Source organism: Streptococcus sp. HF-2466, assembly GCF_015594645.1.
Classification (GTDB): Bacteria; Bacillota; Bacilli; order Lactobacillales; family Streptococcaceae; genus Streptococcus; species Streptococcus anginosus.
This window is the reverse complement of record NZ_JADNQU010000012.1, coordinates 1-47,903: the sequence shown is the minus strand read 5'-3', so window position 1 is coordinate 47,903 and position 47,903 is coordinate 1. Positions and strand designations below refer to the sequence as shown.

Below are 47,903 nucleotides of genomic sequence, written 5' to 3'. Positions count from 1 at the left end.
TGTTGATTTTGTGTACTCTTTTTCCAATCAAAAGAGCCAAAAAGGGCTAGGATAAACTATTAAAATCAAATCAATCATCAATTCTTTGACTGAAAAACATTGAATTGCTTGACAAATGGTAGAAAAAAGACCACCTCTTTGGTGATCCTTATAGGGAGATTATTATGAAAAAGTTTTAGGATTTCATCAAATAAAGTTAGGAGGTCTTCATTTGATAATATTATTATAAAACGATTTTCTTAAATGAAGCTTAAGCCGTATTTTAAATTTACAATTTCTGCAAAAGATACTGAAAAAGTTCTAGATTCCCTTTTTCTTCATTGACTAAAAACTCTGGGTGCCATTGAAGCCCAATGATCCGACTATCATCTAGCGACTCAATCGCTTCAATGGTTTTATCCCTAGGATCAAAAGCTGTTGCGCGAAAATTCGGTGCCAAATCTTTAATACTTTGTCGGTGGACAGAGTTAATCTGACTAGCACGACCGAACAATTCTTCAACAATGCTGCCTTTCTCAGTTTGAATAGAATGAGACGTTCCAAAAGGTAAGCCCTGCCAATGGTTGTCAATATGCTGATTGAGCGTTCCATCAAAAGCAACATTGACCAACTGCAAGCCTCGGCAAATTGCCATAATTGGTTTTTCTTGTCGAATAGTTTCTGCTAACAGAGCCAGCTCAAACTCGTCTCGCACCATATTGTAATCATCACTCTCAATCGTCTGCTTTTCTCCGTAAAAAGTGGGGTGCATATGTTGTCCGCCGGACAAAATCAATTTATCAATACTTTCAACATAATCCCTCACCAAACTTTTGTCACCAACAGGGATAATCATAGGTAATCCGCCAGCAATTCTGATACTCTCAGCAAATTTACTAGAAACGGACGAGTGAATATTTTTACCTTCCTTATCGACAGGACAAAGATTAGCGGTCACTCCAACAATCGGTCTGCTCATACGATTCCCTCCTCATTGATATACACACAATCTTACCACTTCCTCTACCTGCCGTCCAATTGATTTTTTTAAAGGTCGTGATAAATAGTTTTTATACTAGCCACAACTCCTGCCTCATTACACTCTTTTTATGCACTTTAATCAGCCTTTATTCTTATAAAATAATAACTTATAAAAACAAGCTACTACTAAACAAGAAATTTATCGCTTTCTATGGTAAAATGAAATTAGAAAACTCTATAAGGAGAAGAACATGGAAAAACAAACAGTTGCTGTTTTAGGCCCTGGTTCATGGGGTACTGCCTTGGCACAAGTATTAAATGACAACGGACATGAAGTTCGTATTTGGGGCAATATTGCCGAACAAATTACTGAAATCAACGAGCACCACACTAACAAACGGTATTTTAAAGATATTGTTCTTGATGAAAAGATCACAGCGTATTACGACTTAAAAGAAACCCTTGATGGCGTGGATGCTATCCTTTTCGTCGTTCCAACCAAGGTCACACGTCTTGTAGCCAAACAAGTAGCCGAGGTGCTGGATCATCCAGTTAAAGTGATGCATGCTTCAAAAGGTCTGGAGCCCGACACTCACAAACGACTTTCCATGATTTTAGAGGAAGAATTGCCTGAACAATTCCGTAGCGAAATCGTCGTTGTCTCTGGTCCCAGCCACGCTGAGGAGACTATCGTTCGCGACATTACTCTCATCACAGCAGCTTCAAAAGACTTAGAAACAGCTAAATACGTCCAAAACCTTTTCAGCAATCACTACTTCCGTCTCTACACCAATACAGATGTCATCGGTGTGGAAACAGCGGGTGCACTCAAAAACATCATTGCGGTCGGAGCAGGGGCTCTTCACGGTCTTGGCTATGGTGACAATGCAAAAGCCGCTATTATCACGCGTGGCTTAGCAGAAATCACCCGTCTCGGTGTCAAACTCGGTGCCAGTCCTTTAACATATAGCGGTTTATCCGGAGTGGGAGATTTAATTGTCACAGGAACCTCCGTTCACTCACGCAATTGGCGCGCTGGTGACGCTCTTGGTCGCGGTGAAAAGTTAGAAGATATCGAAGCCAACATGGGCATGGTTATTGAAGGCATTTCCACCACCAAAGCTGCTTACGAACTCGCACAAGAACTGGGTGTCTATATGCCAATTACTCAAGCGATCTATCATGTGATTTATGAAAGCCTTAACATAAAAGACGCCATTTATGATATAATGAATAATGAATTCAAAGCTGAAAACGAATGGTCGTAATTAGCTACTACAAAAAAGGAGGGTCATATGACTCAAGTAAGAAAAGCTGTTATCCCTGCTGCTGGACTCGGAACTCGTTTCTTGCCAGCAACCAAAGCGCTCGCCAAAGAAATGCTGCCTATTGTTGACAAACCAACTATTCAATTTATTGTTGAAGAAGCGTTAAAATCCGGTATCAAAGACATTCTGGTTGTAACAGGTAAATCCAAACGCTCCATTGAAGACCACTTTGATTCAAATTTTGAATTGGAGTACAACCTCAAAGAAAAAGGTAAATCTGATCTTTTAAAACTCGTAGATGAAACGACTGGTATCGGTCTTCATTTCATTCGTCAAAGCCATCCACGTGGGCTTGGAGACGCTGTTTTACAAGCCAAAGCTTTCGTTGGGAATGAACCTTTCGTTGTCATGCTAGGTGATGACCTAATGGACATTACAAATGACAAAGCAGTACCACTTACCAAGCAATTGATGAACGATTACGAGGAAACACATGCTTCAACTATTGCTGTCATGAAAGTGCCACACGACGAAGTTTCTTCTTACGGCGTTATTGATCCACAAGGTGAAGGAGTAAATGGACTCTACAGCGTTGAAACTTTTGTTGAAAAGCCAAAACCAGAAGACGCACCAAGTGATCTCGCCATTATCGGACGCTACCTACTAACACCTGAAATCTTCTCCATCTTGGAAACACAAAAGCCAGGTGCCGGAAATGAAATCCAGCTGACAGATGCTATTGATACTCTCAACAAAACACAAAGAGTATTCGCTCGTGAGTTCACAGGTGACCGTTATGATGTCGGCGACAAATTTGGCTTTATGAAAACATCTATTGACTATGCCCTCAAACATCCTCAAATCAAAGACGATATGAAACAATACATTATTGAGTTAGGCAAGAAATTAGACAAAAAAGAAAACTAACAGATAGCTGTGATGGGTGGCACCTATTCCTAATCAATTGTTCCAAGGAACTCTAATTGATTAAAATCAAAAGTGCTTTTCCAATCACTACATTTGTTGGGAAAACAATAGCTTGTAAAAAGTTTGGGATAAAAAGATTTCAATTTTTAAAAATCTTAATTATTAAGCCCTTCAAATCTATAATTAAATGCGAAAAGCGAACAAAGCAGAATTCTGATTACCAGAAAACTAGTTTTGTTCGCTTTTTATACTTGAGGTCGGACTTTTGTCCCTGCCTTATTTTTTGATATCCAAAATTCTTAACGAAGTAGATAATTGCTCAAAGAACTGACTTGAGGTTATAGATAGAGTTTGCGAAGTAAGTCTCAATACTGCTTTTGGCAAACTCAGAAAAAGCCCCTTTGGAAATGAAAATAGTAACCGCAAATCTACTTTATAACAAGCTCTCATCCTGCTCAATCTAAATAAAAAGCTCATTAAAATCCTGAATAGTCTGTTTTAGATCTTAAACGGTTATTTTAACTAAAACTCCGCCCTAGTGATTTCCTAAGACAGAGTTATTTCTTTAAAGTTAAAAGATAAATCGCAGAATAGCTACCAATATCACACTAAAAACTACAGCCATCACTAAGTTGCGATAGCGAAAAGCAATGTATATTGTCGGAAAAACGGCTACTAAATCTAGCCACTTGAAGGTTGGCAAGTGTCCTACTTCTCCCTTGGTAATACTGGATAAAATCAATGCAAAAATAATAGAGACTGGTAAATACTGTAAAAATCGTTCTACAACTTTAGGTAAGCCGCGATATTTTACCAAGATAAAAGGAGTCACCCGCGCTAGCCACGTCACCAAGGCTGAGAGAAGAATGGCGACAAATATATAATTATTTATCATCTAGTATTACCCCCACAGCACAGCCTAATAAGGTTGAAAATAACACAGCTAATGAAGAAGAGATTACCATTATCAGAGCAAAGAATGACAAAGTGACCACAACTAAAATCACCAAAAGTTTTTGAAGTTTTGTTTTATGGAGCATCACTAAAAATTGGGAAGAAAAAATCCCAATAAACATGCCCACCAGCGCAAAATCCAAGCCAAACATTTCTGGATTTGGCAAAAGACTTCCTAATGTCGTTCCGACCACAGATCCGACAATCCAAGCAAGGTAGCTCGTAATGTTATTGCCGTACATCCACTGAAGCGAAATATCCTTTGTATGGACACGCTCACTTAATAAAACGCCATAGGTCTCATCTGTCAAGAGTATTCCGATACCGATATTTTGCAAGAGACTGGCATGCCGAAAAAAGGTTGATGTATGAAGGCTCAGCAAAAACAACCGCAAATTGATTAAAAAAACTGTCAGAGCAATAGCTGTTACCGGTGCGTGAATCGCAAGAAGTGCTAGCATAGCAAACTGAGCACTTCCTGCATAGACTAAACTGCTCATGAGTGCCATTTCAAGAGGACTGACATAAGAGGCACCAATAATTCCACAAGCTAGTCCAATACTAATATACCCAAGAGCCGTTGTCATCGCTGCCTTAGCCCCATCCTTAAAACTTTTTCCAATCATATTTATTCTTCCATTGTGTCAAATGCCAGACTTGGCTTAGCATTCAAGCTCAATGTTGCAAGATTCCCCTTATTCCACTCACTGACGCTCGCATAAGCAATCATTCCTGCATTGTCCCCACAGAGACGCAAAGGCGGTATGACTACCTTGATATCTGTCATTTCAGCTGCTAAACGTTCACGTAAACCTTGATTAGCAGCAACACCGCCCGCAACGACTAAGGTCTTAACAGGATATTTCTCCAAAGCTTTTTTTGTTTTTGCCATGAGAATATCTAAAACAGCAGCTTGAAAACTAGCAGCCAAATTTTCTTTCGACAAACTTTCACCCCTTTGCTCCGCATTGTGACATAGGTTGATAAAGGCAGACTTCAACCCAGAGAAAGAAAATTCTAAATTATCCTCTTTAATCATCGCTCTCGGAAAATCATAAATATCTTGTCCTTTATGGGCCAATTCATCTATCTCATGCCCAGCTGGATAAGTCAATCCCATCACACGACCAACTTTATCATAAGCTTCTCCAACTGCATCATCGCGTGTTTCTCCGACAATCTGATAATCACCAGCTTCGCTAACATAAACCAATTCCGTATGCCCTCCACTGACTAATAATGCTAAAAGAGGGTATTCTAATTTCTCAACACTCTGAGCCGCCATCAGATGACCTGCCATATGATTGACAGGAATAAGCGGTAAATGATGTGCCCACGCAAAAGACTTGGCAGCTGCCAACCCGACTAAGAGGGCGCCTACCAGCCCTGGTCCATAAGTTACTGCTACTGCAGTCACTTCTTTTTCTGTAATACCAGCCTCCGCAAGAGCCTCCTCAATGCAAGCTGTGATAACTTCCACATGGTGACGGCTAGCCACTTCCGGTACCACGCCACCAAAACGTTTATGGCTCTCAATCTGGCTGGCAATAACATTGGATAAGAGTTCAGTGTCATTCTTTAAAACTGCCACGCTAGTCTCATCGCAGGAGGTCTCAAAAGCTAAAATATATCTGTCATTCATTGTTTTCTCTTTTCATTACAATCGCATCTTCCACTGGCTCATGATAGTAATTCTTACGCCGAGCGATTTTTATAAATTTCTCTTTTTGGTAAAATAGCAGAGCTGCTTTGTTGGATTCTCTCACTTCAAGAAAAATCTCTTTGTCAATTGGCAGATGTTCAAACAAAGCGGTCGCAATTTTTTGTCCTTGATAGGCTTTCTTAACCGCAATTTGTAAAACTTCCGCTTCAAAATCCGACCCTTGAAAAGCCAGAAAGCCAATTAAATTTTGAGCTTCCAAAGCCAAAACATAAACCGACAAAGGATTTTGTAAATCTTTCTCAATCTGCTCTATATTCCAAGGACTGACAGCATACACATCTTTTAATACTTGGTAAATCTGCTCTGCCAAATCAGCAACCTGCTTTTTTTCATCTTTTTTAATCTCAATCATAAGCGCTTGATGTAAGAATCGTTCGTTTCTTGATGGTTTTTGAGCCAATTCTCTTCTGCTTCCACTCGCTTGAGGTAATTCGGCACAAAATCATGAACAGAACGATCCGATAGTTGCAGACCGATTTTAGCAAGGAGCACAGCGCTTGGCAGGGTTGCTTTGATAAGAGCTGCTGGCAAAGCGGATTGAATCTGCTCCGCAAAATTTTCCACTTCTCCTACAAAAGTTACCTGAGAAGCAGACTTGGCTTTTTCTAACACTTCTTCAAAAGATAAATGAGCTTCTGGCTGAACTGCTCTGCCATTTTCATAAAAACCAGCATAGACATGATTGCGTCTAGCATCCATGAGAGGAATGACCAAGCCGTCAATGTCCTCTGGCACCAGAATTCGCAAGCTAGAAACTCCTACCAAATCTATTTTAAGCGTATGTGCTAACGTTTTGGCTGTTGCCACAGCAATTCGCAAACCTGTATAACTACCCGGACCTTCTGCAACCACAATGCGTTCTAAGTCAGTTGGTTTTAAATCCAAACTTTCCATTAAAAAATCAATAGCCGGCATCAATGTAACGCTATGATTTTTCTTAATATTTATCGTCATCTCAGCAAGCAAACTCTCATCTTCTAAAATCGCAATTGCTAGGGCTTTGCTGGATGTGTCAAAAGCTAAAACTTTCATTCTTATCTTTCCTTTGTGATAATCTACTTTCTATTATACTACAAAAAATACGGATTTCCTCAATATGATTTCCAAAAAAACAAGACCTTTTGAAAATCGTTTTCCTAGTTTTTCTCACTTCTTTCTTTTACTAAATAACCTTTTTATGATATAATGATTATAATTGTAACGTATCAAAATCAATTTATTACCCAGAAAATCAAATAGATGGAGACCGCCCTTGAAAATAAGGTGGCTATTTTCTGGTAGATTGATTATGAATGAGAAAGGAATTGAAATGATTTACAAAGTTTTTTATCAAGAAACAAAAGAACGCAATCCACGTCGGGAAAACACGCATTCTCTCTACTTGGATATTGACGCCAAAGACGAACTAGAAGGACGCATCAAAGCCCGGAAACTCGTCGAAGAAAAAACACCTTATAATGTTGAATTGATTACACTTTTGTCTGACAAACATTTAGAATACGAAAAAAAATCAGGCAACTTTACAATTACGGAGCTCTAAACCATGTCATATACTTTAAAACCCGAAGAAGTCGGTGTATTTGCCATTGGTGGTTTAGGAGAAATCGGAAAAAATACCTATGGGATTGAATACCAAGATGAGATTATCATCGTTGATGCAGGGATTAAATTTCCTGAAGACGACCTCTTAGGGATTGATTATGTCATTCCTGATTATTCTTATATCGTAGAAAATATTGACCGTATCAAAGGAGTGTTGATTACTCACGGTCACGAAGACCACATCGGAGGGATTCCCTTCCTTCTCAAGCAAGCAAATGTTCCCATTTATGCTGGACCACTTGCCCTTGCACTGATTCGTGGTAAATTGGAAGAGCACGGACTTTTACGTGACGCTAAACTCTACGAAATCAATCAAAATACCGAACTTCAATTTAAAAATTTAAAAGCAACCTTCTTCCGCACAACTCACTCTATCCCAGAGCCTTTGGGAATTGTCATCCACACACCTCAAGGGAAAATTGTTTGTACGGGTGACTTCAAGTTTGACTTTACCCCCGTTGGCGAGCCAGCAGATTTACATCGAATGGCAGCTCTTGGGGAAGATGGCGTTCTAGCACTTCTTTCTGATTCCACCAATGCAGAAATTCCAACTTTCACAAATTCCGAAAAAGTCGTTGGTCAATCTATCATGAAAATCATTGAAGGCATTCACGGGCGGATTATTTTTGCCTCCTTTGCCTCAAATATCTTCCGTCTTCAACAAGCTGCGGATGCTGCGGTTAAAACTGGCCGAAAAATTGCTGTTTTTGGACGCTCAATGGAAAAAGCCATTACCAATGGAATTGAGCTAGGTTACATCAAAACACCTAAAGGAACCTTCATCGAACCAAACGAAATCAAAGACTATCCCGCAAATGAAATTCTAATCATGTGTACAGGAAGTCAAGGAGAGCCAATGGCAGCTCTTTCACGCATTGCGAATGGAACACATCGTCAAGTGCAGCTTCAACCAGGTGATACAGTGATTTTCTCTTCTAGTCCTATCCCTGGAAATACCACCAGTGTCAATAAGCTCATCAATACCATTTCAGAAGCCGGCGTTGATGTTATCCACGGAAAAATCAATAACATCCATACATCTGGACACGGTGGACAACAAGAGCAAAAATTGATGCTCCGTTTGATAAAACCTAAGTATTTTATGCCAGTTCATGGTGAATACCGCATGCAAAAAGTTCATGCTGGACTTGCAATGGATACAGGCATCCCTAAAAAGAATATCTTTATCATGAGCAATGGAGACGTCCTTGCTTTAACTGCCAATTCAGCTCGTATTGCAGGAAGTTTCAATGCCCAAGATATTTATGTTGATGGTAATCGTATCGGAGAAATCGGTGCCGCAGTCCTTCGCGACAGACGTGACCTTTCCGAAGATGGCGTTGTCCTTGCAGTAGCTACCGTTGACTTTAAATCAAAAATGATTTTGGCTGGTCCCGATATCCTTAGTCGCGGTTTTATCTATATGCGTGAATCAGGTGAACTGATCCGTCATAGCCAACGTATTCTTTTCAATGCGATTCGTATTGCATTAAAAAATAAAGATGCTAGCATCCAGTCAGTCAATGGTGCTATCGTAAATGCTCTTAGACCATTTTTATATGAAAACACAGAGCGTGAGCCCATTATCATCCCAATGATTTTAACACCAGATGAAGAAATCTAGCAATACAATCCTTACATAGTAAAAAAACAACTTGATTTGGGTAAAGTCAAGTTGTTTTTATTGTAGCTTGGTCATAACGACCAAACGAGTGGAAACTCTGGAGTTTTATCAACATTCTAATTTAATTTTTATACATATTCAACTCCCAACTTCCACAAGTCTGAGCCGAGGAGCGAATGACAACAAAAAAAGAGAGGCGAACCTCTCTTCTCTATACTGATGAATTATTTAGCAATTTTTGCAAAGTATTCAAGAGTACGTACAAGTTGTGCAGTGTATGACATTTCGTTATCGTACCAAGATACAACTTTCACCAATTGTTTTCCGTCAACATCAAGAACTTTAGTTTGAGTTGCATCAAACAATGAACCAAATGACATACCTACGATATCTGAAGATACGATTGGATCTTCTGTGTAACCGTATGATTCGTTAGCTGCTGCTTTCATAGCTGCATTTACTTCATCAACAGTTACATTCTTTTCAAGAACAGCAACCAATTCAGTAACTGATCCAGTTGGAGTTGGAACACGTTGGGCTGAACCATCAAGTTTACCGTTCAATTCTGGGATAACAAGACCGATAGCTTTAGCAGCACCAGTTGAGTTAGGAACGATATTTGCAGCACCAGCACGAGCACGGCGAAGATCACCTTTACGATGTGGACCGTCAAGAATCATTTGGTCACCAGTGTAAGCGTGGATTGTTGTCATCAAACCTTCAACGATACCGAAGTTGTCTTGAAGTGCTTTAGCCATTGGAGCCAAGCAGTTTGTAGTACATGAAGCACCTGAAATAACTGTTTCAGTACCATCAAGAACATCGTGGTTAGTGTTAAATACGATTGTTTTAACATCGTTTCCGCCAGGAGCAGTGATAACAACTTTCTTAGCTCCACCTTTAAGGTGTTTTTCAGCTGCATCTTTCTTAGCAAAGAAGCCAGTTGCTTCCAAAACGATTTCTACACCGTCAGTAGCCCAGTCGATTTGTTCTGGGTCACGTTCAGCAGAAACTTTAACGAATTTACCGTTAACTTCGAATCCACCTTCTTTAACTTCCACAGTACCGTCGAAACGACCTTGAGTTGTGTCATATTTCAACAAATGTGCAAGCATAACTGGATCTGTAAGGTCGTTGATACGAGTAACTTCAACACCTTCTACGTTTTGGATACGACGGAATGCAAGACGACCGATACGACCGAAACCGTTAATACCAACTTTAACTACCATTCGTGATTTCCTCCTTATGAAAATCAAAAAATTTTTATGTGAAAAGAGTAACTTGAGTTGCTACAAATCACCTTTCAACATATCTATTATATACTTTATCCCTTAAAATTGCAACTGATTTCAGCATTATTAACAAGGAATATCATTCCTTTCAAAGATTTTCATTTCTCTTTCATTTTCGGAAGCTACGTGGGAGATATGCAAAAAGAGAGTGGGACAGAAATCAGTAGTTTCGTAAAAACTTGATTTCATCGTCCCACCTCTGTACGGTTGAGTAGAGCTGTAAAAGTTGATTTATCAACGTATTAGAGTCCACTCAGCAGTGATTAATTGGCACTAAAGTGCCTAATTAATTGTGCATGGGAAACTCTACATTGACTAAAGTGAATAGAGCTTCTCCAAACCACTGCATCTTATAATTCTGACTATATAAACAAAGGAAGCTGAGTACATTGTCCCAGCTTCCTTTTTTATAAAAAACGCCCGCAACTGCGGACGCATGGGCTTGACTTGATTAAGCCTCACCTTTATTTTTCTTAATGATTTCTTCTTGTACTGACTTCGGTACATCTTCGTAGTGGTCAAATACCATCATGAAAGTACCGCGTCCTTGTGATGCTGAACGAAGAACTGTTGCATAACCGAACATTTCAGCAAGTGGAACATAGGCACGAACGATTTGGCTGTTACCATGAGCTTCCATACCATCAACACGTCCACGACGAGCTGTTACGTGTCCCATAACGTCACCGAGGTTTTCTTCTGGTACAGTAATTGTAACAAGCATCATTGGTTCAAGAATGGTTGGTTGCGCAGTCTTAGCAGCTTCTTTAAGAGCAAGAGAGGCAGCAACTTTAAAGGCTGTTTCAGATGAGTCGACATCGTGGTATGAACCATCATACAGTTTTGCCTTCACGTCAACGATTGGGTAACCAGCAAGAACACCATTTGCCATTGACTCAATCAAACCTTTTTCTACAGCTGGGATGAATTCACGTGGAACCACACCACCAACGATAGCATTTTCAAACTCGAATCCTTTTCCTTCTTCATTTGGAGTAAATTCAATCCAAACATCACCGAATTGACCTTTACCACCTGATTGGCGTTTGAAGAATCCACGTGCTGATGTTTGTGCACGGAAAGTTTCACGATAAGATACTTGAGGAGCACCTACGTTTGCTTCAACTTTGAATTCACGACGCATACGGTCTACAAGGACATCCAAGTGAAGTTCACCCATACCAGAGATAACTGTTTCACCAGTTTCAACGTTAGTTTCAACGCGGAAAGTTGGATCTTCTTCAGCCAATTTTTGAAGGGCAATACCCATCTTATCTTGGTCAGCTTTTGACTTAGGTTCAACCATCAATTGGATAACTGGTTCTGGAACTTCGATAGATTCAAGGATAATTTTTGCCTTTTCATCTGTCAATGAGTCACCAGTTGTAGTATCTTTCAAACCAACAGCCGCAGCGATGTCACCAGAGTAAACTGTTTCGATTTCATTTCGGTGGTTAGCGTGCATTTGCAGGATACGTCCGATACGTTCACGTTTTCCTTTAGAAGTATTCAAAACGTATGAACCTGAGTTCAAGACACCTGAGTACACACGGAAGAAAGTCAAACGACCAACAAATGGGTCTGTCATAATCTTGAAAGCAAGTGCTGCAAATGGTTCATCATCAGATGCAGGACGAGTTTCTTCTTCTTCAGTATCTGGATTTACACCCTTGATAGCTGGAATGTCAAGTGGGCTTGGAAGGTAGTCAATAACTGCATCAAGCATCATTTGAACACCTTTGTTCTTGAAGGCAGAACCAGCAAGAACTGGGAAGAATTCAACATTGATAGTTGCTTTACGGATGGCAGCTTTTAGTTCTGCTTCAGTAATTTCTTCACCTTCAAGGTATTTCATCATCAAGTCTTCATCAGTTTCAGCAACTGCTTCTACCAATTTCTCACGCCATTCTTGGGCTTGTTCAAGATAATCAGCTGGAATATCTTCTTCAAGAATATCTGTTCCAAGGTCATTTGTATAGATTTCGGCTTTCATGCGAACCAAGTCAATGATACCACGAAAATCATCTTCTGCACCGATTGGCAATTGAATTGGATGAGCATTTGCTTGAAGGCGATCGTGAAGAGTGCTTACTGAGTAAAGGAAGTCTGCACCAATTTTATCCATTTTGTTAGCAAATACGATACGTGGAACACCATATTCAGTTGCTTGACGCCAAACTGTTTCCGTTTGAGGTTCAACACCTGATTGTGAGTCAAGGACAGTTACGGCACCATCCAATACACGAAGGGAACGTTGTACTTCAATTGTGAAGTCCACGTGTCCTGGTGTGTCGATAATGTTGACACGGTAATCTTTCCATTGTGCTGTTGTTGCAGCAGATGTAATGGTAATACCACGTTCTTGTTCTTGTTCCATCCAGTCCATTTGTGAAGCACCTTCGTGTGTTTCACCAATTTTATGGATTTTACCGGTATAGTAAAGAATACGTTCAGTCGTTGTTGTTTTACCAGCATCGACGTGAGCCATGATACCGATGTTACGAGTTTTTTCAAGTGAAAATTCGCGAGCCATTTGGTTGTTTCTCCTATTATTTTATTTACAGTTTATTATAACATATTTTAAGAAAAGCGAGTAGGCAAATCCTACCCGCTCCTCCTGAAGTTTTTGTAGTTGATTGGGTTAAGTGCAATGCCTAACGCTTTTACGATCCTAACAATTTTGATTAAGCTAAAAATCTAAAGAAAAAGATAAATCTTATTGGTTGCAATCGCAACCTGCTTTGATTTCCTATTTTCTCTTGGACTCTTTTAACGCTTTCGCATCTTAAATTTGAGTTCGGACTAAAATCTCAAAAACTCAATTGAACTCGGGCTAAAAGCTCGGAAAATAGAGACGTAGCCCTTTCAGCTTTGCTGTATTAGGGATATGGCTACCTTTAGGTATAAACTTTCCTAGAATCTCTGATTCTTCGTCAAGTTTCCTAATTTTCTGTCGCTTTTTTAACGCCCTTAGTATCTTAATCTTACCAGCGGAAGTGAGCAAAAGCACGGTTAGCTTCAGCCATACGGTGAGTATCTTCACGTTTTTTAACAGCTGCACCAGTATTGTTAGCTGCATCCATGATTTCTTTTGCAAGGCGATCTTGCATAGTGTGTTCTCCACGTGAACGTGAAATAGTTACCAACCAACGAAGTCCAAGAGTTGTACGACGTTCTGGACGAACTTCAACTGGGACTTGGTAGTTAGAACCACCAACACGGCGAGCACGTACTTCAAGTACAGGCATGATATTTTCCATAGCTGTTTCAAATACTTCAAGTGCATCATTTCCAGTAGCTTCTTTGATTTGTTCAAAAGCACCATATACGATCGAAGCTGCTGTACCACGTTTCCCATCAAGCATAACGCGGTTGATAAGACGTGTCACTAATTTTGAATTGTAGAGCGGATCTGGCAATACTTCGCGCTTAGGCGCACGGTTTTTACGACTCATTGATCTTTATCCCCTTTCCTTATGCTTTTGGTTTTTTCGTACCGTATTTAGAACGGCCTTGTTTACGATCAGTTACACCTGCAGTATCAAGTGCACCACGAACGATATGGTAACGTACCCCTGGAAGGTCTTTTACACGTCCACCACGAAGAAGCACAACGCTGTGTTCTTGCAAGTTATGTCCGATACCTGGGATATATGCAGTTACTTCGATCAGATTGCTCAAACGTACACGAGCAAATTTACGAAGAGCTGAGTTAGGTTTTTTAGGTGTCATAGTACCAACACGAGTTGCAACACCACGTTTTTGTGGTGAGTTTTCACGAGTAGGTACACGTTTAAGACTATTATAACCAACGTTTAAAGCTGGTGATTTAGATTTTTCTACTTTTGATTTACGCGGTTTGCGAACCAATTGGTTAATTGTAGGCATCTACATTTCTCCTGTATTTTTTTAATTTTGGTGATGATACACTTGGTGACAGCTATCATCTGCGTGTACTTTTGCAACATTTGTCAGCACGTCTCTGTACACTTTTGAGAGACCAAAAGTAAAAAGTACCGTCTATTAGTATAACACGACGGCTCTTTCTTTGTCAATATATTTTTTATAGTTTTCCTATTGAAATCCCAGTTACTGCCCCGTAGTATTTGCGGCTGGAGTTTGAACTGAATTGGTCTCAGCCTGTCCTGTGGTAGCTGAAGTTGCTGGCGCTTGATAGGTTTGAGGATAAGTTTGTTGATAAGTTTGTTGGTACGTTTGCCCTGCATCTGTTTGAGGCGTCACAGCATTTTGACTTTCTGTAGCAGCTGCTTCGCTAGCTACACGCGCCGCAATCGCATCACTGACTGCCTTAATCCGCTGTTGAAATTGAGTCTTTTGTGTTTCGTCTTTTACCTTATCTACTTTTTCCTGAGCAGCTGTTACATTAGCTGTTGTCTGCTCCGCTTCCAGTTTTTTAACAGCCTCTTCTGCTTCTTGCACAATTTTCGCTTGTTCTTTTTTGTCCTTTTCTGCTTTCGACTCTGAGGTTTTTGACGTTGAAACTGTTCGTCTTACAGTCGGAGCGGCTGCACGCGCCGCGTCATCTTGCTTTTTAACGAAAAATAATCCCGCAGCAAGAATGAGTGCCAAAACTGTAACAATCGAAACTCTCAGCCACAAGGAGCTTTGATCCAATTTATCCAATATATTTTTCAAATTTTCACCTCATCTATTTGTCAAAAATATTCCCAACTTCTACGCTGATTTTGTTGGACTTCACATCAATAGCTGTCACTTTCAACAATGATTTGTAATCCAAATGTTCACGTTCTGTCTGTGCATTTTCCGCGAAGACCGCTACACCAGCCAATTCCGAATCAAATTCTCGTAAAAGACTAATCATGCCATTGACTGTTCCGCCACCTTTTAAGAAATCATCTACGATTAACACACGGCTTCCAGCTTTCAGGCTGCGTTTCGACAAAAACATTTTTTCAATACGGTCACCACTTGAACCAGACACATAATTGACACTAACCGTTGAACCCTCTGTGATTTTCAAGTCGCGGCGCACAATGACAAATGGAACATTTAACACATTTGCCACTGCATTTGCCAACGGCACTCCTTTTGTGGCAACAGTCATTACGGCATCAATTTTTTGATTTCGAAACGTCTTGGCAATAATGCGTCCAATGTTGTTTAAAATAGAAGGCGTACTCAGCAAATCCGATAAGTAAATGTAGCCACCGGGTAAAATCCGATTGCTTTCAGACAATTTCATGCGGAGGTCTTCCACCATTGCTTTAGCTTCTTTATCCGAGATAGAGGGAGTAAAAATAACGCCTCCTCCTGCTCCTGTAATGGTTTCGATATGCCCGATTTCCATTCCTTCAAAAGCACGTTTGATAATGACAATATCTTCGGAAATGGAAGATTTTGCGGACTCATACTTTTCAGCAAATGTATTGAGACTTGTTAATTCGTACGGATGATTGATTAGGTAGTTAGAAATGACTACCATGCGTTCACTTCTTCTTAATTTCATTTTTTCACCAATTTATTTTATTTTCTTCATTATATCATAATCAGCCCAAAAAACGAACATTATTTTTGCAATAACATTCGTTTTTCGCTTTTTACTTATCAAAATTAGGCTTATAGAAAGAGCGGTTGTCCATAGCAAAGATTCGATTGGTCATCTCACCCTCGCCAACCAAGGCTAGAGCCGAAGTCATCATCATCATTTCCGCATCTAAATTGTCAATCATGTGGATAATTTCAGCTTCCATGATTTTCGGACGGACAGGACTGCCGTACTCCAACAAGCCATGATGGCTTAGCAGAACATGACGGAGAACAATGACATCTTCTTTAGTGTCGTCAATTTTTAATTCTGCCAACACCTTTGTTATTTCTTCATCAATCAAAGCGATGTGTCCGATGAGATTGCCTCGAACGGTGTATTCTGTTTGCTCTGGACCTGTCAATTCCAGCACCTTTGCTAAATCATGGAGCATAATTCCTGCATAGAGCAAGCTCTTATTTAATTGCGAGTAAATCTCACCAATGGCATTTGCCAGCCGCACCATTGTAGCTGTATGAAAAGCAAGTCCTGCCTCAAAAGCGTGGTGATTGGTTTTCGCTGCTGGATAGGAGTAAAATTCTTTATCGTATTTAGCATACAAAGCCCGCACCACACGCTGCCAAACTGGATTTTCAATTTTAAAAATCATTTGTGACAGATAGTCACGTAGTTCTTGGACATCAACTGGTGGTTTTTCCTTAAAATCAGCTGGATTGTTTGGCTCGCCAACTTTAGGCAATCGTAAGGTAATTTGATTGACTTGAGGGGTGTTGTTATACACTTCTCTGCGCCCTTGCATGTGCACGACTTTTCCAGCAGTAAATTCTTCTACATTGTGAGGTTGGGCATCCCATAATTTTCCTTCAATCGTTCCCGTATCATCTTGAAAGGTGAATGCCAAATAATTTTTTCCAGCTCTTGTCTGACGTAGTTCAGCGGATTTGATGAGATAAAATCCCTCAAACAGCTCGTCTTTTTTCATTTGGTTAATCTTCATATTCTTCCTCTTCATCTTGGAAATCTAGCAGACCATTTAAGTCCGATTTGTCCGAAATTTCAATATGGCGCAAAGTTCGCTCGATAGCATTGGTTCTGCGCGTCAGCAATTCATCAATATTTCCAGAAGCGTGTTGCAAATGTTTTTGCGCCTTGAGCAAAATGCCACCAAATTTATTAAATTCTAATTTGACATTGCCCAAAACCTTGCTGATGTCATCTGCACTTCGTTGAATGTTGAGCGTTTTAAAACCGACCGAAAGCGAATTGAGTAGGGCAGACAACGTAGACGGTCCTGCTACCACAATCTGCTCGTCTCGACGCAAACTGTCAAAGAATTCCGGATTGCGAACGACTTCTGAATAAAGCCCTTCCGTTGGTAAAAACATCACGCCAAAGTTTGTTGTTGCAGGAGGCGCTAAGTATTTCTTATTGATGTCCTTGGCAAAACGTTTGACACTCGCTAGCAAAGACTTGCGGTACAAATCAATCTCTTCTTTGTTCCCTGATTCGTAAGCATCCTCCAAGCGATAGTAGTCAGCGAGCGGAAACTTGGAATCAATCGGCAAGTAGATGTATTCTTTTTCCACTTGTCCCGGTAATTTAATCGCATACTCTACGCGCTCACTAGATCCTGCAACCGTCGCAAATTCGCGTTCATACTGACTTGGTGTCATAATATCTTCAATGATTTGTCCAAGCTGCAATTCGCCTAAAATTCCACGTGTTTTGGTATTGGAGAGCACTTTGTTTAGAGTACCCACATCACGCGCTACATGTTGCATCTCTCCTAGGCCACGATTGACTGATTCTAATTGTTTTGAAACTGTTTCAAAGGAGGTTTGCAACCGCGTCTGCAGCGTTTTCTCTAATTTTTCTTCCACTGTTTGGCGCATTTGTTCTAAACGACGGTCATTTGACTCTTGAATCTGACGCATTCGTTCGTCTGTCTTATCACGATTTTTGGTTAGATTCTCGCTTATCTCTAACCGCATTTCTGTTAAATTTCGATGTAAATCCGTGCGCACCTCTCCCAAACGATCTCCCAGAGTTAATTCCAGCTGTTGCTGTGCTAAAAGGCTCTGCTGCCGCTCCTGTTCAAAACGATAATCCAACTGATCAGATAACTGATCGGCTTGATCTTCAAAAATCTTTTTCTGTTGGTCTGTCTGTTGCTGATTCTTTTGCCACAAAAGAAAGGTCACAATAAGATTTCCCAACAATAAGAGGATGATTACAAACTCCATACTAACTCCTGTCTTTGCTATAAATGACAATAACATAACCTGATTGGCACTCTAAAAAAACGGGCTCATCTATAAATTCGTTAGAAGCATACACTTTTTTGAAAAAATAATTGGATTCGTTTAAAGGATATTTAGCTCCTTCAATGCTCAACCGGCTATTGTCCGCAGGTATAAAAGCTAAATAGTTCATACCAGCTACTGGCTTTACCTCGTGCCGCCCTTGAGGACAATAGCAGAGCTGATTTTGTGCATTGCACAGTCGAATTTGCTGCATATAAGGAGTAATTTCTGGATTACTCGGCAAGAAAATATTTGCCAAAGTATGATCCAAGCGCCCGCCAAAAGCACCAAAAATCGTCACTTGCGCCTGTGGAGAACGTGCAAAAACAGCTTTGACAGCCAACTCTAAATCCGTATCATCTTTTTCAGGTTGTGCTTGAAGTACCTCTTTCGATTGAGAACAAATCAAAGCCAACTCTTCCTCCGAAACAGAATCAAAATCACCGACCGCTAAATCTGGGCAAATGCCTTGTTCAATGAGAAACAAGCTTCCCCTATCTACCCCGATAAAGAGGTCAAAATCCATTTGAAAATTATCTATCGTCCCACCAGCAAAGAGAGCAATTTTAATCATGCAATGCTTCTTTCAAGGTTTGAACCTGATGAGCGACATCACCTTTGAAAACGTAACTACCTGCCACAAAGACATTGGCACCAGCTTCTTTGGCAATGCCAATGGTTTCATCATCAATACCACCGTCTACTTCAATATCAAAGTCTAGTTGGTTCACTTCTCTCAAAACGACTAATTCGCGTACTTTATCCATTGTTTCTGGTAGAAAAGCTTGTCCACCGAAGCCCGGATTGACAGTCATTACTAAGACTTGGTCAACTAGATTAAGTACGTTTTTCACCGCTTCAACAGGCGTTCCCGGATTGATAACAACACTTGCCTTGACACCAGCTGCCCGAATCTTTTGCAAAGCTCCGTGAATATGTGGTGTTGCTTCAGCGTGGATGCTGATAATATCTGCACCCGCACGAGCAAAATCTTCAATATGGTGTTCTGGATTGGAGACCATGAGATGACAATCAAACACCAACTTACTATGTGGTCGCATGCTCGCTACCACACCCGCACCGAAGCTGATATTGGGTACAAAATGTCCGTCCATAATATCAATATGAGCGTAATCTGCCCCTGTGGCTTCTAATTTTTTCAATTCTGATTCAAAATTAGCATAGTCTGCACTTAAAATAGACGGTGCAATTTTATAAGATTTCATTTGGCTTCCTCCTCACTTAGGTTGCTTCTTAGCTACTTTTTTATAGGTTTCACGACGATGTTCAATTTCACTCAAAAATTGCAAGTAATCTTCAAATCGAAAGACAGCAATCGTTCTATTTTCAACTGCAGGTTTCACCGCACAATTCGGTTCATGCGTATGAGTACAGGTTCGGAATTTACAGTCGCGACTGACTTCAGCAATTTCAGGAAATGCTCGGTTTAAATCCTCCGCATTGTCCACTTCGTAATCCAAGGAAGAAAATCCCGGAGTATCCGCAATTTTTCCTCCATTAAGATTGTAAAAACTGACAGCTCGTGTCGTATGACGGCCGCGGCCTAAACTATCTGAAATCTCACCCGTCTCTAACTGTAAATCCGGTGCAATTTTATTGAGCAAAGTGGATTTGCCAACTCCCGTCTGCCCCATGAAAACCGTCTTTTTACTTGTCAAAAATGGCAACAGTTCTGCGACTGTTTTGGCAGTATCATAACCAATCGCTTGGTAAACCTCAAGAAAAACATCTAACTCCTTGTCATCCTCCAACAAATCCAATTTGCTGATATAAATAATCGGATGAATGGCTTTCTGCTCCAAAAGAACTAAGAACCGATCCAAAAGATTGGGATTAAAATCTGGCTCTTTGGCACTCATTATCACGACAGCCTGCTCGATATTAACGATGGGCGGCCTCACTAGACTATTTTTTCGCTCTGCTATTTTTAAAATGTATCCTTCAGAATCTTTCTCAGCAGAAAATTCGACCTCATCTCCCACATAGGGAGTTTGACCTTTCTTACGAAAATTCCCTCTGGCTCTGGTCTGATACACCTTGCCTTCTGACTCTACATAATAGAAGCCAGCCAAGGCTTTCACAATTGTTCCTTTCAAATGAACTCCTTTAACCTTAATAAGTTCATTATATCAAAAAAACAAGTATTTTGCTTTTTAGTGCAAAAAAACGATGAAAAACGTTTCTAATATGGTATAATAGATACCGAGCGGAAATGGCGGAACGGCAGACGCGCATGCTTCAGGCGCATGTGTCCATTCGGACGTGAGGGTTCAAATCCCTTTTTCCGCATTTTTATTTTGTTAGGTGTTTTGGTATTGCAGCTTATGCTACGCTTTGTCTTCTCGCCTAAAACGAAATAGCCTATTTTGAATGCTCCTATCGAGCCCATTCAAAAATTGCTTATTCTAAATTTTGGAAAGGTGGCCCAGCTTGGTACGGCACCGGACTCGAAATCCGGCAAATGGATTTTATTCATGCGCGGGTTCAAATCCCGTCCTTTCCTTATAAAGAACCTCACTAAGACGAACTTAGTGAGGCTTTTTGTTTACAATATTATTCAACTCATCTGAATCCCTCGTCATATAAGCTGTCTGCTAAACGTGCAAATTCTTGCAAATCAAGCGCTTCTCCTCGTACACTTGGAGATAACTCAGCATTGTCCAAAGCGGACTCTAGCTTTGTTTTGACTTCATTCGACTTCCCAAAATAACTGGTCAGATTATTCCAGAGGGTTTTCCGGCGGTGGGTAAAACTAGCTTTTGAGACTTTGAAGAAGAAAGCTTCATCCTTGACCCCAACTGCTGGCTGGTCTCTGCGGACCATCTTGAGGATAGCCGAATCCACATTTGGAGCAGGAACAAAGACTGTTCGTGGTACGATAAAAGCGACCTTGGCGGTCATATAATACTGCACCGCTATTGACAAACTGCCATAAGATTTACTATTGGGTTGCGCCGAGATACGATCAGCCACTTCTCGCTGCATCATCACGACAAATTCACTAAAAGGAATGCCACTCTCAATCAAGTGCATGAGGATAGGAGTGGTAATATAGTAGGGCAGGTTGGCCACCACTTTGATAGGAAGATTTGGATTAGCAAATTCCTTGATTCGGGCTTGCAAGTCTGACTTAAGAATATCTTCATTGACCACGCGCACATTGTCAAAATCCCGCAAAGTATCTGCCAAAATCGGCACCAAGCGCTCATCAATTTCAAAAGTCATAACTTCGGCTGCATTTTCTGCCAAAAACTCAGTTAGAGCTCCGATGCCTGGTCCGATTTCGATAACATTAACATTCTCATCAATCTCAGCTGTGTCCACAATTTTTTGTAAAATATTGGTATCGGTCAAGAAATTCTGACCGAATGATTTTTTAAAAGTAAAACCATGACGCTCAAGCACAGCTCGCGTCACACTATAATCCGCAATTCTCATAAATCTCTTTTCTATCTATTAGCTGAATAAAATATATAAAATTCGCATAATTCCCAGCACAAGCAAAATCCAAAATGCCAGATGAATACGGCGTTTAGTTTCTGTTGAAGTAGATTCAGTCACATCAGCCATTTGCTTGTTTTTTTGATTTTTACGTTTCTTAAACTCATCTTGGTAAGCAACCGAATTTAGAATATTATCTACTGGCAGCATGTCTGAAGCATAATCATCTGGGAAACCCATAGCTATCCCAAGCAAATCCTCGTCCGCTAAAGAAAAATCTAAATCTTCTGGTCGATTTTGCTGAATAGCTCGGACATTTTTTAAAAGTTTGTCAGAAGCAATAGGCAACTCGTCCATAGAAATAATTTCTAAAACGTCAAATCCTAGCGTATCGCCCTCTTTGATATTTGCAGTAATGTAACACACAAAGTCATCGTACAGTTGCAAAGTCTGTGGAGCATGCTGCTCTAAAAAGGAGCGATTGCGACGAGCATTCTGATGAAAGTTTTCATCAGAAAGAGCAATCCCCGTATCCTGTGTCCGATAAAATTCTTCTGTCTTCTCTTTATCTTCTTTTTCAAGCTCTTCTGCTTTTTGCCACAAATCAATAGCCGCTTGCAGCTCTTCTTCACCCCAAAATAGTTGCCAGAAATAAGGAATCGTATAAATTCCCTCCGCTAAAACACGTACCTCATCTCCGTTTTTAAAATAAATATAACTTCTATTTGCCATCTCGCTTCCTTTCGTACTCTTTCATTACATTTTCAACATCTGTCAATCCAATCCCAAATAATTCCAAGCGTTTAAGCAATTGTTTCCCATTTGAATAGCCCCTGCGGAATTCTTCAACTCAGAATCCACAACATTTTTGGACATCAACTTCCTGCGAAACCAGTAGCGCATACTGTTTCATTAGTGACATCAGTCATCATCACTATCAAGCACTTCAAACATAATCTTTTGTAAATATCAAAGTTGACTTATTATCGCCAGGTAAATCCCCCTTAACACTCATCATGCTTTAAAAAAACGTACTAAACGCTATAATATTCGATTATTATTCTCCGGTTTTCTCTGTTAGTTGCGTCAAAATTCGGTAGAGTTTCTCTTGCGCCTCTTGATCATAAACCGAGCGATTGGCTTTGACTTCTTGGCATTTTTCATTGTATAAAAAGCCGTTATAGCTGTTCCCGTAGCGAGAGCGACATAGGTTTGTGCCATTTCTTCAGGCGAAATTGAGAATCGAGATTTCAGTTTGTATAGGTTTTTCATAAAGGAAGAAAGGTGACTATAACGCTTCATATCTACCTTAACACTAGGTACTCTGATAGCCTGAATTGTAACGTCTTTGTACCTTGCTCTCATCGCTAAGGTCAGCATCAGAAGCGCTAATTTGTTCTGGTAATAAGTTTTTGAAGGGCTGTAAGATTGTTCGCCCTTTAGATTATCAAAATTCAATTTAATAAAAGGATAGGCTTGTAAACCTTGCGATGAAATATTGAGAATGCGACCACTCTCGGACTCTTTCAATAAGGGAATAAAAGACTGGGATAGCAAAAAAGGAGCTACAACATTGGTCGCAAACTGCTTTTCCAATCCATCTTTGGTTAAAACTGGTTGCTTAATTGATAAATCAAAGTCAGCAGCATTATTTATCAAGACATCAAGCGCTCCTTGAGTCTGGATATAATTTTCAATAGCTGTTTTGATACTCGTCAAGTCAGAAAGATCTGCTAATAGGTAGCTGACATGAGAATTACCAGTTTCACTAATGATTGTCTCACAGGCGCTCTCAGCTCTCTCTTTACTACGACAAAAAATCGTTACCTGCCAGCCTTTATCAGCTAGCTGTTTAGCTGCTTGATAACCTATCCCGCTATTTCCACCTGTTATGATACATTTTTTCATACTATTCCTTTACTTTTCACTTTCTTGATAATGCGCCATCACGCTCTCAACTTTTGCTAAATTTATCCCAAATAATTCTAAGCGTTTAAGCAACTGTTTCCCATTTGAATAGCCAATACGGAGTTCTTCTCCTAAAAATTCACGACGTTTGCGGCTGTCATTGCCTGCCAGAAATCCTAAGCGGATCAAATCTGAACGTGTGATATCAAAATCAGTCTTTTTTTCAAAATTTTTAGTTACCTGAGAAAGAGCAGCTTTTAAATCTTCATAAGAAGCATGCTCGATACCCAATGACTTCCCTTTATTTTTAGACTTAGGAGCGGCTTCATCACGCCTTAAAAAAGCATGCTGAACACTAGGAATAGCGGTCATGATCATCCTACGAATCCGCTCACCATTGACATCTGGGTCAGTAAAAACGATCACTCCATGCAGGTCATGAAGACGTTTAATACGCTTCATATCTTCTTGGCAAATTGCAGACCCTCTTGTTTCGTAAGTTTCGACGTCAAAATACCGTTTGAGATTGGCCGTATCATCTCGACCTTCTACAACTAGAACCTGAGAAATCTTTTCTTTCATCAATCTTCTTTCAAATTAAATATTCGCAGCGCATTTTCATACGTTGCTTGCGCAACTTCTTCGACAGTCAAACCACGAAGTTCTGCAATCTTGTCTACAACATAGCGAGTATAAGCCGTTCGGTTTTCACGCCCACGCTTGGGAACAGGAGCTAAGTAAGGTGCGTCCGTTTCAACTAGGATTTTATCCAAAGGGAGATTTTGCGCAGCTTCCTGCACATCTACAGCCTTCTTAAACGTGACCACACCCGAAAATGAAATCATCATACCAAGCTGGGTAAAACGCTCTGCCATTTCCAAAGAACCTGAATAAGAGTGCATAATGCCCCCACGAGGACCCACACCCTCGCTTTTAATAATCTCATATGTGTCGTCCAAAGCATCACGAGTGTGCACTACAAAAGGCAAGTCCAAATCTTTTGACAACTGAATCTGCCGCCGAAAAACACGCTCTTGCGCTTCTTTCGGTGCTGTCATCCAATGATAGTCCAGACCAATCTCACCGAGGGCAATAACTTTGGGATCGTGCAAATGACTGATAAGCATGTCCTCAACTTCCTGCGTATAAGAACCTGCCTCCGTCGGGTGCCAGCCAATCGTACTGTAAAGTTCGTCATATTGACGAGACAGCGCTAGCGACTTTTCAATGGTTTCTGCATCAAAACCCACAATATTCATCTTAGTGACACCTAACTCGCGAGCAAAAGCAATTTCTTCAGCTTCTTTTCCTGCAAAATTGTCCACGTTGAGGTGTGTATGTGTGTCAAAAATTTTCATCATTCATTCCTCTTTATATCAGTTTCTATTATATCAAAATCTCGTGGTAAATGCAGATTGTCTCTTTGTTATCCAACAAAAAAACCAGCGGCCTCGAGTTTCCGTTGGTTCTTCATCTTGTATTCGTTTGGATTATGCAGCCAAAACTTTGCGTCCTTTACGACGACGGCTAGCAAGTACGCGACGACCGTTTTTAGTTGCCATACGATGACGGAAACCATGTTTGCGCGCACGACGGATTTTACTTGGTTGATAAGTACGTTTCACTTTGAATACCTCCTCTTAGATTCTTGTATTCGTTTAGCCGGCTATTGTGATCAGTTACTAAACATACTTTATTATTCTATATGATTCTAAGCCTTTTGTCAATAGCAGCGCGAAATTGTTTTTGCTAAAGCCTCAAGAAAGTTTGTCTAAACCTCGTACAATTCTCTGGTTGCCTCATAAAAAGGAATGAGTGTTATCATAGCAGCCTGAAGCTCATCCAGAACTTGCCTTATTGATGTGGCTTGGGCTAAATCTACATCGTATTTCACTAAGACTTTACGGACTTGCCCTGTTTTTACTTGTTGGCTCAAATACTGTCGATTTTCTTCTGTTCCAGCAAATCGTTGACTGACTCCATTTATTTGAGCCAAGTAATAAACCGGAGTTGCGATTGGCACCTGCAAAACTCGATTTTGCTTCGTCAGACTGGTTTCATCTTTCTTGCGCTCGATAAAGCTGACTTCTAACGATACTCCAAAATCTCTTGGCTTCCCATATAAACGCAGCGCAAACATTGGTTCTGTGACATCGCCACAACCGCGCAAGTAGTTCCAAAAATGGGGACGCAAAATTTGAGCTTGATTCATCCAGTTGCTGGTACGCTCCAGAGTTAATTTTGGATAAAATCTTTGAAATTGCTTAACCAAGTCCGAAAATTCCGCGCGTGCTGCCTGACCTTTCTGTTTGAAATCAAGCATCATTTCTCTCAATTCTCCCGCTTTATCAGGAGAAATATATTTATGTCCTTGTAATGCTAAGTAAGTTTCAATAGCTGGAAAAATAGACATGTAAGCTCCTTTCTTATCAATCTCAAGCACGTCAATTAGTGGACTAAACGGAAAGAAAGACTGAAAAGAAATTCTTCTCAGTCCTTAGTTTATTATTCACTGTCAATATCCACAACAACATAACGGTTTGGTTCGTCACCCTCTGAATAGCTGGTAAGCCCGTCCATTTTAGAAATAATTCGGTGAATAATTTTCCGCTCATTGTTAGACATAGGGTCGGTTTTTTGACTATGTTGGTATTCCAACACACGATCAGCTAGCTTCTGAGCGTAGCTTTGTAGAACTTCTGCTCGATGTTCTACATAATCATTGACATTGATAGAAATGTAAAAACTCTTAGAATAGCGATTATAAAGATAATTCTGTGCCAACAATTGAAGAGCTTTCAGCACTTTTCCGTGATAGCCAATAATGCGACCAGGCTCATTGGTATCAATCTGCATATTGATTGTCCGATGATTATGAGCACTTGCAATGCTAGCTTCAACATCCATTTCGTCCACGATGTTTTGCACATAGCCCGTCACACTCGCAACAACTTCTTCAACATCATAATTTTCTTCCACTTGAATGCCCAAATCTTCAAAATCAGCCGGCTCTTCAGCTATCGGTTGGACTTCCGAGCGCTTTTCTACAGCCTGGTCAAAAGAAATAATCTTGTCAGTTGTCTTTTCTTCTTGAGCGACCGATTTTTGAAAATTTACGATGTCACTATCTTTCAATAAGTCAATTGTGCCTGTTTCTTCAAGAATCGTGCTAGCTTCTTTTTCGTGCTTCAAAATTTCAGCTTTGACATCATCTGAGATTTCTTTGCCTTCTCCTTCGATTTTTTTAATGGCTGCAACAACATGTCCTAAGTCAACAGTTGCTTCACTCACGCTTTTAACGGGCTCATTTTGAGCGTTGATTGCTTCCGGAACACCTTTGACAGCTTTTTGGTTAGCTTTTACTACAGTTGTTTCGTTAATAGGTTCCACATCAACTTGGGCTAATTTCTTGCCAAATAATCCTAAAAATCCTTTTTTCTCACGAGAAATCACTTTGATATGTGCTTTCATCCGTGGAATATCTAACTCGCGCAAGCCATTTTGAATGGCTTCTTCAACACTCGCTCCTGTAAATAATACCATACAAGTGCCTCCTTACTTTCTCTTTTTTTGTGCTTTACGATAAGCACGTTTTTTCTTTTCTTCACGTTCCCGCTCAGCAGTCGCTTTCGCTTCTCTTTCTGCAATGATTTTATACGGATTGCTTAGTAAAAGCGTTTGGAACACCTGATACGCATACGATGTGCTCCAATATAAAGCAACCCCACTTGCTACACTCATGGCAAAGAAGAAGACAAATAGCGGCATGACAAACATCATTCCTGTCATCAAGCCATTACGCTCTGCCATTCCTTTATTGCTCAACCAAGTACTCAAAAAGGTGAAAACAGCTGCTAAAACTGGCAAAATATAATAGGGATCTGTCGCGCCCAGATTCAGCCATAGAAAGTGCCCTACTTTAAGAAATTCAACACGCGTCAAAGCATGATACAAGGCAATCAACACAGGCATTTGAATGAGCAAGGGCCAAAATGATGCCGATGGCTTTACTCCTAATTCCTTATACAGCTTTTGTGTTTCTTCTGCCAAACGACTGCGACTTTCCATGTCGCGTCCTGGATACTTCGCCTGCAATTCTTTCACTAACGGCTGCGCTTCCTGCATTTTCCGAGAAGCATTGATCTGCAATTGGAAAACAGGCAAAAGAACTGTCCGAATAATCAATGTGAAAAGGATAATCCCAATTCCTGTACTTCCATTGAATGACAGGAAACGAATCGTTACGGCGAAGAAATAGACAAATCTCTCCCATAAATCCGGCGAACTCGCTGTGACCTCACTCGTCCCACACGCCGTTAAGATGAGCGAAGCTAAAACTAAAAGCCCCGCCAGTTTACTTTTCTTTTTCACTACTCAAACCTTCCTGATAAATTTTTGCTATTTTTAGTACATGAAGCAAATTTTGCTCTAATTCTTGATAAGTCAGAATTTCCACACCTTTTCGTGCAATGACGACAAAATCAAGCGTCGCTAGCTCTGCTTGATGAGCTATCAAAACGTGTCGAATACGGCGCTTAATCTTGTTGCGCATTACTGCATTTCCCAGTTTTTTACTGACAGATATTCCTACTCGAAAGTGTCTTTGTTTCTTTTCTAATTTATAAATGACGAATTTTCTATTGGCAAAACTTTGCCCACTTTTGAAAATCGCATTAAAATCTTTCTCGCTCTTGACGCGATAGCTTTTCTTCAAAACTCAACTCCATCTACCAAAATTATATCTATTATACCATAATTTTCAAAAAAACCAATAAGAGCAGGCATATTCACCATTTTACTCTATCCAACTGATACAAAACGCATGTAATTCACTCTTAGTCTGAAAATTTAATGCTAAAAGAGTTAGTAAAGTAAAGAAGAGCGACTAAGATTGGCTCCTAATCCCTCTTCTCGTATCTTATACTAAATGATTACCGACACGACACTTGTAATTCATAGTTATATTTTTCAACTATTTGCTAGATTCTTTTGCAAAAAATTGCGTGGCTGCAACTGCTGCTTTCCAGCCTTTGTACAATTTTTGGCGCTCTAGCCCTGACATAGTTGGCTGGAATGTTTCCCCGACCGCATTTAATGTTTTCAACTCCTCCATGTCTTTCCAATAACCAACCGCAAGACCTGCCAGAAAAGCTGCCCCAAGAGCTGTCGTTTCCAAATTTGCCGCACGCGCTAACTCAATTCCCAGAATATCTGCTTGGAACTGCATGAGGAAATCATTCATGGCAGCACCACCATCTACCTTCAGAACTTGAATAGCCGTGCCTGTGTCCATTTGCATGGTATCAATGATATCGCACACTTGATAAGCAATGGATTGCAGAGTTGCCTTGATGAAGTCCTCTTTACTCGTTCCACGCGTCAAGCCAAAAATAGAGCCTCTTGCTTCTGGATCCCAATAAGGCGCTCCAAGCCCCGTAAAGGCTGGAACAACATATACTTCATTTTCATTGGTGGATTTTTTTGCATATCGCTCAGACTCAGGTGAGCTAGCAATCATACGAAGACCGTCACGAAGCCACTGAATGGCACTACCCGCAATAAAAATCGAACCTTCCAAAGCATAAGTTACTTTGCCATTTATCCCATAACCAATGGTCGTCAAAAGATTATTTTTGGATAAATTGCACTCCTGACCAGTATTCATAATGATGAAAGAGCCTGTCCCATAAGTATTCTTCACCATTCCCGGCTCAAATGCTAATTGCCCAAAGAGAGCTGCCTGCTGATCGCCCGCCATTCCTGCAATTGGTACCTCTCCACCATAAAAATGATAAGGTGCTGTTTTACCGTAAATTTCTGAATTCGAGCGAACTTCTGGCAACATCGCTTTAGGAATGTTGAGTAAGGACAAAATCTCATCATCCCATTGGAGCTCTTTGATATTGTATAGCATGGTCCGCGCTGCATTTGAATAATCAGTCACATGAGCTGCACCATCCGTTAATTTCCAGACTAACCAGGTATCAATCGTACCAAAGAGCAATTCTCCTCGCTCTGCACGTTCCTGCGCTCCCTCTACCTGATCTAAAATCCAGCGTACCTTGGTCGCAGAGAAATAAGCATCTATGATCAAACCTGTTTTTTGATGAAAGAAATCTACATATCCATCTTGCTTGAGCTTTTCTGCTAAAGGAGCTGTTTGCCGAGACTGCCAGACAATGGCATTGTAAATGGGCAAGCCCGTTTCTTTATCCCACACAACCGTTGTCTCCCGTTGATTGGTAATGCCGATTGCTTCAATCTCTGTGGGCTTGATGCCACTTTCAATAAAAGCATTTGCAATGACCGACTGCACAGAATTCCAAATCTCATTTGCATTGTGCTCAACCCAGCCCGCCTGTGGAAAAATCTGAGTAAACTCTTTTTGACTCGTGGCAACCTTCTCACCCTTTTTATTGAAAATAATCGCCCGTGAGCTGGTTGTCCCTTGGTCAATCGCCATAATATAGGTTTCTTGTGACATAAAACGCCTCCATTGTATGTTCTGCTTTTATTATACACAATAAAGCGCTTTCTTTCTATTCTTTTCTCCTGTTTTTTGTGAAAATTTCACTTAAACTCTGTTTCAAGCATATAAAAACGACTTCCTTCCAGAAGCCGTTCCATTATTTACACATTATAAACGAGCGTTTAATTCTTTGCTCAATTCTTCAAATCCTGGTTTTCCAAGAAGAGCAAACATATTTTTCTTGTAAGCTTCTACACCTGGTTGGTCAAATGGGTTAATAGCATTCAAGTAGCCAGAAATAGCAATAGCCAACTCAAAGAAGTAAATAGTATAGCCAAGAGTAAAGGCGTCTTGCTCAGGAAGTGTTACATACATATTTGGCACATCACCGTCAGTATGAGCCAGAAGTACACCGTCTGTCGCTTTCTTATTAACAAAGTCAACATCTTTTCCTTGAAGATAGCCAAGTCCGTCCAAGTCTTCTGCCAATTCAGGAATCGTCACGTTTTTGCGTGGTTTGTCCACACGGACAACTGTTTCAAACATAATACGCGCACCTTCTTGGATAAATTGTCCAAGAGAGTGAAGGTCTGTTGAGAAATTAGCAGATGTTGGATAAATACCTTTTTGGTCTTTTCCTTCTGACTCACCAGCTAATTGTTTCCACCATTCTGAGAAGTATTGCAGAGATGGTTCGTAGTTAACCAAAATTTCAGTCGCATAGCCTTTGCGATAAAGGATGTTACGAAGAGCTGCGTACTGATAAGCTTCGTTTTCTGCAATCTTATCTGAAGTGTAGTCCTTACGAGCAGCATTAGCACCTTCCATAAGGGCTTTGATGTCTGCGCCTGATGCTGCAATTGGTAGAAGTCCTACTGCTGTCAATACAGAGAAACGTCCGCCAATGTCATCTGGCACCACAAATGTTTCCCAACCATTGGCATCTGCTTCCACCTTAACTGCACCTTTTTGGCGGTCAGTTGTCGCATAGATACGTTTGTTAGCTTCAGCTTCACCATATTTTTTAATCAAAAGTTCTTTGAAGACGCGGAAAGCAATAGCAGGTTCTGTCGTTGTCCCTGATTTAGAAATCACATTAACTGAGAAATCTTTATCTGAAACGTATTCTACCAAGTCTGCAAGGTAAGTAGATGAAATAGAATTTCCAGCATAAAGGATTTGTGGAGCTTTGCGTTCTTCTTTGGTTTGCAAGTTTGCAAAATGATTGCTCAAGAAATCAATCGCTGCTTTTGCTCCAAGGTATGACCCACCAATCCCAATCACGACCAAAACATCGCTGTCTGATTTGATTTGTTCTGCCGCTTTCAAAATGCGAGCGAATTCTTCTTTGTCATAGTTTTCTGGAAGGTCAAGCCAGCCACGGAAGTCACTTCCTGCACCAGTTCCTTTGCGCAACAGTTCATCTGCCGCAGAAACTTGTGTTTGCATGTAATCTACTTCATGCGGTGCAACAAATTTTCCAAGCACGTTTGAGTAATTAAACTGAATATGTGTCATTATAGTCCTCCAATTTTTCTTCCCTACTATGATACCGCTTTACCACTTTTTTATCAAGCAATTTTCTTGAATAAAACGTTTCCAATTTATTTTTTGTATCTGATTCTCAAAAATCACAACCTCATGCTGGGCTTGTAGGCAATCGTTTGCGTAAATAGCGAAAATTCTGGAAATAATAAGTCCGAAAAAGTTAAAAAAACGCTTTCAATTTTAAGTATGAACAAATTTTATCTAACAGCAAACTATAATCCGCACTCTAGAATAACTATTGAAGAGCATAATTCCCACTCCTGCTAAACTATTTCTATATTTCATTTCGCTTTTTATATTCGTTTTTGCAAAGCAAAAAAGAGCACACAATTCACACTCGCTTAGGGCTGCTGGATTCCTCCTCTGACCCGCTTCACGCAGAATTGTTGCTCCGATAAGTATTATACCATAAATTTGTTTTTGTGCCAATTAAGATTTTCCTTTTTTCCAAAAAGAAAGGAAAAATAAGCAGATGAATAAACCTAGAATCGCTGGTACAACAATCGTTAAACCAGCTCTACCACTATCTAGATAGGACCAGAGCATTTTCAAAAAGGCCGTGATAATTAACAGTAATGTCAACAATTTCCAACTATGGAGCCAAGTTGCTCTAATCAGAAGTAGAAAGAAACTAATTACCAAAAAAGCAAACAAAACTTTTTTGAGATTCCAATCTGCCTGCAAGAAATCTTGCTCGTAAGCTAGAAACTCTTTTACCAAAGGAGAGGTCGTCTTTGGCACCCAAAACCAAATCATACTGGTAAAGAGAGCAAAGATACTAGCAGAAATGCCAAGAAGGCTCTTTCGATAAGAGAAATAGATAATCGGTAAAATGAGAATCGGACGAATATACCAAGATAGCTGGTTTTGATGACGTGTAAAAGCCCAAGCCTGAAATTCTACATTGCCTATCAGCAACCCAATAAACAGCAATGTTAAAAGAAAGAACAAAGCACTTAGCCAATGTTTCATTTTTGTCTCCTCTTTCTAAAAAAATCTTGCATCATCTGAGCACATTCTGCTTCCAAAATCCCACTTTCAAGATCAACTCGGTGATTGAGTCGTTCATCTGTTAGAATATCATAGAGGCTACCGGCAGCACCAAATTTTTGATTCTTTGCACCGTAGATAACCTGCGGAATGCGAGCCAAACCAATAGCACCGCTACACATGACACAAGGCTCAATAGTGACAAATAGAGTCGTATCTAGCAAGCGCCAGTTTTTTTCATAAGCGTTGGCTTCTTCAATCGCCATTATTTCTGCGTGCATGACAGCTCGCTGCAGCTCCTCACGCGCATTGTGCCCACGACCGATAATTTCCCCGTTCTTGACAATGACACAGCCAATCGGAATTTCATCATTAACAAGCGCAATCTCTGCTTCTTTCAAAGCCTCCCGCATAAAAAATTCTTTTTCTTCAACTGTATAGTTCATCTTTTAACCATCTAATCCTCTGTATGATAAAAATCTCCTAATTCATAAGTCGTGACTTCTCTGACATGAAGTTTATATTTGGCAACTAGATCCGCAATATCTTCTCCATTAATTAAAGTAATGACTCTAGTTCCTTGACGAGCTGCTTCAATGGCACTTCTTGAAAAATCAGAAGTTGTAATAAAAATACCATATTCTGCATTGTATTTATCCATTGCACCGCGGAATTTATCAATCTCCGGAGAAGGAACATTATTTTCCCAACGCTTTGCTTGGATAGCTACACGATTGGTTCTGAAGTCATCTGTACTAGTAATATAGCCAAAACCATCTAAACCACCATCATTAGTATAACTAACCCCAATTTTTTCATCTAGTTTGACACCCATCTCCTTGACTAGACCACGAGCAAAAGTTTCAAATTTTTGTGGTGACATAGATTTTAAAGCTCTTGTCAACTCAACTCTCCAATTTTCTTTTGAGTCATCTAGTGAATGTTTAAGTTCCTTTTCAAAGGATAACTTGAAGAATTGTTTTGACTTCTTCTCATTTTTCCAAAATTGAATGGCTTTCTGTTGAATATCGCTAGCAAAATGCTCATCCAGTTTCACTTTTCTACCTAATTCTGTCAATTCAAAAGTCGATTGCTTTGGTTTAGAAAGATAGCCCGTGATAAGCAAACTTTTGGCAGAAAAATTAAAAGTGTAATCACTAGGTTTATAAATTTTTCCACTTTTTTGAGACACTTTTTCTTCCTCAAAAAAATTCTCATCTATCGTATTTTCTCCCTTTTTAATAGCATCTAGCAACTCTCGTTTGGTTGCATAGCCACCTAGCTTTTTTAAATTCCTGATAATTTCACTTATCATTATTTTTTCCTGTTCTTTATTAGACAAATCTGTAAAGTTCATCATTTATCTCCTTTGCTCTCCATTTATTATATCATGTTATAAACCTGAAAATATAAAAAAGCCACCTTTCGATGGCTTTCAGGAGATTATTATGAAAAAGTTTAGGATTTCTATCAAATAAAGTTAGGAGGTCTTCATCTGATGGTTTTAGTATAACCTAGCCAGCTTAAAATTAACTTAAGAAGAGACGTATTATTTAAAAATTTTTAAATTCTTTGTTTTTTACACATAAAAAGCGAGCTTGAACTCGCTTCCGATTATAATTTCTATTACAAACTTGACCAAACACTTTCTAAAATATTGGTTTGTTCACGACCTGGACCAACAGAGAAAGTAGAGATGCGGACACCGACCAATTCACTGACACGACGGACGTAGTTGCGTGCATTTTCTGGCAACTCTTCTAAACTGCGAACACCTGTAATGTCTTCTGACCAACCTGGTAATTCTTCATAGATTGGTTTGCAGCGTTTGAGTTGCTCTAAACTAGCCGGGTAATGGTCAATACGTTCTCCGTCTAGGTCGTAAGCTACACAGATTTTAACCGTATCCAGTCCCGTCAAAACATCAATTGAATTGAGGGAAAGGTTGGTAATCCCAGACACACGGCGACTGTGACGCATAACAACTGAATCAAACCAACCAACACGACGAGGACGCCCTGTTGTCGTTCCATATTCATGTCCAACTTCACGAATGCGATTGCCTACTTCATCAAATAGTTCTGTCGGGAATGGCCCGTCACCAACACGACTGGTATAGGCTTTGCAAACTCCGACAACCTTATCAATCTTGCTTGGACCTACACCGGAACCAATCGTCACACCACCTGCAACAGGATTGGAAGAGGTAACAAATGGATAAGTGCCTTGGTCAATATCTAGCATAACTCCCTGTGCCCCTTCAAAAAGGACACGTTTGCCTTGATCAAGAGCATCATTCAAGATAACAGAAGTATCTGTCACGTATTGTTTAATCTGCTGACCGTATGCGTAGTATTCTTCAAAAATATCGTCAAATTGGATAGCTGTGCTGTCGTAGAGTTTTTCAAAAAGACGATTCTTCTCGGCAAGATTACGCTCCAAACGTTCTCTGAAAATATCCTTATCCAAAAGATCAGCAATTCGGATTCCCACGCGAGCTGCTTTGTCCATATAAGCTGGACCAATTCCCTTAATAGTCGTTCCGATTTTGTTATCACCTTTGGCTTCTTCCTGTAAGCGATCTAACTCAATATGGTAAGGAAGGATAACATGAGCACGATCTGAAATCCGAAGGTTATCTGTCGTGACACCCTCCTCGTGCAAATAAGCCAATTCCTTTACAAGAGACTTGGGATTGACTACCATTCCGTTTCCGATAACAGAGATTTTCTCTGGGAAGAAAATACCGGATGGAATCAAGTGCAATTTATACTTTTTACCGTCAATTACAATGGTATGACCGGCATTATCTCCGCCTTGATAACGGGCAATAACTTCGGCATTAGCTGAAAGGAAATCTGTAATCTTTCCTTTTCCTTCATCTCCCCACTGGGTTCCTACAACTACAACTGATGTCATAATTTTGTCTGAGCTAAGCGCTCGTCCTTTCTTGTCTACATGGCAGGAGTTTCACCTGCAATTATATCTTACATCTTATTATAAGAAAAATTCCTTCTTTTTTCAAGATAAGACTATCGCAGTCGTTTGCAAATGACGAAGTTTGAGTCCCCCTCTTTTGGAAAATTCTTATCCTATCTAAAATAGAATCGTTTTCTTTTAAAAAAGTTCGGAAAACGTAGTAGAAATTTGTTTTCTGAGCATTTTTATAATAGACTAAAAGTATTAGAAAATAAACAGGTATTTCCCATGAACATCAATCACTTATTCGAAAAATTAGCAACAGATGCACCTATTTTACAAGCTACTTTCGGATTGGAAAGGGAGGGCTTGCGCATCAATCAAGACGGAAAATTAGCGCAAACTTCTCACCCTCAAGCCTTTGGCAGCCGTAATTTTCACCCGACGATTCAGACCGATTTTAGTGAGCAGCAATTAGAACTCATCACCCCGATTGCAACTTCTACAAAAGAAGCAAGGCGTTTTCTCGCTGCCATTACTGATGTAGCTGGACGCACCATCCAAAAAAATGAAGCAATCTGGCCACTCTCTATGCCCCCAAAACTGTCACCAGCAGAAATTCAAATCGCTCATTTAGAAAACGATTTTGAGCGTCATTATCGAGAAAGTTTAGCAGAAAAATATGGAAAAACGCTACAAGCCATCTCAGGCATTCACTACAATGTGGAATTAGGAACAGACTTGATTCAAGCCCTTTTCAAGGTCAGTGATTACCAAAATATTCGACTTTTTAAAAATAACCTCTATCTCAAATTGGCTCGAAACTTTTTACGTTTTCGCTGGTTTCTGACTTATTTATACGGGGCAGCACCAATTGCTGAGGAAGGATTCTTGACGAGAAAGATTTCTCAGCCTGTACGCTCTATCCGCAACAGCGATTTGGGATATGTAAACGATAAAAAGATTCACATTTCCTATGCTTCACTAGAGTCTTATGTAAGCGATATAGAGAAATACGTAGCACAAGGCGATTTAATTGCCGAGAAAGAATGCTACACACCCGTCCGCTTCCGTGGGCAAAAAGAAAATCGGAATTACCTAGAAAAAGGAATTACCTATTTGGAATTCCGCTGTTTTGACCTCAATCCTTTTGAAGTGCTAGGAATCAGCCAAGAGACCATGGACACGGTTCATCTCTTTTTGCTTGCCTTGCTCTGGCTAGATGATATAGCAGACCCTGATGAGATCCTAGAGCAAGCTCATGCTCTAAATGAAAAAATAGCTCTTAGCCACCCTCTGACTCCTCTGCCCGTTGAAGCTGATAGCGATCTGCTCCTTAGAGCCATGCAAGCTGTCATCCACCAGTTCGGATTAAGCTCCTATTATCAAGACCTGTTTCATCATGTAAAAAATGCAGTTGCTGCCCCCAGTCTGACCCTTTCCGCTCAGCTCTTGCCTTATCTTCGAAACCAGTCTTTAGAAGCCTTTGGTTTAGAAAAAGCCAAAGAATACCACAACTACGCTTGGCATGCACATTATGCGCTAAAAGGCTATGAAAATATGGAACTCTCCACTCAAATGCTCCTCTTTGACGCTATTCAAAAAGGGGTGCAAGTAGAAATCTTGGACGAAAGTGACCAGTTTTTAAAGCTTCAACATAAAGATCATATCGAGTATGTCAAAAATGGCAATATGACCTCAAAGGACAACTATATCGTGCCTCTTGCGATGGCAAATAAGACAGTAACTAAGAAAATTTTATCTGCTGCTGGCTTTCCTGTTCCTGCTGGAGCCGAATTTTTCACTCTGGAAGAAGGAATAGCTTACTATCCCTTTATCAAAAATAAGCCGATTGTTGTCAAACCCAAATCCACCAATTTCGGGTTAGGAATTTCTATTTTTCAAGCACCTGCCAATCGAGACAGTTACCAAAAAGCATTGGAGATTGCCTTTTCAGAGGATAGCTCTGTCCTTGTTGAGGAATTTATCGCAGGAACCGAATATCGCTTCTTTGTCCTCGACAGAAAATGTGAGGCAGTGCTTCTGCGCTTAGCAGCCAACGTTATAGGAGACGGTCAGCATACTATTCGAGAATTGGTAGCTTTTAAAAATACCAATCCCCTGCGCGGTCGAGATCACCGCTCTCCTTTGGAAAGAATCAAACTAGGAGAGATCGAGCTACTCATGCTAGAACAGCAAGGTTATAAAGCAGACGATATCTTACCAAAAGGAGGTCAAGTCTTTCTTCGCCGTAATTCTAATATTTCTACTGGTGGAGACTCAGTAGATGTGACTGAAATCATGCACACCTCCTATAAGGAACTAGCAGCAGAAATGGCAGCTGCTATAGGAGCTTGGGTCTGTGGCGTGGATTTAATTATCCCGAATAGCACACTTCCAGCCAGCAAAAATGAGCCCCACTGCACCTGCATTGAGCTGAATTTCAATCCATCCATGTATATGCACACTTATTGCGCAGAAGGTCCCGGTCAAAGCATTACACCTAAAATTTTGGCCAAACTTTTCCCAGAAATCCATTAAATACTAAATACACTGTAAAACGAGCTGAAAACAACAGCTCGTTTTTTTATGTATAACTTTCAATGAAAAATAGAAATATCTGCTAGAATTTCTCAGCTACTCCCAGTCTCTTCCATGACCATGCTTAATTTCAAATTCAAAATAACCATCTTCTTGGATTTTTTTGAAAATGTCCCGATAGGCTTCTTCATCAAAAAACGGTCCTTTATAAAGAATTTCAAAACTTAAACCGTCGTATTCTAAGTAGGCATGTGAGGAGCGAAAACCATTTCGCTGGTAGAAATCCATACGAGCTTTTCGCTGTTCCAGATTATCACAAGGCTCGTCAAGGCGTTCTACCTCTAAAACCATTGTCCTTTGGTAAAAATCCACCAATTTATCAATAATTTTGCCACCATAACCGTGGCTGCGCAAATGAGGCATAATCGCAAAAAAGCTGATATAAAAGGCTCTTTCATTGTAAACTGAAAAGGCAAAACCGACAAATTCGTCGCCATCATAAAAGGCAAAGAAATGGGAATATTCCCCATCTCCATATCGCAGCAACTCCGATAGCGGTGCACGCTCCTCCTCAGGAAAGGCTTCTGTATTGAGTTGTTCTACTTTTTCTAAATCCGGAAATTCAGCTGTAATAATCTGACTGGTTAAAGACATGATTTTCTCCCTTTTTAACTGCTTTTCTTTTATTTTATCAAAAATGAAGGTATTTGAGAACTATTGAACTAAAATTCACAATCATAAAAGAGGCCGGATTCTACCAACCTCTTTCGGAACTCTTAATTCATCACAATCATCGCTTTAATCGTTTTTCTATCAGCCATGTCTTTGTAGGCTTGGTCAATGTCTTCTAATTTGTAAGATTGAGTGAAAACTTTACCAGGATTGATTTGACCATCTAGAACTGCTTTTAGCAAGATTTCTTTGTCATAAGTTGTACAAGAAGCCGGTCCACCAGCCATTGCCAAGTTGACCATCCAGTAGTCACCTATGTTGATGTCCCCTGTATGTGGCACACCGACGCGTCCGACAAATAGCATCTAGACGCGCAACCTCTCTTACCTCCATTTTTCCTGGTTCTACAAAAACTGCTGCTTTCATCTTATTGTTCCTTTCTCTATTAAAAAGATGATGCTCCACATTCATCAAAAAGATAAAATATTTACACTTTTATTATATACCTTGGAGTGCACTCTAAGTCAAGAAATTTTTGAAAAATCTGAGCAGTCCATGATTATTTTCAACTAAACTTTTTATTAAACATATCGTTCAGTACCGTCTTTTATACATTTTTATGCTAAAATAGACTTAGAAATTTCAGAAGAAACGGGATTAGATAATTTATGTCCAGAAGAGATTATAGAAATGTACGTTCTAGAAGATGGATTGGTATACTACTTATTTTTATCGCAGTCGGTATTATTATGCAGTACCTCATCCCGATCCTCTTTGCTGTCGGTATAGGCTACGGAATTTACTACTATGCAACCCATCAGCCGAAAAAAATCACAGGACCTAGCGCCAGTCAGCAAATTGAAGATTTGAAAGAGGAAATCGGTGCCGCAGATAGTCGAATCAAACAATTAGATGCTTATCTGGAAGAAAAGGCTTATGAAAAATACCAACAGTTAGCTGAACAACTCTTGCCTCAATTAAGCTATATCCAAGGTCGGACTGATACCTTGAAAAAACATATCTCACCTGAGATTTACCAGCGGATTCAACGGAAAGTGCGAGACGTAACAGCAGACATTCATGCTCAACTTTACAACCTCCGCACGCAAGATGCTGAGAGTACAAAGTCAAGCCTTGAAGAATTAGCACCAGAATTGCTCGAAACCATTCACAATATCCAAACCGACCATGAAGCTATTCTCAAGAAAATTTCTCAGTCAGAAAGCAACAACAAGGAAGAATTAACTGCGATCCATCAATCTCAAATGGAGCATTATGAGGATATTTTAGAAGGCTACCTAAAAATCAAGGCTTCCCCGAAAGATTTTTACAATGCCAAGGAACGGCTCTCCAGTGCCAAAGCGGCTATTGAGCAGTTTGATTTAGACTTGGATGAAACACTCCGTCAGCTTAACGAAGCTGATCTACGAGATTTTGACATCAGCTTGCGGATTTTAACTAAAAAAGAGACGAACACAGAACTATAACATCAAAAGGAGACCTTATGAGCCAAGAATTTAACTTCGACATTGACAAAATCGCTAACAATGCCATTACGAAAACGGATAAAACCACCGAAATCATTGAATCAACCAAAACTCAAGCAAATGGGCAGTTAACTTTTTTGGAGAAATTAACTCCTGAACAACAAAATGCTATCATGGCAAAAGCCCCTCAGTTGGTAGATAACTTTATTTCCGACCAAAATGCTCTTTTAGATTTTGGACAAGCCGCGGTCGAAGATGTTAATAACACTGTCAACCGTATTTTAGCCGAGCAAAAGAAACTTCAAATCCCACAAGTCGATGAATTGCTAAAAAACACTAATAAAGAGTTAAATGGTTTTGTTGCTAAGTACAAGGATGCTCAAATTGCAGAACTAGATAAAAAGCCAAATTTCTTAGAAAAACTCTTTAAACAAAGTAAGAATACCTTGCAAGAGTTCTATTTTGATTCACAAAATATCGAGCAAAAAATGGACGGAATGGCTGCTACTGTCGTCAAGCAAGAAGATGTACTCGCACGCAATATCGTTTCTGCTGAGATGTTGATTGAAGATAATACCAAATCCATTGAAAATCTAGTCGGTGTCATTTCCTTTATCGAAGCCAGTCAAAGAGAAGCCGGTGCGCGTGCCTTGACTCTTCAAAATGAAGTGGCACAATTAGATACTGCCACTCTTGATTACCAAACCAAATCACAAGAATTGGCCCGCTTGACTGAAGTTGTCAATACATTGGAACAGCAACACACTGAATACATCAGCCGTCTGTATGTTGCTTGGGCTACTACCCCGCAAATGCGTAATCTCGTGAAGGTGTCTTCTGATATGCGCCAAAAACTCGGCATGCTCCGTCGCAACACCATTCCGACCATGAAGCTCTCTATTGCTCAACTAGGTATTTTGCAACAATCAATGAAATCTGGTCAGGTAGCGGACGCTATTTCTAATGCCAACAATGCAGCGCTTCAAATGCTGGCTGAAACCAGCAAAGAAGTCATTCCACAAATGGAGAGAATCTCGCAAAATCCAACAATTGCTGTCGAATCTGTTACTAAGTTGGCTGAAAGCTTAGTCGCTCAAAACCAAGGTATTATCGAAGCCATTGACAAAGGACGGGAGAAACGCGCTCTCCTTGAAGCGACTGTGATCCAATCCGCTGAAACCATTAACGACTCTATTAAACTACGCGACCAAAAGATTATCCAGGCTCTGCTAGATCAGGGAAAAGAAACTCAAAAAGAAGTGGATGAACGGACTACAAACGAAAACTAATGGACTGGAACAAGAGTTTAGGACAAAAGTTTCCTAAATTCTTACGATATACTATTTTCTCATCGAAACGAAATAGGTGCTTGGTGGTTGTCACTCCTTGCTACGCAAAGAATGACAACAGCCTCGTCAACTATGCGGGGTGGGACAACAAAATCAATTTCTTACGAAATACCGATTTTTGTCTCGCTCCCTTTTCTTTTTTTATGTTACAATAAAGGGTATGGACAAGATTATTAAAACAATTTCAGAAAACGGAGCTTTCCGAGCTTATGTACTAGACAGTACTGAAATCGTTCGGACAGCTCAAGAAAAACATCATACTCAGGCCAGCTCAACTGTAGCACTAGGTCGCACGCTCATTGCCAGTCAAATCCTTGCCGCAAACGAAAAAGGAGATACAAAAATCACCGTCAAAGTGCTAGGGACAAGCTCTCTCGGTGCTATTATCACCGTTGCAGATACAAAAGGTACTGTCAAAGGTTATGTGCAAAATTCCGGCGTAGACATTAAAAAAACCGCGACTGGCGAAGTGCTGGTCGGACCATTCGTTGGAAATGGCGAATTCCTCGTCATTACAGACTATGGAACTGGAAATCCTTATCATTCTATGACACCACTTGTATCCGGTGAGATTGGCGAAGATTTGGCATTCTATCTAACAGAAAGCCAGCAAACTCCGTCAGCTGTCGGGTTAAATGTTCTACTAGATGCCAATGACAAGGTCAAGGTTGCTGGTGGTTTCCTCTTGCAAGTCCTTCCTGGTGCCAAAGAAGAAGAAATCGCTCGCTTTGAAAAGCGAATCCAAGAAATGCCTGCTATTTCAACACTTTTAGAATCCGAAAACCATATTGAAGCCCTGCTTTCAGCTATCTACGGCAACGAACCTTACAAACGATTGTCAGAAGAAGAACTCCGCTTCCAATGTGATTGCAGCAAAGATCGGTTTTTAAATGCCCTCTCAAGTCTACCTAAGTCAGATCTTGAAGAAATGCGAGATGAAGACCACGGTGCTGAAATCACTTGCCAATTCTGCCAAAGCACATATCATTTTGACGAAAAAGACTTGGAGGAACTCATTCGTGACAAATCTTAACACCCCTTTTCTGATTGGCAATGTGAAAATTCCCAACCGAACGGTTCTCGCTCCTATGGCAGGAGTGACCAATTCGGCTTTTCGGACAATTGCAAAAGAGCTTGGCGCAGGACTTGTCGTCATGGAAATGGTTTCAGACAAGGGCATTCAATACAACAACGAAAAAACACTCCACATGCTGCATATTGACGAAGAAGAACATCCCGTTTCCATTCAGTTGTTTGGCAGTGACGAAGATAGTTTGGCGCGCGCAGCCGAATTTATCCAAGAAAATACCCAAACAGATATTGTGGACATCAATATGGGCTGTCCCGTCAATAAAATTGTTAAAAACGAAGCTGGGGCAAAATGGCTCAAAGATCCAGAAAAAATCTATTCTATTATCAATAAAGTTCGTTCTGTTCTAGATATTCCGTTAACCGTGAAAATGCGTACTGGTTGGGCAGATGCCTCACTAGCTGTGGAAAATGCTCTTGCAGCTGAAGCTGCTGGTGCGGCAGCGCTGGCTATGCATGGACGTACACGCGAGCAGATGTATACTGGTCACGCTGATCTTGAAACCCTCCACAATGTTGCGCAAGCCTTAACCAAGATTCCTTTTATTGCCAATGGCGATATTCGTACTGTCCAAGATGCTCAACAGCGTATAGAAGAAGTCGGTGCTGACGCAGTCATGATTGGACGCGCTGCCATGGGCAATCCTTACCTCTTTCATCAAATCAATCACTATTTTGAAACGGGAGAAATCTTGCCCGACCTCAGCTTTGAGGATAAAATGCACATTGCTTACGATCATTTGAAGCGCTTGATTGACCTTAAAGGAGAGCATATCGCCATTAGAGAATTTCGTGGCTTAGCACCTCATTACCTCCGCGGAACAGCTGGTGCTGCCAAACTCCGCAGCGCTATTTCCCAAGCCAACAGTCTTGCAGAAATTGAAGAATTACTACAAGTTTAAACATTAAAAAAACACCAATCATCTGGGAAATTATTCCTAAATGGTTGATGTTTTTTATTAGTCATTTCTACTAGGTATCCAGCCGAACCATTTCAGTCCTTGCTTGATTGCGGTAAATGAGATCTTCTCGAACAGAGAATCCTAATTTCTCCCAAAACTTGTTTCCTTCTGCATTCCTTTTAAAGACAACCAAGGCAACCTTATGAATTTTCAAATCATCTAGGACGGTTAAAACCGTTTCAACCAGCTGTCTTGCAATCCCTCTCCTACGATAGTTCGGATGAACAGCTGTATGGTAGATATAGGCCCTTCGTCCGTCCGAACCAGCTAAAATCGCTCCGATAATCGTTTGATTTTCTACTGCCACCAGACAAGTTTGAGGATTTCTCTGCAAAAACCGAGCAATTCCCTCTTTTGAATCATCTAAATCATTCAATCCCATGCCTGCACATGATAACCACAATTGATAAACCTGATCATAATCCGTTTCTGTCATTTCACGAATGTTCATATTAAAATACCTTATCTATTCCCAGATGAATGCTTCGTATAAAAACTCAGAGCACTTCAAACTTCAGCTGTCCAGCTTTGACACCGACTTTCAAACTTTGTCCCATCTGTAACTCACCAGCTAAAAGTAATTCTGATAAATGATCTTCTACCTGGGTTTGTAGAGTTCTGCGCAGTGGACGAGCTCCCATTTCAGGGTCATAACCTTCTTTAGCCAGAAGTTTCAAAGCACTAGGTTGGAATTTAAGCTCAATTCCTTTTTCAGCAAGACTGACAATGAGTGGTTTCACCATAATTTTTACCACTTCCTGCATATCTTCGCTAGTCAGACTATGGAAAACAACCTTTTCATCAATTCGGTTGATAAATTCCGGACGATAACTTTTCTTGAGCTCTTCCATCATCCGTTTTTCCATGCTTTCATGATCAAAGCGAGCATCACGCGCTCCAAAACCGACCGTCTTATCATCCCGCAAACTTGTCGCACCAAGATTGCTGGTCATAATGATAATGGTATTGGAAAAATCCACCTTACGCCCCTTGCTGTCTGTCAGCACCCCGTCATCTAAGACTTGGAGAAGCACATTGAAAATATCAGGATGTGCTTTTTCTACCTCATCAAAGAGGAGTACAGAGTATGGACGATTGCGAACTTTTTCAGTTAATTCGCCCCCTTCTTCATAACCAACATAACCTGGAGGCGCTCCATTAAGGCGACTGGCAGCAAATTTTTCCATGTATTCACTCATATCAAAACGAATCAGTGCCGTTTCGTCATCAAAGAGAACTTCTGCCAAAGCCTTAGCCAGCTCAGTTTTTCCGACCCCGGTTGGCCCTAAGAACATAAAGGAGCCAATTGGACGCTTGCTAGTGCGGATACCGGATTGATTGCGCCGAATCGCTCGACTAATAGCAGAAATTGCTTCATTTTGCCCAATGACCCGTTTGTGCAACTCCTTTTCTAAATGGAGGTATTTCTTCGCATCTGTTTGCGTCAACTTTTGCACAGGAATTCCCGATAAACCGCTGAGCGTTGCCAAAACATCCTCGTCTTTCACTCTTAATTTATAGACAATCGGCTGACTCTCTTTCTCCAACAAAGTGCCAACCTTTTTCCAATCGCCTGCCATTAAAGCCTCGTCTGCTGCACTCAATTCTGCTTTTACATGATTTTGCGGACCTTTATTTTGTACCGTTGCAGCGGCTTCATCTAGCAAATCGATCGCCGAGTCAGGTAGATGTTTACTTGTTAGATAACGATGAGCATACTTAACAGCTGTCTCAATCGCTGAATCTGTAATCACCACTTTGTGGTGTTCTTCATAACTTTTCTTGAGTCCCTGTAAAATCGCAATACTATCGGCTACCGTCGGCTCTTCAATAGTAATTTTGGCAAATCGCCGTGAAAGAGCTGCGTCCTTTTCAATATATTTCTGGTACTCTTCTTGTGTCGTTGCGCCGACCGTTCTGAGCGTCCCCCTAGCCAAAGCTGGCTTGAGAATGTTCGCTGCATCTAATGTCGAATCAATCCCACTGCCAGAACCCATAATAGTATGAAGCTCATCAATAAAGAGAATCACATGTCCATCTGCTTCAATATCATTGATAATATTGTTCATCCGTTCCTCAAAATCACCACGAAAACGAGTTCCAGCCACCACATTCATCAAATCCAGCTCCAGAACTCTCATCTTTGCAAGCTCATTTGGAACCTGACCAGCAGCCACACACTGCGCCAAACCAAGGGCCAATGCTGTCTTCCCAACTCCTGCATCTCCTACCAACACTGGATTATTTTTCGTCTTGCGACTTAAAATCTGAAGCATACGAGAAATCTCTTTATCACGCCCAACGACCGGTTCTAAAAGACCAGCACGAGCCATTTCGGTTAAATCACGGGTATAATCTTCTAGTCCGCCACTAGTATAAGGAGGCATCCCCATCATATTGGCCATCGTTTGTTTTGCTGCAGCAGTATTTTTATTTAAATGGCGAATAGCCTTTATATCTTCTTTACCCCAGCTAGCCTTATGCTCTAAGTTTTTCCGAAGATCAGTCATGCGCAAAACGCCTTCTTTATCCTCATAGCTAAATCCTGTAAATTCAAGGAGACGTGCCGCCAAACTTCCTCGGTCAAATAGCATAGCTAACAACACATGCTCTGTCCCAAGATTCTTAGCATGTACAGCCTCTGCAATTCGCTCAGCTGTCAAAAACAACACTTTCATACGATGAGAAAATGGCCAAATGGTAAAGCTCCCCTCTTGTTGATAAATCTTTCCTGTGATATGAAAGGCTGCTTTCTCAAAATCATCAATTTCAAGCGGATAATCATTTAAAACAGAACCCGCAACACTATAAGGATTATTCGCCATGGCAATCAACAAATGCCAAGACTCCAAATAATCCGTTTCAAAGTGGCTTGCTAGCAGCTGCGCCGACTCAATACTTTCTGTCAAAGCTTTTGAATATTTCATATATTAGTTTTTCCCTTTTCTATCAACTTGTTGTAAAATTTTCTTTAACATCCGCGCACGAATCCGTGCAGCATTTACTCCCAATACCCTGTCTGTTGTCGTCGCTAAAAGAAGATTCCCTTCTCGTTCTGTCATGATTTTTTCATCAAACAATAGCTGAATGATATCTGTAAAGACCTGTTGACTGATTTGCTCGCCAACGCTATGCAGCAAATCACAAAGCAGCTCATGATGATTAGAGAATTCAATCCGACCAATCCGAATGTAGCCGCCTCCGCCACGCTTGCTTTCAACAACATAGCCACGACTTTCCGTAAAACGTGTCTTGATGACATAATTTATCTGACTTGGAACAACCTGAAAAACATCTGCAATTTCACTGCGCTTCAACTCTGCAATCCCAGCTTGAGCTAAAATCGCTTTGATATATTCCTCAATACTGTCTGACGTATTCTTATGACTCATGACAACCCTTTCTTCCAGTTCTTTCTTTTGCTTCATAAATGAGCAACTGACATTGACTATCTTTGACTAATATTATACCGAAAATCTCTTATTTTTGAAAGAAAAAGACCTAAATGAAAAACTGAAAAGTCTGATTATTCAAGCAAGTGAAAAAGCTTATAGAATAGGAATAATTTGAGTGTAAACGCTTGCCTTTTAATTTTAAAGCGTTATAATGTAGATGAAAATTTGACGATAATAATAAAAGGAGGCCAAATAAATGAAAATGAATTGGTTCAAATATACACGTCATATACTGGTTTGGTTGTTTTCAACTTTATTCTTTTTTACAATTATTTCTGCTGACTATGTAGATGTTCAAGTCGTCCCGTTAGTCATCTGCTTATTTACTCCATTTTTATTTGAACCGTCTTCAATAAACCCTAAAACAAAATGGACAATTGATTTAGCCATCGTTGTTACCAGTGTTTTTGCTATTCTTTTTACACAAACTTATCGAATTGCTTTCACCTACTCTGAAATTACTTATCTACTTATCTCCTTAGTTGTTTTAATCTTTGTAGACTTAGTCATTTCACACAAAGGATTCACGAAACGAATTGTAAAATAATAGCAGACGCTACTAGAAAAGGCTAGAGAGTTACACCAGCTCTCTAACCTTTTTATTTATGATTTAAATGCTAATTATTGATTACCTTAGTTTTGACCAAGAGCAGCAGCCATAGTTGCAGCTACTTCTGATTCAAAATCGTTGGCAGCTTTTTCAATACCGTCACCTACTTCAATTGACAAAGGACCCTTAAAAGAGTCTGGGACAATAGTCCCTTTGCTACAAAAAAAGCAACGGATTTGCCGTTGCTTTTTGCATGGTTGCGATAGTCTTGGTAAAATAGAATTGCAAAATAAACCATTTAGAAAGGCTATCCCATGCA

Annotated in this window: 46 protein-coding genes, 2 tRNA genes, 1 other RNA gene and 3 pseudogenes; 12 read left to right on the top strand and 40 right to left on the bottom strand. The window is 40.3% G+C overall.

Going from position 1 to position 47,903, the window contains the following annotated elements; all coding sequences use genetic code 11:
* Positions 1 to 268 precede the first annotated feature (268 nt).
* Positions 269 to 958, bottom strand: coding sequence for a gamma-glutamyl-gamma-aminobutyrate hydrolase family protein (locus tag IYQ91_RS08760; protein ID WP_195673608.1), 690 nt, complete (start codon positions 956 to 958; stop codon positions 269 to 271).
* A gap of 253 nt (positions 959 to 1,211) precedes the next feature.
* On the opposite strand from IYQ91_RS08760, the gene IYQ91_RS08755 reads away from it, so the two are divergent.
* Positions 1,212 to 2,228, top strand: a complete 1,017-nt coding sequence (locus IYQ91_RS08755) for an NAD(P)H-dependent glycerol-3-phosphate dehydrogenase (protein WP_106384686.1) — start codon at positions 1,212 to 1,214, stop codon at positions 2,226 to 2,228.
* 27 nt (positions 2,229 to 2,255) lie between these two features.
* Positions 2,256 to 3,155: a UTP--glucose-1-phosphate uridylyltransferase GalU gene (gene galU / locus IYQ91_RS08750; RefSeq protein ID WP_022525992.1), complete on the top strand. Its 900-nt coding sequence runs from the start codon at positions 2,256 to 2,258 to the stop codon at positions 3,153 to 3,155.
* 571 nt (positions 3,156 to 3,726) lie between these two features.
* Here the strand turns inward: galU and IYQ91_RS08745 are convergent.
* Genes IYQ91_RS08745 through tsaB form a run of 5 tightly spaced genes read right to left on the bottom strand, consistent with a single transcriptional unit; the run spans position 3,727 to position 6,864 of the window.
* On the bottom strand, positions 3,727 to 4,050 hold the full coding sequence (locus IYQ91_RS08745) for an AzlD domain-containing protein (protein ID WP_022525993.1): 324 nt from the start codon (positions 4,048 to 4,050) through the stop codon (positions 3,727 to 3,729).
* Positions 4,040 to 4,735 carry an AzlC family ABC transporter permease gene (locus IYQ91_RS08740; RefSeq protein ID WP_195673607.1) on the bottom strand — a complete coding sequence of 232 codons (696 nt, stop codon included), beginning with the start codon at positions 4,733 to 4,735 and terminating at the stop codon, positions 4,040 to 4,042. The genes IYQ91_RS08745 and IYQ91_RS08740 overlap by 11 nt, the downstream gene beginning before the upstream one ends.
* Positions 4,736 to 4,737: 2 nt before the next feature.
* The gene (gene tsaD, locus IYQ91_RS08735) at positions 4,738 to 5,751 is read right to left on the bottom strand and encodes a tRNA (adenosine(37)-N6)-threonylcarbamoyltransferase complex transferase subunit TsaD (protein WP_022525995.1); all 1,014 of its coding nucleotides are present in this window, start codon (positions 5,749 to 5,751) and stop codon (positions 4,738 to 4,740) included.
* Positions 5,744 to 6,184 (bottom strand): ribosomal protein S18-alanine N-acetyltransferase, encoded by a 441-nt coding sequence (gene rimI / locus IYQ91_RS08730; RefSeq protein ID WP_003026437.1) that lies wholly within the window; start codon positions 6,182 to 6,184, stop codon positions 5,744 to 5,746. Before rimI ends, tsaD begins: the two co-directional genes overlap by 8 nt.
* Positions 6,181 to 6,864, bottom strand: a complete 684-nt coding sequence (tsaB, locus tag IYQ91_RS08725) for a tRNA (adenosine(37)-N6)-threonylcarbamoyltransferase complex dimerization subunit type 1 TsaB (protein ID WP_195673606.1) — start codon at positions 6,862 to 6,864, stop codon at positions 6,181 to 6,183. Before tsaB ends, rimI begins: the two co-directional genes overlap by 4 nt.
* A 277-nt stretch (positions 6,865 to 7,141) precedes the next feature.
* Between tsaB and IYQ91_RS08720 the strand changes: the two genes are divergently transcribed.
* Both IYQ91_RS08720 and rnjA read left to right on the top strand, forming a co-directional pair.
* Positions 7,142 to 7,372, top strand: a complete 231-nt coding sequence (locus tag IYQ91_RS08720) for a DNA-directed RNA polymerase subunit epsilon (RefSeq protein ID WP_106384694.1) — start codon at positions 7,142 to 7,144, stop codon at positions 7,370 to 7,372.
* Between the two features lie 3 nt (positions 7,373 to 7,375).
* Positions 7,376 to 9,058 (top strand): ribonuclease J1, encoded by a 1,683-nt coding sequence (gene rnjA / locus IYQ91_RS08715; protein WP_117645104.1) that lies wholly within the window; start codon positions 7,376 to 7,378, stop codon positions 9,056 to 9,058.
* A 224-nt stretch (positions 9,059 to 9,282) separates the two neighbouring features.
* Here the strand turns inward: rnjA and gap are convergent, their stop codons facing one another.
* The 11 genes from gap to rsgA form a co-directional block, all read right to left on the bottom strand.
* The gene (gap, locus tag IYQ91_RS08710) at positions 9,283 to 10,290 is read right to left on the bottom strand and encodes a type I glyceraldehyde-3-phosphate dehydrogenase (RefSeq protein ID WP_003026445.1); all 1,008 of its coding nucleotides are present in this window, start codon (positions 10,288 to 10,290) and stop codon (positions 9,283 to 9,285) included.
* Between the two features lie 514 nt (positions 10,291 to 10,804).
* Positions 10,805 to 12,886: an elongation factor G gene (gene fusA, locus IYQ91_RS08705; protein WP_003026447.1), complete on the bottom strand. Its 2,082-nt coding sequence runs from the start codon at positions 12,884 to 12,886 to the stop codon at positions 10,805 to 10,807.
* A gap of 451 nt (positions 12,887 to 13,337) precedes the next feature.
* On the bottom strand, positions 13,338 to 13,808 hold the full coding sequence (rpsG, locus tag IYQ91_RS08700; protein ID WP_003026449.1) for a 30S ribosomal protein S7: 471 nt from the start codon (positions 13,806 to 13,808) through the stop codon (positions 13,338 to 13,340).
* Between the two features lie 19 nt (positions 13,809 to 13,827).
* Positions 13,828 to 14,241 carry a 30S ribosomal protein S12 gene (rpsL, locus tag IYQ91_RS08695; RefSeq protein ID WP_003026451.1) on the bottom strand — a complete coding sequence of 138 codons (414 nt, stop codon included), beginning with the start codon at positions 14,239 to 14,241 and terminating at the stop codon, positions 13,828 to 13,830.
* Between the two features lie 201 nt (positions 14,242 to 14,442).
* Positions 14,443 to 15,009 carry a hypothetical protein gene (locus IYQ91_RS08690; RefSeq protein WP_195673605.1) on the bottom strand — a complete coding sequence of 189 codons (567 nt, stop codon included), beginning with the start codon at positions 15,007 to 15,009 and terminating at the stop codon, positions 14,443 to 14,445.
* A 13-nt stretch (positions 15,010 to 15,022) separates the two neighbouring features.
* Positions 15,023 to 15,841 carry a pur operon repressor gene (gene purR, locus IYQ91_RS08685; RefSeq protein WP_195673604.1) on the bottom strand — a complete coding sequence of 273 codons (819 nt, stop codon included), beginning with the start codon at positions 15,839 to 15,841 and terminating at the stop codon, positions 15,023 to 15,025.
* A 91-nt stretch (positions 15,842 to 15,932) separates the two neighbouring features.
* On the bottom strand, positions 15,933 to 16,877 hold the full coding sequence (locus IYQ91_RS08680; protein WP_195673603.1) for a 3'-5' exoribonuclease YhaM family protein: 945 nt from the start codon (positions 16,875 to 16,877) through the stop codon (positions 15,933 to 15,935).
* Positions 16,867 to 18,123 carry a DNA recombination protein RmuC gene (locus IYQ91_RS08675; protein WP_195673602.1) on the bottom strand — a complete coding sequence of 419 codons (1,257 nt, stop codon included), beginning with the start codon at positions 18,121 to 18,123 and terminating at the stop codon, positions 16,867 to 16,869. The genes IYQ91_RS08680 and IYQ91_RS08675 overlap by 11 nt, the downstream gene beginning before the upstream one ends.
* A 1-nt stretch (position 18,124) precedes the next feature.
* Positions 18,125 to 18,757, bottom strand: a complete 633-nt coding sequence (locus IYQ91_RS08670; protein WP_195673601.1) for a thiamine diphosphokinase — start codon at positions 18,755 to 18,757, stop codon at positions 18,125 to 18,127.
* Positions 18,750 to 19,409: a ribulose-phosphate 3-epimerase gene (gene rpe / locus IYQ91_RS08665; RefSeq protein WP_003026463.1), complete on the bottom strand. Its 660-nt coding sequence runs from the start codon at positions 19,407 to 19,409 to the stop codon at positions 18,750 to 18,752. The genes IYQ91_RS08670 and rpe overlap by 8 nt, the downstream gene beginning before the upstream one ends.
* A gap of 12 nt (positions 19,410 to 19,421) precedes the next feature.
* Entirely contained in the window at positions 19,422 to 20,300 is an 879-nt protein-coding gene (gene rsgA / locus IYQ91_RS08660; RefSeq protein WP_195673600.1) for a ribosome small subunit-dependent GTPase A, read from the bottom strand.
* 110 nt (positions 20,301 to 20,410) lie between these two features.
* Between rsgA and IYQ91_RS08655 the strand changes: the two genes are divergently transcribed.
* Positions 20,411 to 20,493: transfer RNA gene (locus IYQ91_RS08655), tRNA-Leu, on the top strand.
* A gap of 125 nt (positions 20,494 to 20,618) precedes the next feature.
* Positions 20,619 to 20,707 (top strand) — tRNA-Ser (locus IYQ91_RS08650).
* 59 nt (positions 20,708 to 20,766) lie between these two features.
* Here the strand turns inward: IYQ91_RS08650 and rsmA are convergent.
* From rsmA to IYQ91_RS08565, 18 genes and pseudogenes are all read right to left on the bottom strand, one after another.
* Positions 20,767 to 21,642: a 16S rRNA (adenine(1518)-N(6)/adenine(1519)-N(6))-dimethyltransferase RsmA gene (gene rsmA, locus IYQ91_RS08645; protein ID WP_049506810.1), complete on the bottom strand. Its 876-nt coding sequence runs from the start codon at positions 21,640 to 21,642 to the stop codon at positions 20,767 to 20,769.
* Positions 21,643 to 21,660: 18 nt separating this feature from the next.
* On the bottom strand, positions 21,661 to 22,377 hold the full coding sequence (locus tag IYQ91_RS08640; RefSeq protein ID WP_195673599.1) for a dimethyladenosine transferase: 717 nt from the start codon (positions 22,375 to 22,377) through the stop codon (positions 21,661 to 21,663).
* Positions 22,367 to 22,492 (bottom strand): annotated as a pseudogene (locus IYQ91_RS10050) (ribonuclease M5); the annotation flags it as partial. The gene IYQ91_RS08640 and the pseudogene IYQ91_RS10050, both read right to left, overlap by 11 nt.
* Positions 22,493 to 22,702: 210 nt before the next feature.
* Positions 22,703 to 23,553, bottom strand: a pseudogene (locus IYQ91_RS08635) (SDR family NAD(P)-dependent oxidoreductase).
* Between the two features lie 9 nt (positions 23,554 to 23,562).
* On the bottom strand, positions 23,563 to 24,135 hold the full coding sequence (rnmV, locus tag IYQ91_RS08630; protein WP_195673598.1) for a ribonuclease M5: 573 nt from the start codon (positions 24,133 to 24,135) through the stop codon (positions 23,563 to 23,565).
* Positions 24,135 to 24,914 (bottom strand): TatD family hydrolase, encoded by a 780-nt coding sequence (locus IYQ91_RS08625; protein ID WP_195673597.1) that lies wholly within the window; start codon positions 24,912 to 24,914, stop codon positions 24,135 to 24,137. Before IYQ91_RS08625 ends, rnmV begins: the two co-directional genes overlap by 1 nt.
* A 129-nt stretch (positions 24,915 to 25,043) precedes the next feature.
* Complete coding sequence (gene rpmH, locus IYQ91_RS08620) at positions 25,044 to 25,178, bottom strand: 50S ribosomal protein L34 (protein ID WP_003026476.1); 135 nt, start codon at positions 25,176 to 25,178, stop codon at positions 25,044 to 25,046.
* Positions 25,179 to 25,324: 146 nt separating this feature from the next.
* On the bottom strand, positions 25,325 to 25,966 hold the full coding sequence (locus tag IYQ91_RS08615) for a ribonuclease P (protein WP_195323413.1): 642 nt from the start codon (positions 25,964 to 25,966) through the stop codon (positions 25,325 to 25,327).
* A gap of 92 nt (positions 25,967 to 26,058) precedes the next feature.
* Positions 26,059 to 27,096, bottom strand: coding sequence for an RNA-binding cell elongation regulator Jag/EloR (gene jag / locus IYQ91_RS08610; RefSeq protein ID WP_195673596.1), 1,038 nt, complete (start codon positions 27,094 to 27,096; stop codon positions 26,059 to 26,061).
* Positions 27,097 to 27,108: 12 nt separating this feature from the next.
* Positions 27,109 to 27,924 carry a YidC/Oxa1 family membrane protein insertase gene (locus IYQ91_RS08605; RefSeq protein WP_024052327.1) on the bottom strand — a complete coding sequence of 272 codons (816 nt, stop codon included), beginning with the start codon at positions 27,922 to 27,924 and terminating at the stop codon, positions 27,109 to 27,111.
* The gene (rnpA, locus tag IYQ91_RS08600) at positions 27,908 to 28,267 is read right to left on the bottom strand and encodes a ribonuclease P protein component (RefSeq protein WP_195673595.1); all 360 of its coding nucleotides are present in this window, start codon (positions 28,265 to 28,267) and stop codon (positions 27,908 to 27,910) included. The genes IYQ91_RS08605 and rnpA overlap by 17 nt, the downstream gene beginning before the upstream one ends.
* 258 nt (positions 28,268 to 28,525) lie before the next feature.
* Positions 28,526 to 30,037 carry a glycerol kinase GlpK gene (gene glpK, locus IYQ91_RS08595; protein ID WP_195673594.1) on the bottom strand — a complete coding sequence of 504 codons (1,512 nt, stop codon included), beginning with the start codon at positions 30,035 to 30,037 and terminating at the stop codon, positions 28,526 to 28,528.
* 153 nt (positions 30,038 to 30,190) lie between these two features.
* The gene (locus IYQ91_RS08590) at positions 30,191 to 31,540 is read right to left on the bottom strand and encodes a glucose-6-phosphate isomerase (RefSeq protein ID WP_003026484.1); all 1,350 of its coding nucleotides are present in this window, start codon (positions 31,538 to 31,540) and stop codon (positions 30,191 to 30,193) included.
* A gap of 334 nt (positions 31,541 to 31,874) precedes the next feature.
* An RNA gene (ffs, locus tag IYQ91_RS08585) (signal recognition particle sRNA small type) lies at positions 31,875 to 31,973 on the bottom strand.
* A 26-nt stretch (positions 31,974 to 31,999) separates the two neighbouring features.
* Entirely contained in the window at positions 32,000 to 32,542 is a 543-nt protein-coding gene (locus IYQ91_RS08580) for a hypothetical protein (RefSeq protein ID WP_195673593.1), read from the bottom strand.
* Complete coding sequence (gene tadA / locus IYQ91_RS08575) at positions 32,539 to 33,006, bottom strand: tRNA adenosine(34) deaminase TadA (RefSeq protein ID WP_195673592.1); 468 nt, start codon at positions 33,004 to 33,006, stop codon at positions 32,539 to 32,541. Before tadA ends, IYQ91_RS08580 begins: the two co-directional genes overlap by 4 nt.
* 11 nt (positions 33,007 to 33,017) lie before the next feature.
* Positions 33,018 to 33,917 carry a restriction endonuclease gene (locus IYQ91_RS08570; protein ID WP_003026487.1) on the bottom strand — a complete coding sequence of 300 codons (900 nt, stop codon included), beginning with the start codon at positions 33,915 to 33,917 and terminating at the stop codon, positions 33,018 to 33,020.
* A gap of 269 nt (positions 33,918 to 34,186) precedes the next feature.
* Positions 34,187 to 35,479, bottom strand: a complete 1,293-nt coding sequence (locus IYQ91_RS08565; protein ID WP_195673591.1) for an adenylosuccinate synthase — start codon at positions 35,477 to 35,479, stop codon at positions 34,187 to 34,189.
* A 288-nt stretch (positions 35,480 to 35,767) separates the two neighbouring features.
* On the opposite strand from IYQ91_RS08565, the gene gshAB reads away from it, so the two are divergent.
* Positions 35,768 to 38,020: a bifunctional glutamate--cysteine ligase GshA/glutathione synthetase GshB gene (gshAB, locus tag IYQ91_RS08560; protein WP_195673590.1), complete on the top strand. Its 2,253-nt coding sequence runs from the start codon at positions 35,768 to 35,770 to the stop codon at positions 38,018 to 38,020.
* Positions 38,021 to 38,116: 96 nt separating this feature from the next.
* Here the strand turns inward: gshAB and IYQ91_RS08555 are convergent, their stop codons facing one another.
* A complete protein-coding gene (locus IYQ91_RS08555; protein WP_003026490.1) occupies positions 38,117 to 38,674 on the bottom strand; it encodes a GNAT family N-acetyltransferase in 558 nt (185 codons plus the stop codon).
* A gap of 122 nt (positions 38,675 to 38,796) precedes the next feature.
* Positions 38,797 to 39,048: pseudogene (locus IYQ91_RS08550) on the bottom strand (alcohol dehydrogenase); the annotation flags it as partial.
* 312 nt (positions 39,049 to 39,360) lie between these two features.
* On the opposite strand from IYQ91_RS08550, the gene IYQ91_RS08545 reads away from it, so the two are divergent.
* The 4 genes from IYQ91_RS08545 to dusB all read left to right on the top strand — a co-directional run bounded on the left by IYQ91_RS08545 (position 39,361) and on the right by dusB (position 43,519).
* Positions 39,361 to 40,179 (top strand): membrane protein, encoded by an 819-nt coding sequence (locus tag IYQ91_RS08545; RefSeq protein WP_003026492.1) that lies wholly within the window; start codon positions 39,361 to 39,363, stop codon positions 40,177 to 40,179.
* A 17-nt stretch (positions 40,180 to 40,196) separates the two neighbouring features.
* Entirely contained in the window at positions 40,197 to 41,468 is a 1,272-nt protein-coding gene (locus IYQ91_RS08540; RefSeq protein ID WP_003026493.1) for a toxic anion resistance protein, read from the top strand.
* A 220-nt stretch (positions 41,469 to 41,688) separates the two neighbouring features.
* Positions 41,689 to 42,561 (top strand): Hsp33 family molecular chaperone HslO, encoded by an 873-nt coding sequence (gene hslO, locus IYQ91_RS08535; RefSeq protein WP_003026496.1) that lies wholly within the window; start codon positions 41,689 to 41,691, stop codon positions 42,559 to 42,561.
* Positions 42,548 to 43,519: a tRNA dihydrouridine synthase DusB gene (dusB, locus tag IYQ91_RS08530; protein WP_003026498.1), complete on the top strand. Its 972-nt coding sequence runs from the start codon at positions 42,548 to 42,550 to the stop codon at positions 43,517 to 43,519. The genes hslO and dusB overlap by 14 nt, the downstream gene beginning before the upstream one ends.
* Before the next feature lie 70 nt (positions 43,520 to 43,589).
* Here dusB and IYQ91_RS08525 read toward each other — a convergent pair whose 3' ends face one another.
* Genes IYQ91_RS08525 through IYQ91_RS08515 form a run of 3 tightly spaced genes read right to left on the bottom strand, consistent with a single transcriptional unit; the run spans position 43,590 to position 46,971 of the window.
* A complete protein-coding gene (locus tag IYQ91_RS08525) occupies positions 43,590 to 44,030 on the bottom strand; it encodes a GNAT family N-acetyltransferase (protein WP_003026500.1) in 441 nt (146 codons plus the stop codon).
* Between the two features lie 46 nt (positions 44,031 to 44,076).
* Positions 44,077 to 46,506 carry an ATP-dependent Clp protease ATP-binding subunit gene (locus IYQ91_RS08520; RefSeq protein ID WP_195673589.1) on the bottom strand — a complete coding sequence of 810 codons (2,430 nt, stop codon included), beginning with the start codon at positions 46,504 to 46,506 and terminating at the stop codon, positions 44,077 to 44,079.
* Between the two features lie 3 nt (positions 46,507 to 46,509).
* Entirely contained in the window at positions 46,510 to 46,971 is a 462-nt protein-coding gene (locus tag IYQ91_RS08515; RefSeq protein ID WP_037590407.1) for a CtsR family transcriptional regulator, read from the bottom strand.
* Between the two features lie 259 nt (positions 46,972 to 47,230).
* On the opposite strand from IYQ91_RS08515, the gene IYQ91_RS08510 reads away from it, so the two are divergent.
* Positions 47,231 to 47,581, top strand: coding sequence for a hypothetical protein (locus IYQ91_RS08510; RefSeq protein ID WP_195673588.1), 351 nt, complete (start codon positions 47,231 to 47,233; stop codon positions 47,579 to 47,581).
* The last annotated feature ends 322 nt before the right edge of the window (positions 47,582 to 47,903 follow it).

Excerpts from the sequence above, each read along its gene's own strand:
- rsmA (WP_049506810.1), bottom strand. The coding sequence starts at position 21,642 with ATGAGAATTGCGGATTATAGTGTGACGCGAGCTGTGCTTGAGCGTCAT.
- rpsG (WP_003026449.1), bottom strand. The coding sequence starts at position 13,808 with ATGAGTCGTAAAAACCGTGCGCCTAAGCGCGAAGTATTGCCAGATCCG.
- tsaD (WP_022525995.1), bottom strand. The coding sequence starts at position 5,751 with ATGAATGACAGATATATTTTAGCTTTTGAGACCTCCTGCGATGAGACT.
- tadA (WP_195673592.1), bottom strand. The coding sequence starts at position 33,006 with ATGAACTATACAGTTGAAGAAAAAGAATTTTTTATGCGGGAGGCTTTG.
- IYQ91_RS08755 (WP_106384686.1), top strand. The coding sequence starts at position 1,212 with ATGGAAAAACAAACAGTTGCTGTTTTAGGCCCTGGTTCATGGGGTACT.
- IYQ91_RS08525 (WP_003026500.1), bottom strand. The coding sequence starts at position 44,030 with ATGAACATTCGTGAAATGACAGAAACGGATTATGATCAGGTTTATCAA.
- rpsL (WP_003026451.1), bottom strand. The coding sequence starts at position 14,241 with ATGCCTACAATTAACCAATTGGTTCGCAAACCGCGTAAATCAAAAGTA.
- hslO (WP_003026496.1), top strand. The coding sequence starts at position 41,689 with ATGGACAAGATTATTAAAACAATTTCAGAAAACGGAGCTTTCCGAGCT.
- galU (WP_022525992.1), top strand. The coding sequence starts at position 2,256 with ATGACTCAAGTAAGAAAAGCTGTTATCCCTGCTGCTGGACTCGGAACT.
- jag (WP_195673596.1), bottom strand. The coding sequence starts at position 27,096 with ATGGTATTATTTACAGGAGCGAGTGTTGAAGAAGCCATTCAAAATGGC.
- IYQ91_RS08720 (WP_106384694.1), top strand. The coding sequence starts at position 7,142 with ATGATTTACAAAGTTTTTTATCAAGAAACAAAAGAACGCAATCCACGT.
- IYQ91_RS08580 (WP_195673593.1), bottom strand. The coding sequence starts at position 32,542 with ATGAAACATTGGCTAAGTGCTTTGTTCTTTCTTTTAACATTGCTGTTT.
- IYQ91_RS08745 (WP_022525993.1), bottom strand. The coding sequence starts at position 4,050 with ATGATAAATAATTATATATTTGTCGCCATTCTTCTCTCAGCCTTGGTG.
- IYQ91_RS08545 (WP_003026492.1), top strand. The coding sequence starts at position 39,361 with ATGTCCAGAAGAGATTATAGAAATGTACGTTCTAGAAGATGGATTGGT.
- rpe (WP_003026463.1), bottom strand. The coding sequence starts at position 19,409 with ATGAAATCTTATAAAATTGCACCGTCTATTTTAAGTGCAGACTATGCT.
- gshAB (WP_195673590.1), top strand. The coding sequence starts at position 35,768 with ATGAACATCAATCACTTATTCGAAAAATTAGCAACAGATGCACCTATT.
- purR (WP_195673604.1), bottom strand. The coding sequence starts at position 15,841 with ATGAAATTAAGAAGAAGTGAACGCATGGTAGTCATTTCTAACTACCTA.
- rnmV (WP_195673598.1), bottom strand. The coding sequence starts at position 24,135 with ATGAAAGAAAAGATTTCTCAGGTTCTAGTTGTAGAAGGTCGAGATGAT.
- IYQ91_RS08670 (WP_195673601.1), bottom strand. The coding sequence starts at position 18,757 with ATGATTAAAATTGCTCTCTTTGCTGGTGGGACGATAGATAATTTTCAA.
- fusA (WP_003026447.1), bottom strand. The coding sequence starts at position 12,886 with ATGGCTCGCGAATTTTCACTTGAAAAAACTCGTAACATCGGTATCATG.
- IYQ91_RS08640 (WP_195673599.1), bottom strand. The coding sequence starts at position 22,377 with ATGGCAAATAGAAGTTATATTTATTTTAAAAACGGAGATGAGGTACGT.
- IYQ91_RS08675 (WP_195673602.1), bottom strand. The coding sequence starts at position 18,123 with ATGGAGTTTGTAATCATCCTCTTATTGTTGGGAAATCTTATTGTGACC.
- rnjA (WP_117645104.1), top strand. The coding sequence starts at position 7,376 with ATGTCATATACTTTAAAACCCGAAGAAGTCGGTGTATTTGCCATTGGT.
- rimI (WP_003026437.1), bottom strand. The coding sequence starts at position 6,184 with ATGATTGAGATTAAAAAAGATGAAAAAAAGCAGGTTGCTGATTTGGCA.
- IYQ91_RS08540 (WP_003026493.1), top strand. The coding sequence starts at position 40,197 with ATGAGCCAAGAATTTAACTTCGACATTGACAAAATCGCTAACAATGCC.
- IYQ91_RS08510 (WP_195673588.1), top strand. The coding sequence starts at position 47,231 with ATGAAAATGAATTGGTTCAAATATACACGTCATATACTGGTTTGGTTG.
- IYQ91_RS08615 (WP_195323413.1), bottom strand. The coding sequence starts at position 25,966 with ATGTCTATTTTTCCAGCTATTGAAACTTACTTAGCATTACAAGGACAT.
- IYQ91_RS08625 (WP_195673597.1), bottom strand. The coding sequence starts at position 24,914 with ATGATGAAAATTTTTGACACACATACACACCTCAACGTGGACAATTTT.
- IYQ91_RS08760 (WP_195673608.1), bottom strand. The coding sequence starts at position 958 with ATGAGCAGACCGATTGTTGGAGTGACCGCTAATCTTTGTCCTGTCGAT.
- IYQ91_RS08555 (WP_003026490.1), bottom strand. The coding sequence starts at position 38,674 with ATGTCTTTAACCAGTCAGATTATTACAGCTGAATTTCCGGATTTAGAA.
- IYQ91_RS08520 (WP_195673589.1), bottom strand. The coding sequence starts at position 46,506 with ATGAAATATTCAAAAGCTTTGACAGAAAGTATTGAGTCGGCGCAGCTG.
- glpK (WP_195673594.1), bottom strand. The coding sequence starts at position 30,037 with ATGTCACAAGAAACCTATATTATGGCGATTGACCAAGGGACAACCAGC.
- IYQ91_RS08565 (WP_195673591.1), bottom strand. The coding sequence starts at position 35,479 with ATGACATCAGTTGTAGTTGTAGGAACCCAGTGGGGAGATGAAGGAAAA.
- tsaB (WP_195673606.1), bottom strand. The coding sequence starts at position 6,864 with ATGAAAGTTTTAGCTTTTGACACATCCAGCAAAGCCCTAGCAATTGCG.
- IYQ91_RS08680 (WP_195673603.1), bottom strand. The coding sequence starts at position 16,877 with ATGAAGATTAACCAAATGAAAAAAGACGAGCTGTTTGAGGGATTTTAT.
- gap (WP_003026445.1), bottom strand. The coding sequence starts at position 10,290 with ATGGTAGTTAAAGTTGGTATTAACGGTTTCGGTCGTATCGGTCGTCTT.
- IYQ91_RS08740 (WP_195673607.1), bottom strand. The coding sequence starts at position 4,735 with ATGATTGGAAAAAGTTTTAAGGATGGGGCTAAGGCAGCGATGACAACG.
- IYQ91_RS08570 (WP_003026487.1), bottom strand. The coding sequence starts at position 33,917 with ATGAACTTTACAGATTTGTCTAATAAAGAACAGGAAAAAATAATGATA.
- IYQ91_RS08515 (WP_037590407.1), bottom strand. The coding sequence starts at position 46,971 with ATGAGTCATAAGAATACGTCAGACAGTATTGAGGAATATATCAAAGCG.
- IYQ91_RS08590 (WP_003026484.1), bottom strand. The coding sequence starts at position 31,540 with ATGACACATATTCAGTTTAATTACTCAAACGTGCTTGGAAAATTTGTT.